We start from the raw sequence: 57,671 nt of genomic DNA on the forward strand, positions 1-57,671 counted from the left end.
AGTGCATTATGCCAACCCATCGCAAGTAAAATAACAATATGCGTCACTAAAACACTCGACACATATGCTTCCGAACTCCAGTTGTGAGCCCGCAATCTTTGATATTCTAATTCTGTCTGCTTCAAGCAGGTTTTCTATCGAATCACTTTCCTTACAACCTATTAACTCTAAAGATTTATTCTCTAACTTGTTCGTAAAAGTGAGTTTAATATTTAAAGGGCAACCTGAAGCACTACGAACTACCACAACCTCTATAAGATCCCACGTACTGTTGAATTCGCAAAGAGTGTTTAATTCTTCTTCCATATCCCTATCTCATAACGCCCGCATAAATGGCGAGCTTGCGAGTCCAGCGCGTACCGCGAAGCGGTGTCTTTAAACGCGCGACATTTCATGCGTTTGTTATGTGAACTATTACCAATCAATTATCTGTTGGTCCATTTTCCCAATCCTAGAAAAATATGGGGTATTCCCAAACAAAGGGGCTGCATCTTTTAGATAGCTCTTAAAATTCTTAATTTCTGAAAAATCCGGACCTGTGAAAACGCGAATTCCGTTTTCTAGCTCTTCGGCTGAAGCGCTCAAAAACGCACCAATAGATTTGGATACCATATTGCAACCCACCCCTTCACTCATATCGTATACTGCACCGTATGTAGTTGAATTTTCGATACAATTAATAACTATAAAGTTGCTATTGTTTTCCTCTAGGATAGGTAGGAAGCCTAAAGGCCAATAGTCGGGATTTTCTTCACCACCACATCCAGCGAAGTCGTTATACTTCTCTGAGATTTCCTGTACTGGAATTATACTCATACCCCAAACAAGATGTGGTTCGAATAAATCGAGTTCGGCCATTTTATCTTCGTCTACATCCCCCAAGGTAGATAGAAATTCATGGAGCTCGCCGGGTATTGATACAGAGTCTAGTTTCCGAATATTTTCTAGATCGTCGGAGTTACATGGCTTAAGAACGTCAACTGTTGAAGACCCGAACTTTCTAGAAACTTCTGTGAACTTATCAATTATTTCAATAATGCTACTTTCTGCCACTACTAACTCCTTCACTTCACATAACAGTTTCTTATTAGGCCACCGCTTATTTTTTCCAGAGCGCATATGTAATTAGCTGAAAGAACCACGGTATCGCTCTCTGCCGGTCATACTGCAGCCTGCAAACACCCTTGTCAATTTGGCTGTCATTACACATGAGCGCATGCCTAAGTATTTTAAATACTCGCGCGCCTGAAACGCCCTGTTCATGGGGGTTAGTCTAAAACACGGCTTGTTAATATTTCGATATTGCCGGGGTTTTGCGGCGCGTGCTTAAGTATTCAGGCAATTTCCGGAAAATGCGGCGCAAAGGCTTTTTAGCCCGATTGTGGCTTGCTTGGTAAGTGAAGGGGCAAGGATTACCCATGATTTGGGAGACGGCGCGTACCTTGGGGTGGTTTCGGTGATGGCGATGCATTTTGAGCTAAATTGCTGGCCTAAAGCCCAACCTACATGATCGGTGCGTCTGCGCTTTGTGCCGAAGGCTAATGCTCAGAGGTATTGGTTTGTTGGGCTAAAGCCCTACCTAAATCATTGCCCCTTCGACTGCTACGCGCTCTGGGCGAACGGTATGGTTAGGCGATTGTTGGGCTGACGCCGCGACCCACAAATTCATTTCCCCTTCGACTGCTTCGCGCTCTGGGCGAACGGTATGGTTAGGCAATGTCGGGCTAAAGCCGCGACCCACAAATTCTTTTCCCCTTCGACTGCTTCGCGCTCAGGGCGAACGGTATGGTTAGGTGATGTCGGGCTGGCGCCCGACCCGCATAGTTATCGCCTCTCCGCGTTGCTCCGAAGGCTCCTACAGAAAACCTGTCACACCAAACCCAGTCTGGCGAGTGAGGTGGTGTTCATTCGGTTGGAATTCGAGTCAGCCTTAGTAATTAGAAAAAAGTCGTCCAGCCAGATTGAGTATTCCAGTAATCGGTCTTTTATTCGTGTGGCTTCCAGCAAGTGTTTGTCTCTGATCGATAAGTTTCCTTTGGGGTTGTGGTGAATGAGTATTAAACGCGTAGCGTTGGCTTGAATAACATGACTGATGAGTAAATTAGTGGTGAGTTCTTTGAGAGAGAATTTACCGGTGAGAATGGGGCGGCTTTCTAATAATACACTTCGAGTACTAAGCATGAGTGCGTGTATGGCTTCGTGTTTTAAATGGATGAAGGTGTTGGCGATGTACAGCTCGGCACGCGCGATGCTGTCCAGTAAAACCGGGTTGGGTTTTTCCAGTTCACGTTGGTGGGCGTGGGTGAACAGCAGTTCGTCATCGATGTTGGTGATTTTTTTGTACATGGTTGTCTCGCTTTTTAAATTCGTTTTCTGTTTAAAAATTTTTAAGCATCAGAAACCTTGCCTGTGGGCGCAGGCAAGGTGTGCGGCTAAGCAATGTGTTCTGTGTTTTTTACTGCGGGCGTTCAGCGGCTGTTTTTACTTCGGTACTGCTTTAACAGCTGTTTGTAACTCACGAATGTCACGGAACACGGCTTTAGCCGCATCGAATTTGGAAAAGCTCCGGTGTACAACGCCAGGGCGATACGAAAACGCCACCAGTGTAGGGCGCGTAAATACGCGGGGTCGGTTTCTATCTGTGGGTTTCGGTGCCGGTTGGCCATTGTTTGTTTTACTGCGGGGTCACAAGGGTTTTTCACTTCAACGGGGTGTTGAAGGTCGCTTTTAGTTGCGCTTAGTTTCCCTTGTGGGGAGATTTTTTCTTGGAACGAGCGGTGCTCTAGCTTACCATTGAACTTAGCCATAATTGATACCTCGAATATCGGTTGTGGTTAGCTGCCCTTGAGTGGTGACACACTCTTGGGTAGCGCTTAGTTTTACGCTACTTTCTTTCCGTTATTTGCCTCCTGAATTTTCTGAAAAACCAACCTGTATAAAACACTGGGTGAGGATTGAACACAATTTATTTTTTGTGTGGGGTTATTTTATTGTGATTGATGTCTAAAAAATTCGCTTGCCTGTCAGGCTACTGCGCTCGCACAAAGCGCAGAATATGCCCTTTAAATTCTTTATCCAGATAATCGGTATGCGCCGGTTTTTCAACGGTAGATTTAAAACCGTGTGCCACCATGCGGGTTACCAGTTTGTTTTTTCGGCCACGGCCTGGGTCCACAATAATAATTTCGCACGCGGGGTTGGCGTGGCTGGCCAGAAAGTTCGACAGTAATTCAATGTGCTCATCTTCGTACAGTAAGTCACTGCCGATGATCACATCAAACAAGCCGAGCGTGTCGTTTTCGGCGGCCCAATCTACCTGCTCAAACGCGATGGCGCCGTCTTCATTCAGGTCGGTGTTACGTTTTAAAAAATGCTGCACCTGGGGGTGATAGTCCGTGGCGGTAATGTCGGCGTTCTGTTTATTGAGCAGCAGGCTAGATAACGCCATACCACAGCCAACTTCCAGAATGCGTTTGGTGTTGGTATCGTACGCGGCCATGAGGTGCGCCAACACCAGGCTCGAAGGCCAAACAACACCGAATATCGGCCACGAGGCCGATGAAATGCCCAGCTCTTCGGCTTCGCCGTTCGGGTCGGAAAATTCCTGGTTATTTCGCAGGGTACATAAATGAATATCAATTTTACCAAACTCGACGGTTTGGTAACTTAATCGCAGTTTTGTCATGTGGCGGCCTCAGTCGATGAGCGCTAAGCCAGCTATCTGGGATAAGTGACAAAACACAAAGGGCGGCCATGGTAACCCAGATTCCGCAAATAACCAGCACTATACGGGCAACTGAGTCATGAATGTCAGCATAACACCGGCCGAAGACGACACACTGATCACCAACCTTTTTCAGTATTACCTTTACGATATGTCGGAATACACCGGTTTCCAGCCAGACGCCTCCGGCTCGTTCGCGGTGGATAACTCGGTAACCGGTTTACAGGATTACTGGCAAGAACCCAATCACTTTCCGTATTTGATTCGGGTAGACGAAGAGCTGGCGGGCTTTGCGCTGGTGCGCCAGTTCCCAAAGGGTTCCGGGCAATACGACATGGGGCAATTTTTTGTAATGCGAAAATTCAAGCGCCAGGGCGTTGGTTCCCGCGCGTTTCAACAATGCGTTGCGCGCCACCCCGGGCCTTGGCAAACCCGCGTACTGCCGGATAACACCGGGGCGTTGGCGTTCTGGAAGAAGACAATCGGCGAGGTGTGCGGTAACAATCTCCAGATTAAAAGCGAGCCGTACCGTAACCGGGACATGCTGTTTATTCGCTACGTTGTCCCGGTAGGTGCTTCTTCGGCTGGGTTATAAACCGTTCCATTGCGTCATCACGATATCCAGCACCTTTTTGCTGTCGTCGTGTATAGAAAACTCACTCACGCCAAAGCCGGGCATGGCACCGTCGACCAGCGTGACTTTTCGCCAGTGGTAGTCTTCATTCTCAATACGAATATCAGCTTCACAGGTTTCATAAGGTGGGTTGGCCGAACAACTCAGGTTCTGTTGTTGAACGTCGGTTGCGGTAACGTCCGCGTCGGTCTCACCTTCAGCCGGGTTTTGCAGCAGTGCAAAGGGAACTTCGTTTAACACCATGAACTTTTCAACGGCGGTGAGTGTCTGCTCAGCCGCAAAGTTTGGGCAAGTCGCTTCGGCTTGAAACGTTAAAGTGATGTCCGTTTCCGTGTCGCCTGCAATACGCGTGAGCGTCAGGTGGTCGGCATCTATTTTCAATAACCGGAGAGAAAACTGATCGTCGTTCAGTGTGACGGCATACAACACCTGTTCACCCTGCGCCATGTCGATTGGCGGCAAGCAACTTGCGGTTTGCGTAGACCCCACAGAAGGTAAACAACCGCTCAATACAACCCAGGCGGTACCGGTGAGAAAAAATGATAAATGACGGCGCATGGTCACATCCTTAAAAAGTGCACACCACTGTGCGGTGTGCACTATGAAAAAATTTTCGGTTTGTTTCTGTGTTCGGCATCGCACAATGAATGACATTGCGGGATGCCGCACCGCTTAATACACGGTGATCTGATGCAACAACGAAACGTAGTTATTGCTTTCACTGCTTTCCGGTATGGCACTATTCGGATCGACGCGATAGCCAATGTAGTACGTTCCCGGTGCCAGGCCACTGGGCACGGTAAAGCGTTTATCCGCTGTGGCGTAGGACCCAGTCGGCATACTCCAGCTCGCGCTACCAATATAGGTATCCGATGTGGAAATATAGGAGTTCGTGGAAATGAAGAACTGAATGTAAGCGGACTCAGTCTGCGTACCTAAGTTCTCGACAGTGTATTCCAGATCATACTGGCTGCCACGACTCAACGACGTCACCCAACTGCCACCGGTGGTTCTCACTTTGTTGGTGCTGCTTGAACCACCACCGGTGTTGTAGAACCGGGACACGGAGACATCCCGTTCGGTGGTGCTGTCTGGGTACAGCAGGCGCAAGCCCCAGCGGTCATCGCCGTGCGGTTCTACGTCGTTGTAATGCCCAATGGGACCACCGCTGTAGTAGTAGGTGTTCATGGTGGCTGGGCGGCCATCCGAGTGCAGCAACCCCAAGGCATGACCCAGTTCGTGCAACATCACCAACTCATAGTTATAGGGTGAACCCGTGGTGGCGCCGGTAAAGTCACTGAGCGTCCACGCATACCGTGTGTTAATGCCGATGTCTGCCTCGGTGTAACCGTATTGCGTACCAAACAGCCAATAACAATTAAAACGCGAACGGGTTACACCCAGGTAGCTTTCGCTGGGTTTGTACTCGAAATACACTTCGTTTTTACCGTTGGAACTGCTGTGGCTACCGTCGGTATCCCGCCCTACGTAGAACTTGAAGTTACTGCCGCCAACCGCGTTCCATTCCGACATCATGTACTGGGTGTGCAAATCCCAGTCGGATCCAATCGGGAATGAAGTGGTGGACAAATACATGTTGGTCCAGTCGCTTTTCCAATGTTGTTTCTTGCCATCGCAGGTGCGCCAGGCGGCGGCATTTACATCCAGTGAAGCCAGTGTTAAGGCGGCCGCAACGGCGCCAGCTACGGCTAATGTTTTTACGTTTTTCATGAGATTATTCCTTTTTCTGTAACCCAGTGAGTTTTACTCGTCGTCCGACTGTGTTGATGCGTCGGGACGTTCCAGTGGTAACTGAGTTTCCTGCGATATCGCTTCCGTGCGTTGTTCATCTTGCTTGCGAGCTACGCCCATCGGTGCGTCGGCAGGTGCCGATTTACCACGAACGACTTCGGGTAAACGCACCAGATCGTCCACAGACATATCCACCTGAGCATTCGCTCTCAAGGTTGCGGTTTGTGCTTTACGTTCCTGAATCATGGAAACGAAATTGCGCACATCGACCGGAGCGTAACTGGCTTTACCAGCCTTACCTGTCGATTTTTCAAGGGTTTCACGTTCTACCTGAGCGACCGAACGGTTCACCAGGCGATCTTCCCCACCGTCGGATTCCAGCAACATCACACCTTCGGATGAGCGATGTTCCGTTCGCTCGGCGTTATCCAACAACTGGCCCCGCGCCATTAAGCCATGATCGGTTTCGGTAATCAGGTCTGCGCCCTGAAAGCCAACCACCAGTTCGCGGTTTGCGGTTTGCACCTGTTGCCGATCATTCACTTTAAACACGCCCTGGCTGAAGCCAACGAAAGGCATATCGGCAACGCCATTGTGGCTGACAAACACCACCACTTGGTCACCCACTTCAAATTCGGGTGCGCCATGGGTTAACAGTGTTTCTTCGCCAATCACATTTTTGGCTTTGTCGAGCTGTTCGACCGTACCGCCTTTAAAACGCAATTGCACAGGCTTGCCAACGTGCTTTTCACCGGCGGCGGTTATGACACTGGCGTTGCGCAACACAATGGTGGTGTAAATTTCGCCATCGCTGGCTTTCGCAGCATTCAGCTTAGCCACCGTACCCATCACGCTGTGTTGGCTGGTGTCGACCAGTTCATTAAAGTCTTGATATAGAACGGTTGTCGCTTGTGCGGAACCGAGTAGCATGCCGAGAAGTACGGCAATCAGTGGGGTTAGTTTCATAGCATTTCTCCTTTGCTAACCAACGCTTTCATTGAGTTGTGCTATCAAAGGATTGAGTGAACGTAACGTTTTTTACGCGCACCAGGCGAGTAAGTAGTCGTTAGCGAGGGGCAAACTAACGCGCGTGTGTGCGCGCAGAAATCCTTTCCCTGGCTAAGGCAAGGTTGCATTCATAATCCTTTGAAGCAATGTCACTATAAAAAAATTTCGAATCTGTTTTGCGAATTAGGTCTAAAAAAAATTTGGTTTTCGTTACGGAAGTGTGTGAGTTTTGTAAGCGTATGTGATGCTGTGATGAAGTTGGCGTTGCTATTGTTGTCCTGCAATCAGGCTTGGTCACCATCCTGGAAATTTTATTGGCGAAAAGTTTCACTACCCTGTAAATGGAGTTATACCGAATGGCAATCACTTAAGCTCGTTCAATGGGATTTGCATCAATGCGTGACTTGGTTTCACTGCGTTTTTTTTCTTCACATACTAAATCTGTTTCGAAGACTATGGTTCCGTTTTTAACCAGAAGATTTTGTGGAAGATTTTTCTTTCCAAGGGGAGATCCCCTTGCACCCCCCTTCTGTCGCCCGCTTTGGTATTCTTCACTAATTGTCACTACGTTCGAACGGTCGCTTGAGCGTGCATCCCTGCACGCGCGGCGCTTCCAAGGGCATCCATGCCCTTGAATCCGTTGCGACGTGCCAATTAATTCAGCCAAAGCAGATACGAAGGAGCGGTTATTTACGCCGTTATCGGCAATAGCTTTAAATGGTTAGGCAAAAGCAGGAATAACAGAAATCGGCCATAGAAATATCTATCATAATGGCACCTCATGCGGCTGATCCACGGCCTTTCAAACGACCACGCGAATGGAGGTCCGACGTTTCGGTGGCCGTCGCGAACGACCTGTCGAAGACAGAATTGAGAAGTGAGACCAGTCGTTTTTGGCGGTGGTTGGGATTGCGCAAGGTCGAGCCCGAATCGTCGGACCGGTTCAGCCCTTGACGGCAAAAAACTCCCAATAAAGGCTTGTTACTGTTTGACGCAAATGCAGAAAAAATAAACCAGTTCAGCTTAAGTAAGTACCATTCGAGTTTACCCTGTTCACGGAACACCATCGGTCGACAAAAAAACTCCCCTCGTTACCCGATGATAAGCAGCGGCGAGGGATACTCACCGCTGCTTTCGCGAATACCAACATTACGCGGGTTGTTGTTGCCCCTGCACTGCTTGGTTGTCCAAAAGCTCGGCAGTTTCTTTCACACTTTTGTATGCGTTGAGATCGGTATACAACTCGTCTTTTAGCGGATTAAGTTTTCGGACAAAAATTCGGCGAATCTGGTAACCGAAAACACCGACGTTAGCCACAATACTCAGAAGCGATACGAACCACATCGCATCGGTACTTTGCGAAGCCTTAACCGCAAACATAGAGGAATCGACAAAGGTTGGGAACGCCATAACGAACATCATCCAGAACGCGAGAGTATGCGCTCGATGTTGCAACCATGCGCCCTTCGCCATCGTAAAGGAGGGAATCGTACAGGCTAATAACAGAGCTGCACCGGCGTAGAAGGAATGGTCCGGCACACAGTTGTAGACATAGGCAAAATTCCACAAATCATAGGCGATAATCCAGAACCACAACATATCGGGCCAGAGCATGTCTTTGCTTTTACGTTGACTGATGACGATGCCAGCCCAACCGCAAATGGTAACAATATTCAGTATCCCAGCTATACCATTGACAATATTCCATTTCCCGCCAGTGATAACCATACCGTCATGCAGGCTCGTCGCAAATGTGGACACCTGAAACTCGCGAATTACCGCTTCTAGTATGTTCAAACCTAAAATGAAGGCAGGAAAGAACAAAAGCGCTTTGTATTTCTTAGCCCAATCGGTGTATCGAATGAGCATGAATCCCACGCAACCGGCGATGGCGGAATACACTTTTACCCAGTGGAACCACGTACCAACACTTTCACCCGTTGCGCCATCGTGCTGCCAGAGTGTAAACGGCAAAACGATGGGCAAGACAATGAAGAAGAACACTGCTGCCCAGACTGAACGCCGTGAGATTTCATTAAGTAAAATTAGTGTGCCTAGAACAACGAACCAGGCAACAGCGGAATACCAAGGAATGGGTTCGAACAGAAACATAGTCTGCCTCCTACGATGAGTGTTTTGAGCACTTGCTCGTGCGTTGAATCAATATGCGAATTGACCAAATTCAGTATAAAAACGAAAAGGAAATGTCTGTAGAGCTGCAAATAGGCTGCAAGCGACCTAAAAACAGGACAATAACAACGGCGAGTGATTGACTTACATCAAGCGCTGAACCTGTCTCATACATCTGGAGAGCTGACAACATGCCAACCTTTGATGACTTACACCTATTTGCGCTCACTGTTCGACACAAAGGCATCAGTGCCGCCGCCGGTGCCATTGGCATGCAACGCTCGAAGCTGAGCAGGAGGCTTCAGGCTTTAGAGCGAAAGCTGGGGTATCAGTTACTGATTCGTACCACACGTAGCATCGAGCTGACGGAACAGGGCAAATGGCTTTACGAGCAAGTGAGCACACCGCTACTCACACTGAATGAAGTGATTGAGTTAATTGAAGACCAGAAATCACAGCCACACGGAAAACTTCGAATGGTGATACCTCCAGTGCTTGGCGTCACCGAGTTTTTCACTCAAGTCATTGAAACCTACACCAGTCTTTATCCTGATGTCCGCGTAGAAGTTCGGCACCAAACCAAGGCGGTTGACCTTCGTCGCACGAACACGGACATCCAAGTTTTACCTGTTTATCATCGCCCCAAAAGCGAAGATTATATTCAGCAGCATCTGGTCCATTTGCCGGTGTCGGCTGTCGCAACCGAAACGTACTTGATGGAACATGGGACACCCGAATCGATACAAGACTTATCCACTCACCACATTCTGGGGAACCGTTACAGTAAAACGCAGTTACCGAGTCAACTTCCTTACTATGTTTACAGTGAAGACCTGCATTTGTTACGGAATTTAGCGCGCGATGGCAAAGGCATTGCGTTATTGCCCAAGGTGATGGTTGAAAAGTGCCTGAAAGATCAACAACTGAAGGAAGTCCTGACGAACATCGGATTTGACGATCTCCAGGTGAAATTGGTTTATGCGTCTTTGCCTTATTTGAGTGAGAAAAGCCGCAGCATGATTACGTTAATGCGCGAGACTCTGAAGAGCAATGGGATTATTTCCTATCCGGTGTAAAACGGCTGGTGTCAGTACAGCACTTCTTTTTTTCTGGTAATGGCTTAAAGAAGTGCTGGCGATTTTTTTTAAAGGTGACGACCAAACCTCTGCTACGGCTGCTGGCAATATAGACTTAGATCATCGCAGTAATCTCCGGTACAGCGGATCCCCGCGACATAGCTGCCTTTGGCACATTGGCCAAGGCCTTGCTCTTCAGAAAAGGCTTTGGTCCAGCTCCCAGCGGGTGCAAGGTGATTTCGAAGGATGAGCTTTAGGTTGTCGCAGTATCGGCCGCTGCAGGAAAGACCCACCAGAGCGGCGTCATCCCATGCCCAACTGTTGGGTGATTCTTCCGATATCCAGTTACTCGTCCACTGGCCTCCGTGAGGAGTGACACTTGGCAGACTGCAGCATTTCAGCCGCTTGTTATCGCAGTATCGACCAGAGCATTGAATACCCGTAACAACGCGATCACCTGTACAAACGGCACCTGCGCCGCCTTCTTCGGAAAACCAAGCGCTGTATTGACAGTCTTCACCTTCAAAAAAATCTGGATAAGTATCGGGTTTAAACCGATTTAAATTATTTAAAAAATTGCTGTCTTTTAAGGGGATGGTGGCCGAACCGTAGTTAAACCCATTCAATAATGCACGCATCTCGGTATTTGTTTTGTTATCACCGTAAAGCTCGAACCAACTGATCACGGGTGGCGTAACGAATGCTTGATAGGGATTCTCCGCCGCTTCTGACGCGCCAGCAAAACGCATGGAATGGGTGCGGATACCATCTTTGTGATAAACCACACGGATGTGTGAGTTGGTGTGCGGAATATCCGCGATGGCTCTTGTGGTCATTTCGCCATGCGCACTAACGCTGCCATGCGTAACCTCACCATTCTTCGTCCAGACAGCGGCCTGTTCCCAGTCGTGCCTGTGCCCAAATAAATCATAGCCAGACAATACTTTATCCTTCTCAAAATAGAGCGAATAAAAGTGTCCACAGTATTCGGAACCGCCCTGATCTACGCAAAGTGAACGATGCAGGGTATTGGAATAATTTAGGAAATCACTGTTACGACAATTGCCGCCCAAAGTTCCCGTTCTAGCATCTAGTCCCGCGTTTTGTTCGCCAGCGCGACTGATACCCGCCGCAGGGAAACAACCGTCGCCATCGAAATCAAACACAGGTGCAATTGCGAGCACTTGAGCGTCGGCTACCGCCTGTTCCAGATGGTAAAAGTTGCTAGCGTGTGCAGGGTAGGTTACGGATAGACCGAGGAACAACGCGACGTTAATCCATCGCGACTTAACATTGAATAGGGTGTTTTGTGTCATACTCTTCTCCAGGTATTGTTCAAGCCAATTGCCCGTTTCAAACTGCGTAGGATTTTCGGGCTGAGTGATGATTTTTATTTTTATGAGATGCTGCTAGAAAAGACTTTGCATCATTTAGTCTTTACAGATTTTACGATGAACGGCAACAATATGAGTATTGTGCCAGCCAAAATGGTGCCTATATTTTCATAAGATGCTTCAGATGATTGAACAATCTTTTGGAATGAACTCCCATCTGACCCACTGACGGGCAAGAAATCGGTAATGAGCGGAAACCCGAATACCATTGCCAAAACGGTGTAGCCGATTAGAGAAATGCCCAACAATATGAAGACTTTATCCATAATTTTTTTTCACAAAACGTCACTTTAAAACAAATAAACGGTAGAAAGCTTTGTATCTAAAGCCAGGTACTGGCTTCACACTAACCACAGTAAGTATTTTGAAACTGATAAGAGCCAAAACAAAAAAGCAAAAAAACCAGCCAAACGAAAGTAAAATGCCTTTGGGTATAGCCTTCGATGCAGCAGTAAAGTAATTAAAAAAACTGCGCCTGTTAAATCAAGAACCAAACTAAAATTTAAGGTCCCCTGCACAACAAGTATTGATGTTGGCCCGCCATTTCCCCCAAAAATTTCAGCATTCAATAACCAAACATAGAAGTCACTGAAATAAGCTGCACTAAGGGCAAGGACCAACCAATAGAGCGGATACTGCAAACTAAATAGTGTTAAAACTTTTCTGTAGGTATTCGAATCCATTCAATGTCCTTATGTTTAACACCAAGGGGGAGTGCAGCATTTAATTAGATTGTCTTTATCAAAACACAAAGTGAACGGAAAAAACAAGAAATTGAACAAAACATTAAATCAGAGTTGCCCTAAGATATCTCCAGCTTTTAATTTATATGTAGCGCAACCTCTCAAAAATACGAATATAAGTATTAGAGCAACCCGTGTTTTTTTTCATCACGGGTAATAACTTCCTTGAAAATGACATTCTCACTTTATCGGCGACCCTCAACCGAGGGTCGCGTGATGTGTGTTAGGGCGTTTAAGCCCTGAAAACTTATTAAAGCAATGCCCTAGTGCACAAACGTGCTGCGTTGCTGTACCCGGCTGAAGTCCACCACCTCAGGATTAAAGCGAGGCAGGTCTACTTTAAACACAGGGTCAATCGGCGGGAAGTGCACTACAGGGTCCATCAACACGGGAACAAACACGCCACTCTTGCAGCTTTTAACGGCTAAGTCTTCCATAATTTGACCGCGTCGCGCGAGGTCATCGAACTCACGCGTAACCGGAGCACCCAATGGGTCCGGCACGGTAATACCGGTTAAGAAACCAGACAAGGTGGTTGGAAAACTCTGTGGCTTCACATGGGTAAACGACGTTTGCGTTTCTCCTGAATGGCAATCGTCGCAGGTATTCAACGACAATTTATGACGCACGGTCCCTTCCAGCGTTGGAGTGCCGGACGCGGTGGTTTCAGTACAGAAACCGGCACCAGGCACAATCGTTGTTGTGGGGTGTGCGGTCCAAACGGTGCCGAAACCATAATCGGCATGCGACCCTAAGAATGGGTTGCCTGCAAACGTATCCGGCACGACGTGGCTTTCACACGAAATAGCGTCTGCGTTGGTTTCCATAAATTGTTTGGTCACCAATGAACTGTTGCGAAACAAGGCTGGATCTGGTGTTTGCTTAATGGTGGCGGAAACTAGGCTGGCGCTACCGGCATCGATAACAAACTCCCTGAGCTGCCAAGGGAATGACAACGCAATTTCGTTCGTGCGCAATTGGTTCAACGCGCTGCCGTTTGGCTTGTTGGGCATTGCATTAGCGGTGGTAACGTCGTCGGTTATGGCTTGCAGCGCTGCGTTAAAAGCGGCCGTGCCGAATGCCATAGATGACAGATCGATCCATTCATTGGCACGCGATTTCACCGACGTACAGAAACTGGAGGTATCACCGTATTCGAAGATTACCGTCATAGCCTGGGTAGACCCTAAGTTGCCCGACGTACAGGAAGGGCTGGCCGGGTCGACCAAGCCAAACACGAAACGAATTTCACCCGGCTGGCCGGTTTGCCCGTAAGAAGATGTACTGGCCAGATCGATACGATTCACAATAGCCAACAAACGGAATGGCAGGTTGTTCATATCCAGCGTGCTGGCGTTTACGCCATCCCAGCCGCCAAAGAAGTTTTGCATATTGGTTCGTTGAAAAACGGTGAAGCCATTCACGGTTTGTGGGCTCATCCAGTTCAACAACCAATTGTGCGTAAACTCTTGTGCGCTGATGCCGGTAATAGAGGTATTGGCCATGTTGGTCATTAACGTTTTAAAGGACCAAGCGCCATTCACATTACCGAGGTTGCCGTCGCCGTCTACGTCACATGGGTCAAATGTGCGGGAGAAATCGGCGGTGACCGACGGATGCGTCACCATCAGGCTCTTAGCTTCATTGTGTGCCATCGGCAACAGGGGGGTAAAATCGATCGCCGGAAAGAAGGGTGTTAATACCGTTCCATCCTCTAACTCAATTGGCTTCTGCCCAGTCGGCGGATTTTTGGGTTCAAACTTCGCTGCGCCAACCACGGATCGCCCAGAGAACAATTCGACTGTTGAGCCTCCAAATTTTTCGACACGGCTGATGAATTTTTCTTCATTGCGCAGTTGCGATTTAAAATCGAAATTAAAGAACGACGAATAGAGACCATCGCCTCGTTCTTGGTCCGGTAGAATGCCTAAGTCGTTAAGAGCTATGGTGCGGCCACTGAAGTTAAACGGGATAACCGACTTCAGACCTTCCACGCCCTTAAAGCTCACCAGAATGGCTGCGTTATCGCCGTTTTCGCGTTCTTTGTTGAGTTCAAACAACTGGTTATTCAGCGCTGGCGGTGGTGCTTTCACAAAACTGGGTTCAAACCCAAAACCGCTCGGTCCCGGTGGCTGCTTGAACATAGCCTCAGCGATTTCCAGGTCGGCACCGTCGACGGTGCCATTGCCATCAAGATCGCCATCGGGGTCATCTGTTTTAAAGCGTGTCAGTAGGCTTTTGATATCACGGTCATCCACGATGTTATTGTTGTCAAAGTCGGCGTCACAACGGTTGCCGAAGCCATCACCGTCGGTATCACGCTGTAATGGGTTAAATACTTTTACACAGTTATCGATGACATCGACGATGCTGTCTTTGTCGGAATCGGCGTTTAGATCGGCGGCCTGGCCTAACGACATCGACGCAGATAAAACAATCGCCAGCGATAACTTTTTATAAGCAAACTCTCTCTTTCGGTTTTTACTGATTACCCTTTCCATTTTATTAACCTCAATTATTTTTTAGTTAAAAAATGCTGCAATAGCCCACCAAAAACCAATCGATAAGGGCCGACAACACAACCAGCATTTGAAAAACGACAACCGATGCCTCCGGCTTTACTGCCCTGCAAAGCCGCTCCATGAGTTCAACGCGTTGTCCTGCATTACATTGCAAACAAGACCACGTAATGCCAGGGACAAAAATATAGAAGGTAATTCTGACGGAAATGTTCACCAGTGATCATTCTCGAAACTTTTGCTTCAGGAATGTTCATTTTTTCGACTTGCGTCGCAAGCGCCAGTTGAGGGCTGTCTAAAAGAACGGTCTTGAGAAAACCGAACGCCTGTGAGGCTGTTTTGGATCACGACCGCCTATTGGGAAAAATTTTGGATAAGCAAACCACAAATTACGAACAGCCCAGACGGGGATGCAGCGTTCTCTGTTCTGCGGTTAAGTCCATCTCGAAATTCAGCATGTCATATCTTTACACCAAACCGTTAACGAGTCGCGCGATGTCACCAACTTGCCGCGATAAATTTCGTGTTCTTCTTTCCGATTGAACCCTGATGAATAAGGCACTAGATGAAGTTGCTAGTGACATTGTTTGGCGTGCAATGCGTAAACCTGTAACAAAACACGCCGTTTTCAGGAAATTACAGGTTTGTTTCAAACTTTTTTTGCGACGCAGATCTCAGAACCGAAAACGCAATTGGTACTACATTGAACCTATTGGTACTTAAATAATAAATCCAAAACCCAAGCAAACATTGGTATTAGACCTTAGTATCAATTTAATTGCGCGTTTCAATCCAAATTCGCCGGGATTAAGGAAATACCAAAGTAGAACCAATAAACGAGACGATAGAGTGTTGGTAAATAGTGAGATTGTGATGTTCCGCTTTTGTCTGGCAACGATGTATTCCGTCTGAATCGCATTAGAGCAACTGAAAACGACTAATAACAAAGGTAAACTCATGACTTTTATCAGCAAAACAGGTCGAACTGGTCGATGGATGATAGCCGTTGGCGCGCTGGCATTTTCGTCAGCCGCCATGGCCGTTGATTGTAATGGCGTTGATGAGTGGCAGCCCAGCGCTGTTTACTTAGGTGGCGACAAAGCAACTCAATCCAACAAGCTTTACACCGCCGCCTGGTGGACACAGAACCAAAGCCCGGCAACGCATTCTGGCCCGTGGCAAGAATGGAAACTGCAGGGCACCTGCGACACCACAAACCCTCCGGGCAACCAGCCACCGGTGGCAAGAACCAATGGGCCATTCAGCGCGCAGAAAAACCAAACCATTGCCATGAGCGCCACCGGCTCCAGCGACAGCGACGGCTACATTGCCAGCTACGCATGGAACTTCGGCGACGGTCAATCCAGCAGTGACATGAACCCTGGGCATCAGTACGGCGCAGCCGGCACTTACGATATTTCCTTGGTTGTTACGGACGATGATGGGGCTAAGAGCACTGCCACCACCACGGCCGTTATTACCGATGGTACTCCGCCACCACCACCGCCGGGCGATACCAAAATAATTGGTTACTTCGCCGAGTGGGGTATTTATGGCCGCAACTATCACGTGAAAAATATTCACACAAGCGGCTCGGCTGAGAAGCTGACGCACATTTTGTACGCGTTCGGTAATGTCACCAACGGTAAGTGCGCCGTCGGCGACTCATATGCTGCATACGACAAAGCCTATTCTGCTGCAGACAGTGTTGATGGCGTGGCGGACACTTGGGATACCGGTGCCTTACGTGGCAACTTCGGTCAGTTGAAGCGTTTGAAGAAAATGTACCCGAACCTGAAGATCGTTTGGTCATTTGGTGGGTGGACCTGGTCACGCGGCTTCGGTGAAGCGGCGCAAAACCCGGCCGCATTTGCCGATTCCTGTTACAGCTTGGTGAACGACCCACGTTGGGCGGGCGTATTCGACGGTATCGATATCGATTGGGAATACCCGAACGAATGTGGCCTGACTTGTGACAACAGCGGCTTCGATGGCTACCGAAACCTGATGGCCGCTCTGCGCGCCCGTTTTGGAACACAGTTGGTAACCTCTGCCATTGGTGCGGGTGAATCGAAACTGCGGGCAGCCGACTACGGTGGTGCTTCCGATTATGTCGACTTCTACATGCTGATGACGTACGACTACTTCGGCGCCTTTAACCCTGCCGGACCTACCGCACCGCATTCAGCACTCAACAACTATAGTGGCATTCCAACACCGGGCTTCTATTCCGACAAAGGTGTTCAGGTTCTGAAGAGCTTGGGTGTACCGAGCGATAAAATCCTGTTGGGCATCGGCTTCTATGGTCGCGGCTGGACCGGCGTGACACAAAGCACTCCGGGTGGCAGCGCTACTGGCGCAGCACCAGGTGAATACGAAGCGGGCATCAACGATTATAAGATCCTGAAAAACAGCTGCCCTGCGACTGGCACCATTGCAGGAACCGCCTACGCATACTGTGGCGGTAACTGGTGGAGCTATGACACGCCAAGCACGATTCAGACGAAAATGAACTACGTAAAACAACAGGGTTTAACGGGTGCATTCTTCTGGGAACTGAGTGGCGACACGACGGATGGCGAATTGATTCGAGCGATTGATAACGGCTTGAATTAAGACACGCTAACACCAGCGTTATATATAGATAAAAAGCACAGCCTGGCTGTGCTTTTTTTTGCCTGATATGTTGATTCGCATTTTGGTGCAATGTGCTGAATTACCACCAGAACGTGACAAACGTTAAAGCCTTATTCATGGCTTTGGGATAGCAATATCCGAGAAAAGCGGCGGGCAAACCAAACATCAGGAAAGGCTTGCCAAGTGATTTGACCAGTTCATAAATTGGGGAAACAGTCACGTCATCGAAGAACACCCAGACGACACAACCCAACACACCAAATACTAAAAAAGCCATGACCGAAACCAACCGTCGAGCTGCTCGTTGCGGCATATTCATCAACATTCACTCTTCTCGATTTTCGCTCAACGCTCCCAACTGCTGATGCACATATACTTTGAACGGAATTTCAAATATCGCCGTGAGTTGCGCTGCGGTTTCCTGCCTGCCCCGGTCAATCCATGTCAGTAAAATAGAGCTGAACATCCCTTTTAGCGTATTCTGCAAATACTCGATCTCGGTATCTGTCAGGCCAACCATGGCGGACAGCTCCAGTAACTTCAAATTAGATGCACTGACAAATCGCGTCGAGAAAATGTCCCAGCGATCGGCCTGGTACAGCGCGAGAATCACTTGCGAGTGTCTTACCCAGTACTCGAAAAAAGGCGTCAAGTTAACAGGGCCTTTATCGAACTCCGGCTCCGCTATCGATTTTAACTCATCGAACTGTTCGTCCAACTTCAGCTTAAACACGTCATCAACGTAATCGAAATTTCGGTAAAAGGTGGCGCGACCAATAATGGCCAACTCACACACCTCTTTAATGCCAATATCACTGAATGCCTTTTTTTGCTGCAATTCACAAATGGCGTCAAAAAGCCGATCTGTTGTTTGTTTGACTCGCTTGTCTAAACTGTTTCGATACAAAGTCGCCTGCCGTGTCTCGTATCTGAGAATGGTTATTGATTGGGCACAATTTACGGTTATATTGGCACGCTTTCAATACATATGTATCGTATCGTGCTTTTTTGGGCATCGAATTGCGCTACCAGGAGAATACTTCAGTGAGCAAAACCAGTGTTAGCTTTCTCGCCTTAATCGTGATCTTGATGGCTTTGGTCGTTTCGTCCTGCAGTCCTGACGACGCCAATTCCGTTATCGCGAAGAACCAACCTGTAAAAGTCATTTCCGTGCGCACAAACGTCGCCGAGCCGATACGTCGTTTTCCTGGCCGAGTTGCGGCCAGCGAAACCGCCAACATAGCCTCAAAAGTCGCTGGACAGGTTAAGAACGTTTTTGTCGAAGCTGGCGATGAAGTCAAAGCAGGCGATATCTTACTGGAACTGGATCAAACCGATTACCAGTTGAATTACGATCAAGCTTTAGCAAACTATACGTTAGCGAAAGTCTCGTTTGACCGTGTCGATGCGTCTAGACGAAAGAACATAGCCACCCAGGCAGATTTTGACAGCGCCAAAGCCAACGTTGACAAAGCAAGCGTCGGCTTACAACAGGCAAAAAACCAATTATCCGACACACGTGTGAAGGCGCCTTTTGCAGGCACGGTCGTGCGCGTTAACACGCAACATTACGACTTCATTGGCGCAGCTCAACCCCTTGTCTATCTGCAGTCGGTCGATAATATTGATGTTACGTTTCAGGTACCCAGCGATTTGGTTGCAAAACTGAATCGGGATGCCAATCAAGCCAAGGTAAACGTAGTATTCGATGCAATCTCAGATACGCCATTTGCCGCCACTGTGCGCAAGTTCAGTGCCGACTCGGACCGTGCAACGCGAAGCTTCGATGTTACGCTGACCCTGAAAGCCCCACCTCAAAACGAAGGTTTGCTGTTGCCGGGAATGGATGCCACAGTCATGTTGGACTTAAGTTTGCTGAGCCCTGTTCGTTTTTTGACTGTACCAAGTCACGTTGTTTTTGAACAAGCTGGAAATACCTACGTTTGGACTGTGGTTGATCAAACTGTGCATAAAACACAGGTGTCCTTGGGTAGCTTTGTGGGCGATGAGGTTACCGTGCTTGAAGGTCTGAAGGCTGGCGATACAGTCGTAGCCGCCGGCATTCATAAACTAACTCAGGGGCAAACCGTAGCGATCTGGAGCGCAGAATAAGCATGGACATCGCACGGTATTTTATTGAAAAGAAAGTAACCAGCTGGATGGTCACGCTCATCCTACTGGTTGGCGGCGCGTTGGCGTTTATGAACCTGGGTCGGCTGGAGGATCCTGAATTTTCTATCAAACAAGTGAACGTGATCACCCAATATCCCGGTGCTTCTCCGCAACAAGTTGAAGACGAAGTCACTTATTTGCTTGAACGCGAAATGCAAAACCTGCCTTACGTGGATCAAATTAAGTCGACATCCATTGCCGGACAGTCCACCTTATCTATCGTCATGAAAGATACGACACCGGGTGATACGCTAGGGCAGGTATGGGATGAAGTTCGGAAGAAACTACGGGACATTGAAAACCAACTTCCGCCAGAAGCTAAAACGCCCATCGTGGTTGATGATTTCAGCGATGTTTACGGCATTCTATATGCTATTACAGCCGATGCAAAAAACATGTTCGAGCACCGTGAGCTAGCGAGCATTGCGGCGGATTTGAGCAAAGAGTTAGCACTGGTCGAAGGTGTCTCGAAGGTCACCATATCTGGGGCACAGCGCGAGCAGATTGAAATACGTGTACCCACGAAAAATCTAGTGGCAATGGGTATTCCGATCGAACAGATTGCAGGCGTGCTCAGCAGCCAGAACGTTGTGTCCAACTCCGGCTATGTCCACGTCGGAGGAGAATACATTCGACTAACTCCTACTGGTGAGTTTTCAACAATTGAAGAACTGGAATCTCTTAGTATTGTCAGTCCTGCCAACGGACAATCCACTAAACTTAAAGACATTGCTGAGATAACTCGCGGGTATCAGGATCCGTCGAACCACATTATTCATCATAATGGTAAAACGGGTATAGCGTTGGGTGTTTCTTTTTTACCGGGTGTCAACGTCGTCGATGTTGGTGAGCGTGTCCGCGCAAAACTGACAGATTCTGCCGACTTAATTCCCTTGGGCATCAATCTCGATGCTATCTATTTTCAGGGTGATGAAGTCAGCCATGCGGTCAATGGGTTTCTACTCAGCTTGGTACAAGCCGTCGTTATTGTGGTGATCGTACTATTGATCTTCATGGGATTAAAATCCGGCATCCTGATTGGCATGATTCTGGCCATTACTATTTTTGGTACATTCATCGTTATGGATATGGTGGGACTGACGCTGCAGCGAATATCGCTGGGGGGGCTGATCATCGCGCTAGGGATGTTGGTAGATAATGCGATTGTGGTCACCGAAGGGATTCTGATAGGACTGCAACGCGGTAAGACAAAAACCCAGGCCGCCAGTGATGTGGTCAAACAAACGCAATGGCCATTGCTTGGTGCGACAGTGATAGCGATCACGGCATTTGCACCGATGGGTTTGTCTCCAGACAATATTGGCGAGTTTGTTGGTTCTCTGTTTTGGGTTTTGTTGATCAGTTTGACCATCAGTTGGTTTACCGCTGTGTCTCTTACACCGTTTCTGTGCGACCTGATGTTTAAGGAAGCCATCGCTGTTGGGCGACAAACTGACAGCGATCCTTACAAAGGGATTTTCTTTACGGTTTATAAAGGAATATTGGTTAAGGCAATGGGCCACCCATGGGTTACGGTTGCATTGATATTGGTTGCACTCGCAAGTGCAGGCGTTGGGTTCCAACAAGTGAAGCAGGCATTTTTCCCTAGCTCCAATACACCAATATTTTTTCTAGAGCTGCGATACCCGGTTGGTACACACATTGAGACTACGGAGCAGGGCATTCAGGCACTGGAAGCTTTCCTCGTCAGCGATGATCGGGTTGACTTTGTCAGCACCACTCTGAGCCAGGGCTTTCCACGTTTTCTTTTGACCTATCAAGCCATCGAAACTGGAGCCAGCAATGCCCAAATGGTGGTACGCACGCACCGGGTTGAAGATATTGACGGACTCATGTCTGAAATTCACGAATATCTGGGTAACGAGCAGCAGGATGTCTTGTTCACATTACGTAAAATGCAGCTTGGTCCGGGCGGTGGCGCTAAATTGGAAGTTCGTTTCGCGGGCAATGACGCACAGATACTGCGTGAACTGTCTGAACGGGTAAAAGCCATTTACCGTGCGCAACCGAATCTGGAAGGCATACGCGACGATTGGAAAAACCCCGTTAAAGTCCTTCAGCCCCAATTCAATGCAGAAAAAGCATCTGAATTGGGTATTTCCAAACAAGATTATGACACGGCACTATTAACACACTTGCAAGGCCAACAGGTGGGAGCGTTTCGAGACGGCACTAAATTGCTGCCGATTATAGCCACGGTTCCCGACAGTGAACGGAGCAGCGTCGATCAAATACAGGACATTCAATTATTCAGTAATGGCCGTTACTTCAATATTACTGAAGTCACGGATGGCTTTAACGTTATTTGGGAGGATCCGATTATTTTAAGACGTGATCGTCAACGCACTATTACGGTCATGGCCGATCCGCACATCAACAGTCCATACAATGCGGACCAGTTACTGAAAATGGTGCGACCAGCCATCGAGGCTATCCCTGTTCCGTTAGGTTACACCATGGAATTTGGCGGGGAATATGAGAATTCTAAAATGGCAAAAGACAACATGACTAAGATTCTCCCTATGGGATTCCTATTCATGTTTATCATCACCGTATTATTGTTCAATTCGGTGAAAGAAACATTAGTCGTTTGGTTTTGTATCCCATCGATGATGATTGGCATAGCATTCGGTCTATTGATCTTGGACGTCCCTTTTGGTTTTATGGGCTTCCTCGGATTACTCAGTTTGTCTGGGATGGTCATCAAAAATGGAATCGTATTAATCGATCAGGTCAACGTGGAAATTAGGGGAGGCAAAAATCACTTCAACGCCATGCACGACGCAGCTATCAGCCGACTGCGCCCAGTCTTTATGGCTGCTTTAACCACCATTCTTGGATTGGCCCCTCTGTTCTTTGATCCGTTCTTCAAAGACATGGCCGTTGTGCTGAGCTTTGGTTTAGGATTTGCTACAGTCTTAACCCTAATTGCAGTGCCGGCTTTTTATGTGCTGTTCTTCCACGCAAAAAACGGCATGAACAGCCGACAACCTAGTGATCTAAGTTGAGATAGATGCACACCCAATAACCGACTTCTTTGTCAGTTATTGGGTTCAGAAGCCACACTCACGCTGCTTATCACTTTTTTTGATGTCTTCAACTTTTTCAAGGCATTCCACGTTTCTCGCATGCTGGTTTTCGAGCCAACGGATATTCGTACGCAATCTTGTAACTCCGGCTCGGATGGCAGACGGCGAACAATAATGCCCTGTTGTTCAAGGTGCTTGTAAGCATCCACACCCGTATGAAATTGAACGAGCACAAAACTGCTTTCACTTGGCCATACGTTTTTTACGCTTGGTAACCCAACGAGCTGACGAACAAACCAATCGCGTATTTCCTTTACTTGGTCTACGGCTGCCCACATTTGAGTAACATGCTTGGGCTGCAATGCCGTCAGCGCGATATCCGCACTGGGATCCGGTAACGGGTATGGGGCTATCACTTTGCGCAACGCATCGATGATTGCCGACTGTCCAAGTACAAAGCCACAGCGAATACCGGCTAAGCCAAAGGCTTTGGACAACGTGCGGAGTACGACCAGATTCGGGTAAGTGGTTAACAGCGGCACCACAGTTTCCGTCGCACTGAATTCGATACTTACCTTTTGTTTGATGAAGTGCTAACGCCACTGTGTAACGCGGAAACCTTAGCGGGTCGAGACGCCAATACGTTTATTAAACAATTGCACCAACATCCGTGGCTACATGCCAGCTCCGATCAACGCGACTGGAAATGTTGGTTACAGCAGGCGGGCCTTAACGGGCTACGCTCGGATCGAAACCAGCACTTCCCGACATTGGATTTAGCGACCAGTGCTGCCGCACGCGGCTTCGGCATTGTGGTGGGAGACATTAACTTGGCGTGCAACGAGTTGGACAATGGACGCTTACTGGCGCCAATGCCTTTGCACGTAAAAACCGGAAATCAATATTTTTTGCAGACTTCTGAAAAACGACATAACGAATGTCTTGTGGCGTTTACTGAGTTTTTGCTGGCACAGTAGAGGATGTATTTAGAGGACTTATTTATTCGGCAAGAGCGCTGACGATCAGATCATGATCTTCAATATCAGACAGTCCAGAAACGGCAATATCTTTATGGGCGATACGAGCCGATTTGATGATTTTCATGCCCATATCCAGACCAATGTCATTACTAAATTTTTGCAGTGTGATGGATCGTACCATTCGTTCATTCCCTGATATGAAAAATTCGTTACGACACCATCGTCTGTCTACACAGTGCGCCGTATGACGGTTCGAACACCTATACTGGGCACGACAATTGTACTTGTCAATGGACGCCACCCACGTCCAGGCAGTCTTAACGTCAATCCGTTTTTCGACGGCGTTTGTTCACCACGTCAATCATCACACCACTGATGGGTGTGAAGCGGGCAACACGGATCACCAGGTCGCGTACGCGACCACGCTGCTTGATTCGCAGTTCGGGAGCCCGAGGTAAGTACCACAACGCTACCGCGGCGCGCAGCAAGGTTGAGAGCAAGAAGATAACGGCGATGGGCCGTTCAATATGAATGCGAATGCCGGAAAGTGAGATGTCCTGCGGAATCCAATCGATAATGTAACCACCGGCCAACGCTCCAATAAAAACGGCCAACGCTCCCATCGACGAAGAAATTGCCGCGTAACTGGCAAAGTGAAGGTGACGGGGTTTTTGGTCATAGAGGTAATTGGATGCCGCCAAGGTAAAACCGCTCCAGGCAAAACCACCGAGAATCTGCACAAAAATTATGTAGGGGTAGAAGTCGGAAAACAGCCATAACACCGGCAGGATCGGAATAATGGCACCGCCGACGGCCATCACATAGCGATTGCCTTTACGGTCACAGATTTTGCCCCACAAGGGCAGCATTAAAAACTGCGCGAAAATAGAGCTGCCGGTACTGACGGCAAACTGGAAGTAAGAAAACTCCAAATCCCGCAACATATAGACGGCAAAGAACGGACCGGATAACGCCACGAAACACTGCATGCCAGCCATAAACAAGGCGAAGCGGCGGAAGTCGCGATCGGCCAACAAACCAATTAAGTGGCTGAACATCTGGCGCAATGTTCGGCGGTCGCCATGCGTCGGCAACGTTTCATCATCGTGCATGCGTGACAATAACCAGGTTGACGCACCACGACCTGCGGCGGCAATAAAAAACAGAATGAAAAAACCAACCCAGGTATAAGCCAGCTTTTCACTGCCGGACAATAACACCCCCCCAGCAATGAACGTGACAAAGGAGGTTAGCATGGCGATGCGTGAACGTAGAGAGAAAAACCGACCACGAATTTTATCCGGCACCAGCTGGCCCATCCAAGCGCGCCAGTGCGGCATGATCAGATTGGCACAAATATGAAACAGGATGAGCGCGCCGAGCAATACCGGGATAGGGTGAGTCCAGACTGGCAATGCCAGTGACAGTACTACCAAAATAGCGGCGGTTTGCAATGCCGCGCTCACCACAATCAAGCGATGCCGATGCAGCCATTGCCCTATCCACACGGCCAGCAATTGAAACACACCACCGGCCAACTGGGGCAGCGCGGTCAGCCAGCCAATCTGTACCGAGTTAGCCCCCAGAAAGACCGCAAAGGCATTTACATATTGGTCGAAGCTGCCGGTCATTAACGACGAAGCGAAGCTTTCGCGTTGCGAGGTAACTAAACTTGTGCGCAGGGTTTTGTTGTTTGTCTGGGGAGTGTCAGGTGTCTCGGCCATGGTGTCCTATTGCTGATTTCACAATGCAGTCCAACTGAATTTGCGATGTGGTTTTTCATGCGCCGGAGTATAGTCTTGTTTCGTTAATTAACACCTCCGAATCTTATGCAACTGACCAACGTCACCGTACAAAAAGAACAACACCGCATTCTGGACAACCTGAATTGGACGCTGAATCGTGGCGAAAGCTGGACACTTCTGGGCACCAACGCCAGCGGCAAAAGCACACTCGCGCGCTTGTTAACGCAAGAACTGGGTGATTATCAGGGCAGCCTGGATACCGACGGCAAGCGTGTGGAATGGGTGTCTTTAGAATCGCAACAGGCGTTATACGAACGCGAACTGTACCGTGACGACACCGACTTCATGGACCACCTTGACGAAGGCACACCGGTCAAAGCGCTACTGGAGGAAATCACGCCCTGGTCAACCTCCGTTGCTGAGCTCTGTGACAAATTGCACTTGGGTGCGTTACTGCAACGCGGATACCGCATGCTCAGCACCGGCGAGGGTCGACGGGTTATGTTGGCACGCTCGCTGTTAAGCCAGCCCGACCTGCTGATTCTGGATGAACCCTTTGAAGGGCTGGATGCGCAGTCGCGCGATGATTTGCACCGGGTGTTGAATGAATTGATCGACCATGGACAGGGCTTACTGCTGCTGGTGAATCAACGGGCCGATATTGCCAGTCACTGCACGCACCTGGCGTTACTCGACAAAGGACAATTACTCTTTACCGGCGCCATGCCAGACGACCTGGAAGCACAATGGCAACACCTGCTGTCGGTGCGGCATCACGACGTGCAATTGCCGGATCGGCAATCCGGCTATCAACTGGACACCTGGCAACAAGAACAGCCATTGGTTGAGCTGGTCGATGGCTTTGTGCAATACGATGACACCTTCCAGTTCCAACAATTTAACTGGCAATTAAAGCCCGGCGTGCACACCCATATTCAGGGACCAAACGGGTGCGGGAAATCGACCCTGCTTGGCTTGATCACCGGCGACCATCCGCAGTGTTATCGAAATAATTTAACGGTACTCGGTTTCAAACGCGGTCAGGGCGAGAGTATCTGGCAGATTAAAAAGCACTTGGGTTATGTCTCGGGGAATCTGCACCGGGATTACCGCGTATCCGGCAACGCACTCACCGCGGTTATTTCCGGTCTGACGGATTCGATTGGCGTGTATCAGGCCGTTGGCGAAACAGAAAAAGAACTGGCCCTGCAATGGCTGCAACTGATCGGCCTGGCAGACAAATGGAATGCCGCGTTTAAATCGCTGTCTATGGGTGAGCAACGGCTGGTGCTTATCGCCCGCGCACTCATCAAGCAACCGCCCCTGTTGATTCTCGATGAACCCACGCAGGGTCTGGACGACTTCAATCGCTTTTACGTGCTGTCCATCGTGGAGAAAATACTCGCCAACGGGCCAACCACCTTATTGTTTGTTTCGCATCGGCAGGATGAATCGATGAGCTGTATTAAGCAACGGCTGATCTTCGAAGAAGACGCCCGTGACGGTACGCTGTTCAGCATAACCGCCATTTAGGCGGTGAACTGATCTGTCGCAAGGTGGCACCGCATTCCTTCCGCAATTGAAGCCACGACCATTTGATTCTGCTATGCGTTGTGGCAACGTAGCAAAAAAATTCAACCGGATAAGACTCCCATGACAGAAAAAGAAAAAATGCTCGCCGGGCTTCCCTATGAAGCCTGGGATGATGTGCTCTTTCAGGAACGCATGCACGCGAAAACAATCTGCCACCAATTCAATGCCTACGATCCCGTGAAACGTGACGAGCGCATGGCACTGATCAAAGATTTATTGGTGTGCAAAGGCAATGTGTACATGGAGCCCAATTTCTTTTGCGACTACGGTTATAACATCGAACTGGGCAATAACTTCTACTCAAACCACAACTTGACCATTCTGGATGTCTGTCGGGTTGTCATTGGCGACAACGTGATGCTCGGCCCACACGTCATGATTTCCACCGCGACACACCCGATTGACCCAATCGAACGACGCAGTACCGAGTTCGGTCGACCCATCACCATCGGTAACGATGTTTGGATCGGCGGTAATGTGTCCATTCTGCCCGGGATTTCCATCGGCAATAACTGTGTGATTGGTGCAGGCAGCGTGGTAAACCGAGATATTCCCGATAACAGCGTTGCGGCGGGGAATCCATGCCGGGTTAAAAAGAGTATTTAGTCAAACGGTTTAGGCATCGAGTTAGTCGTCGCTAGTAAGACGGTGGCCGCTTTATCTGACGACTTTTTTGGCGGGCAGCTGGACTTTAAGGACCGAGTATTTTGTGTTCTGAACAGCACTGGTCATTTCCAGCAACACACACGTCATGCTTTTCCCTTAATCTAATAGTGTTCTGGCAAAGGTGATCTGAACCGATCCGAGTTGCCTTTCGTGTCCATAGTCGTTCTGAAGCCGCTCTATTGACCTATGTCTATTTCTATAGCACCTCCGAATGATTAGGCTTGCGTAACCCTACACGATCACATAGCCTCAATTTAGCCCTTTGGGGGCTTCCAACTTCAAATGCCAGGAGTATTTAATGAATGTTTCCAATGCTACATCCGTTTCAGTTCATACCATTCATTCAATGAGCACCCGGTTCTAGTAGCAAGTTAAACCGGTTGTTCCACAAGGGAATAAACCGTTGAAAATTTCTGACTTTACGATTCGTACCGCTAACTCGAATACAGATTGCGCACGCCTTGAATCCTTATTCGATGCAGTCTTTCTTCCTGAACAGGTTGGCAAGTTCGCCAGCACGTTAATTCAACACCACCCGGAATCTAATCATGCCTGCTGGTTCATGGCAGAACATAAGAGATCGGGTCAACTTGCCGCCGCATTCACACTCATTCCGTGGCACTGGACTTGGTTTGGTAAAGACATAACCGTTGCAGAACAGGGTGTTGTAGCGACCTTGCCAGAGTTCAGAGGATTGGGATTGCAAAGGCGTTTAAACGCTGCTTTCGATGAAGAACTGAAAATACGTGCAGCTGACCTAGCCATCATTCAAGGCATACCCGGATTCTACCACACCTTTGACTATTATTATGCCCTGCCAATAGATAACCACATTAACTTAGAGTGGCGGCAAATCCCGGACGCAGCATTTAATAAACTTAAATTCCGACAAGCCAAGCTAAGTGACGTTGCCTTTTTAATGGCGCAAGAACAGAGTGCTGCCCAAATTTTTGACTCTACTAACAAACGTGATGAGAAAACCTGGCAATACTTGCTCACCCATAGCAAGGAAACCGAGTATGGTTCAGATGTCTGGATAGGCGAGAATAATGGAGCGCCACAGGTTTTCTTCCGGCGGAACTATACCGGTTTCGGTGATGGCATGATTATCAGCGAAGCAAGCGAGTGTTTAACCTATTCACAAGCCTTAGAAATACTTAGCTTTTTAAAACAACTGAACGTAGATATTCAAAAACCCTATCTTCGGCTCAATTTGAGTAATGATGCCTCATTAAGTCGTGTCGCGTTTCAATTGGGTGCACCAAAAGGTGAGCCTTACGGATTTCAAATTAAAATTGTCGACCATCGACGCTGGCTTGAGAAACAAAGTGAGTTATTTACTAACAGACTGAAGAATAGTGCATTGAAAGATTTCACAGGTGTTTTGCGGTTGGATTTGTTTCGACAAGCTATTGATATAGCGTTTGATAATGGCCACTGCATTCAAGTGACTAACGCCAACGAACATGAAACAACGAGTGCTAATGTCTGTATTCCCTTTAACTTAGCACCTGCGCTGTTTTTGGGTCGGCATAGTTGGCGCGAACTGCGTAAAACTCGTCCAGACTTAATTTGCGATAACCCCATTGGCAAGATATTTATGGACACACTTTTTCCGAAGATCACCAGTTGGCACCCACTCCCATATTAGAGAAACCATGAATCAAAAAACGTCTTGAAAAAAGCAGCGAACCGATCTGAGAAAAATTACGCCACTGCCCCGTAAAGGGGCAGCTTTTATGTTTACACCGCAATTCGAAATGTTGGGTGGCGACAGATAAAGACCGTGCTCAATAATCGCGGTGGAGAAGGGACCGGTTTTTATGTCGCCGTCGTATTTCGTTGTTCACTCAAATTAAAACAAACCCTGCTGCCCACCTTGCATCAGCGCTTCAATGTCTTGTGGATCCTTAATGACGGCTTCGCTGAGCACGTTGCAACCGTCTTTGGTGACAACGACATCGTCTTCAATACGCACACCAATACCGCGCCATTTTTCTTCGACATCCTGGTTATCGGGTGAAATATAAATTCCCGGTTCAATGGTCAATACCATACCCGGTTCCAGCACACGCCATTCGCCGCCGACTTTGTAGTCGCCCACATCATGCACGTCCATACCCAGCCAGTGTCCGGTTTTGTGCATGAAGAATTCTTTAAAGGCTTCTTCTTCAATCAGTTTTTTCACATCACCTTTAAGCAGGCCCAGTTCCACTAGACCTTCGGTGAGGATACGCACCACCACGTTGTGTGGTTCGATCCAAGTAGCGCCGGGTTTCACCGCATCGATTGCAGCGTATTGCGATTTCAGTACCAGGTCATAAATGGCCCGTTGCTCGGTACTGAATTTTCCATTGACCGGGAACGTCCGGGTGATGTCCGACGCGTAGTACTGCAATTCGGCACCGGCGTCGATCAGGACCAGATCGCCGTCGTTCAGCTTTTGGTTGTTTTCAACATAATGCAGTACACAGGCGTTTCGGCCACCACCGACAATCGCGGTGTACGCCGGGCGCGGACTGCCGCCCATCATGCATTCATGTTCAATTTCGGCTTGCAGTTGATATTCCCACATGCCGGGTTTGCAACTGCGCATGGCGCGCATATGGGCAGCAGCGCTGAGTTTCGCCGCGTCGGCCATAATTGCAATTTCCTGCTTGGACTTTTTCAAGCGCATGTCGTGTAACAGGTGAGCAATATCCGAAAAGTCGTCCGGTGGTACCGCGCCCTGACGAACTTTGCTGCGGATCTGGTTTAGCCAGGTCATCAGCTGATGGTCGAAACCCGAATCAACGCCCATGTGCGCATATACGCGCGTTTTCCCTTCCATCAAACCAGGCAAGATGTCGTCAATGTCGTCAATCGGAAAAGCATCGTCAGCACCGTACTCGCTGACGGCGCCGTCCGGACCGGCGCGATAGCCGTCCCAGATTTCTCGCTCTTTGTCTTTGTCTCGTACGAACAATACGTATTCGGCCTGTTCACGGCCCGGCATTAACACCGCCAGGGCATCGGGCTCATCAAACCCAGTCAGGTACTGGAAATCGCTGTTCTGACGAAAACCGAAGTGTACGTCGTTATTCCGGATAATTTCCTGCGCGGATGGGATGATGGCAATACTGCCCTCTTCCATCTGCTCCATGAGGCGAATACGGCGCTCTTTGAACTCGTTTACACTGATACTTTTCATGGCACTCTCTTAGTGAACGGTGGTTTCGCCATCCGTCGTCGCGGGTGGCTCGTTATATTCTAAAAATACGGTCAGTGCGCTGACCCGAACGTGCTCAGCAACGGCAAGATAGTCGTCTTCGTCGGCGTCCTGTTCTTCAGCACTAAGGGCGTCTACTTGCGCAATTTCGGCCAGATCTTCGAGGATTTCTTGCAATGTTGCGGGCATGTCGCTGGTTTCCTGTACGACGCCAGTGGCGCCAAAGGCGCCCAGGAAACTGCCTGTCCATTCACTCAAAGCATCTAACCGATCCGCCATCGGAGTCTCTTCGTCAGGCAGAATCAGCCGGAACGCCAGCCCTTCGTCCTGCAATTCGCTCAGCGTTTTGAAATACAGCCCCTGCAGAATGGTGATATGACTTTCCTGCACTTCTTCTGTGGGCGCCATCTGGTCCAATGCCCAGTCCAGCCAGTCGTCTTGTGTCATGCGTTTGCCCGCAGACAACACACCGGTGATCGAGCCATGCAGATAGGTGGGGGACAGGGTTGAACCCATTTTGACAAACAGTTCGGCAAGGTCTTCGAATTGCAGTTCAATGCCGGCCGCATTTACTTCGGACATGTGTTCTCCAGTAATTGGGGCGCAGCGCAATTGCGCGCCCGGAAATCAGTAACGGACAATGCTATCACGGCCACTGGAAATGCACAGGTGTTGAGCAGAAAATGCCATTAAAAACCGATGAAAAGAGATTTTTACACCACAGCACGCTAAGCCCATCACAGAACGCTCACCCATGGCTTTTCACGGCGCTGAAAAACCGTATAACAGTGAATGAAGAACGGGAATATCAACAACTTAGATGACAATAGTGACAAACGGCTTGAGTTCTCCCACAATGCTACTTCCGTTGCCTATTTTTTCAGCTGGTTTATAGGGTCTGGTACACCATGTCGAATCAAGAATTGCTCGCGCTCGAACGTAAAGTTGACGAGCTGATAACACTTTATAAAAACCTGGAGCAGGAAAAACGCCTGTTGCAGGCTGAACGCGAGGCCTGGAAGGCCGAGCGGGCCAAGCTGATCAAGCAAAATGAATTGGCGCGTTCACGTGTTGAAGCCATGATTGAGCGCTTGAAAACCATGGAGCAAACCAATGGCTGAACAAAAAACCCTGTCGGTCACGATTCTGGATCGGGAGTACCTGGTAGCCTGTCCTGCTGGCCAGGAAAAGAAATTGACTGAAGCAGCCTCGACATTGAACGATAAAATGCGGGAAATCCGGGAAACCGGAAAGGTTTTTGGTATTGAACGTATCGCGGTCATGGCGGCACTGAACCTAACCCACGAGTTGTTGCAAGCGAAACCCGAAAATGCGAACGATCACTCAGCAATTATGCGTTTAAGCGGTAAACTGGACGCCATTCTACCGAACCATGACGCAGACCCACTCGGCTTGGGTCTGGATTTTGAGGACTGAGCATGTTCGCCCGACAATGGATTCTTATCGCTGCTTGCGTTACCAGCTTAACCGCCTGTTTCCCGGCTCGGGAAATATCGCAGGATAATGCTGTGGACATTTTGTCGGTCAATAATCGCCTGAGCCAGATGCAACAAGCGACCGTAGATGGCTTCTCTACTCCTCAAATCAACAATCAATCACTCGAACGCTTGCTGGTCAGCCGCATTAGTAACAATACGGTGACCGGCGAGTGTCACAACAATCAGGGGAGCTTCCTGTTCACCCGGTCCGAAACAGACGATGTGTTCTCATTGGTTTTTGACCAGTGCGCGGGGGACGATGGTGGCCAATTGGATGGCGCCCTTTCTGGCGAATTCACTTCCGAAGACGACAGCTACAGTGTCGTGTTAAGCGGTGATATAGATGCATCAAAGGGAAATGAGTCCATTGCCTTAGCCCCTTTGACACTGTCGCTGGGTTTTACTCTGTCTGACACTGATATTAGTTTCGAGATGAGCCATGGCGGCGTCTACGACTATGACACTCGTTTCTACAAAGGCAAGGTCACGGTCGAAACGGTTGAACCTATCTCGTTCAGCTCGACAACCTTAAGCTGGACCGGCAAAGTAAATTACACCGACAGCAAAGGTAACGTGCTCACCGTCGAATACGATAATAACGGTGTGCACCTGTCTTTCAACAGTGTGCACTTCAAAACCTATACCACCGGCGAGTGGTTGCAGAAGTTCAACTGACAGCCAATCAAGCAGATCGCGTAGGGCTGGCCCTGGCGATCTGCGATCAAACCAGAATATTCGCCAATATCCCGTCCAACTTATCGAACCCTTCGTGAATTAAAGCATCCGTGATGGTCAGCGCTGGCAAGAATCGGATCACGTTGCCGTAATAGCCACAAGGCAACAAGATCAAACCCGCCTGTTGGGCGTTAGCAATGATCTTCTGAGTAAGCTCCGTATTGGGTTGATGTGGATTGCCATCGACCACCAATTCCATGGCGATCATGGCACCGTTAATTCGGGCCTCACCAACAACCCCTGGATAGCGCTCTGCCACGGCCTGGATACGCTGTTCAAAAACAGCGCCAATGTCGTTGGCACGAGCCACCAGATTTTCTTCCTCCATCACATCCAATACCGCTAACGCGGCAGCGCAACCCACCGGTGAGCCACCATAGGTGCCACCCAAACCGCCCGGTAACGGCGCATCCATAATGTCTGCTTTACCGACCACGGCCGACAGCGGGTAACCACCGGCGATACCTTTGGCCATGGTCATGAGGTCGGCCTCAATGCCGGCACGTTCGGAATTAAAGAAATAACCGGTACGGCCAAACCCGGATTGAATTTCATCCATGATCAGCACGATGCCTTCTTTGTCACACAGCTCACGCAGGTATTGAAGAAACTCTGTCGGCGCTGCGTAAAAGCCACCCTCACCCTGCACTGGCTCGATGATGATGGCCGCGACGTCACGCGCTTCAATCGAGGTTTTAAAAATGGTCTGCAGGCCATGAATGGCATCCTCCACGCTGACGCCATGCAATGCCATCGGGAATGGTGCGTGGTAAATATCGCCAGGAAACGGCCCAAACAGATGTTTGTAGGGCAGGGTTTTCCCGGTCAACGCCATCCCCATGCTGGTGCGACCATGAAAACCACCGGTGAAGGCAATGGTCCCGCGTCGTCCGGTATGAGCACGGGCAATCTTAACGGCATTTTCAACGGCCTCGGCTCCGGTGCTGACAAACATGCTCTTTTTAGGACTGTCGCCCGGCATGAGTGCATTCAGTTTTTCGGCCAGTTCTACAGCTTGCTCATAGGGATTAACCATGACGCAGGTGTGCGAAAAATTGGCTACCTGAGCCTGCACGGCGGCGACGATTTTCGGGTGGCTGTGACCGGTATTGCAGACGGCAATTCCGGTGCCGAAATCAATGTATCGGTTACCATCGGCATCCCACACTTCGGCGTTTTTCGCCTTGGTCACATAGGCGCTGTACATGTTGCCCATACCACGGGCAACCGCGGCCACTTTACGTTCTTGCAGCTGCTGGTTTTTACTCATGATTCTCTCCAAAAAATTAAGCGTTTAAGCCGCCCATGCACAAATATTTAATTTCGATGTACTCATCGATACCGTATTTCGATCCTTCCCGCCCTAAACCGGACGACTTCATGCCACCAAAGGGAGCTGCAGCGTTGGAAATAATGCCTTCATTGATACCGACCATGCCGTAGTCCAGCCCTTCCGATACCCGCCAGATACGGCCTATATCACGCGAATAGAAATAAGCGGCCAGACCAAACTCGGTGTCGTTGGCGATGGCAATGGCCTCGGCTTCGGTGGAGAACTTAATCACCGGTGCTACCGGACCAAAGATCTCGATCGCAGAAATCGGCATGTCATTGGTGACCTGCGTTAACACCGTCGGCGTGTAGAACGAACCACCCAACGCATGCCCATGGCCACCCAAGGCCACCTTCGCGCCCGCAGCCACAGAATCTTCAACGCGTTGATGAATATCCTGCATCGCTTTTTCATGAATTAAAGGACCAATCGCGACGCCTTCGCTCATGCCATTGCCGACCCGCATGTCATTCACCGCTTTAACGAACTTTTCCACAAAGGCATCGTGTACCGATTCCTGCACCAGAATGCGATTCGCGCACACACAGGTCTGCCCAGCATTACGATATTTCGACGCTAGCGCACCAGTAACCGCCGCGTCGAGGTCGGCATCATCAAACACGATAAATGGAGCATTGCCACCCAGTTCCATCGATACTTTTTTAACCGTACTGGCCGATTGCGCGATCAGTTGTTTGCCAACGGCAGTCGAACCGGTAAAGGAGAATTTGGCAACGTCCGGGCTTTCCGTAAATACCTTGCCGATTCCTTTTGCATCGGTGCCCACCACGACGTTAAACACCCCCTCGGGGATTCCGGCCATTTCCGCCAGTTTGGCTAACGCCAGTGCCGATAGTGGCGTTAATTCACTAGGGCGGATGACAAAGGTACATCCTGCTGCCAACGCGGGCGCGGCTTTACGGGTAATCATCGAGTTGGGGAAATTCCAAGGCGTGATAGAAGCGACAACACCCACTGGCTGTTTTATCACCAGCAGTCGTTTGTCATTTGAAGGCGCGGGAATGGTATCGCCGTAAATGCGTTTACCTTCTTCAGCAAACCACTCCACAAACGAAGCACCATAGCCAACTTCGCCTTTAGCTTCAGCCAGAGGTTTACCTTGCTCAAGCGTCATGATGACACCCAGCTCATGCTGGTATTCCATCATCAGGTTGAACCATTTGCGCAAAATAGCTGACCGCTCACTGGCGGTTTTGGCGCGCCAGGCCGGAAACGCATCTTTGGCTGCTTGAACTGCCTGTTGGGCAACAGCAACATCGGCGTCGGCAACATGCGCCAACACGTCCCCTGTTGCCGGATTGGTCACAGCAAAGGTCTTTGCGCCCGTTAGCCATTGCCCACCGACATAGGATGTGTCCGCCATCAACTTGGGATGTATGGTCATACTGAAGCCCTCCATAAGGTTCGTTGTGGTTGTATTTGAATGCATTCGTAAAAGCTGTTAAATATAAAACTTTCAAACTAATGTTTGATGCTCATAAAACTTAAGGCAAACCATGACGACAAAGCACGCGCTGATCCCCCGCCCCGTTTCCGAATACGACTTGCGTTTATTGCGAATCTTCAAAGTCGTTGTGGAATGTGGCGGGTTTGCTGCGGCAGAGTCGGTGTTGAACATTACCCGCTCAACCATCAGCGTGCATATGTCCAATCTTGAAAGCCGTATGCAGCTCAAGCTCGCCAGTCGCGGTCGAGGCGGGTTTTCCCTGACCGAAGAAGGCCGTACAGTTTATGAAGGCCTGTTAGTCTTGTTTCAGTCGTTAAATGACTTTGCTTTGTTGGTCCAAAACCTCGATAACGAGTTGGATGGCGAAATTGCTATCCTCTGCTCCGACCAAGTCGCCTTGACCCGTCAACTCAGACTAGCTGAAGTTATTGCTTACTTACAGGACAACGCACCAAATTTGCAGCCCGCGATCAACGCGGACACCATCCCCAATATCGAGCGGGCCATTCTCAAAGGTGAGGCTCAGATTGGCATCATCCCTGAGTACCGCCACATCGATGGCCTTAATTATCAACAGTGCTACACCGAACCCTACTACCTGTGTGTCGGGCAACGGCACCCGTTGTTTGACCGGGACGATAGCCTTATTGATGACACCGACATTCTGGGCAGCCAAACCGTGCACCCAGGCGTAGACGTGAATCTGAGCGGCATAGAGCAGTTCCGTACCATGAATCTGGCGGCCCGCGCTTACCAGTTCGATACGCGGACTCCGCTGATTCTTTCGGGTAAATACCTGGGGTTTTTCCCACTCAGTTACATACAGGGTTTTCTGGATCGGGGTGAAGTTCGCCTGTTGCAACCGGATCGGCGCTATTACAGCGTCGATCACGTCATCGTCACCCGGAACACCGGGAAAACCGACCCCAAAGTCGACTTGTTTCTGAAAGCCTTCTCGCAAGTTCAGGGAGCGTCTTGATTGATTACCTCGGATCCAACGCGCACCCGATTGCATAGGTCATTTTGAGGCGTCGCGCTGAGCATTTTTAAATCGATTGTGCATATTAAAGAGCGGTGATAGATCGTTGAATTTCAAGGGATTTTTGCGTTTGGTCTTTTCGTGTAAAAGGTCGGAATTCTTTTTACGAAACCTGAATGTCAAGACTGTCTTTTAACTAATTTTCCTTATAATCAACTTCAACCCTGGGCTACTCGCCAGTTGCGAAAAGTCCTCGAGCCTATTTTACGAATTTAGGTGGCGCCTAGTTAGTGATGTGAGCATGTCTGCTTTGCAGGAAGCCTAATTCATTGCGGGGGTCACCGCCTTGAACTGTTTGGTTCAAGGTCTTCCGTGACAGCGGTAGTCTGGGGTCTTCCTGTTTCATCTGATCTTTCCTGACCTTTGTTTTTCGTGCACGATACCCTCTGACCCCCAGAGCAGAACTTTTGTATGACCCAGGCTGGTTCCAAAGTCACCCTCCGTAAACAACTGCGCAACGCCAGGCGAGCGTTATCACCCTATCAACAGCAAACAGCGGCCGAACAATTGGTAGCGACTCTGCGCCCTGCCCTGTCAAAACAAAAAGTCCGCCGTGTGGCTGCCTATCTCGCGATGGATGGAGAGTTAGACCTGTTGCCGTTGATGGATTATTGCTGGCATCACCGAATTGAAATCTACCTACCAGTACTTCATAAGCTGAAACCCACCCTATGGTTTGCGCGTTTTGATGAACAAAGCCTGCTATACCCAAACCGCTTTGGCATTGACGAACCACTGGACGGCGCTCCGGTTCGACCATGGCAGTTAGACATCGTATTACTACCTTTAGTGGGATTCGACGCCCAGGGTAATCGGCTAGGTATGGGAGGTGGTTTCTATGACCGCACCTTTGCTCACGCTGCTCGATGGCCAAAACGGCCGAAATTGCTGGGTGTGGCTCATGAGTGTCAGAAGGTAGATGCTATCCCGCTGGAACGCTGGGATATCCGTTTAGATGCGATTGTTTCAGATCGGCATTTTTATCAAACATAAACATCAAAGGTCGCAATTCTGAACGAGCCAGATGGGAACAACCCAGCGGGGCAACGCACTACCCCGCTGGGTTTTTCGAACTATCGCGATTGACTGAAAAGAATCCCGGAGGCTTGCATTTCAGCCTGACTCAGGGGCTGTCGACTCTCGCTGCGAGACATACCAGAAAGAGTAATTCCAAGACCCAGAATCAACGCTAACATGACGATAATGTCGGGTTTGCTGCGTTTCTTTATCATTGTTATTTTCGATTTTTAGTTGTTTTATGATGGTGACTACTCCCGAGGGATATTGGCAACCCAACGTCACTCGGCGTGTGTAAATTAATTTTGTGGTGTTTTATAGCGTAATTCTGTGATCGAGTTCAAATTTTGTTTGTATTTAAATTCACTAATACATCTTTCGTTGAGCTGAATCGGAGTTTAGGAGGAAATCAGGCCCATGAGCCCATCAATATGGTTACTTAAGACCGAACCCAATGAATTTTCGATAGACGATCTTAAAGCCCGAGGTAAAGCGGGTGAGCCTTGGGATGGTATCCGGAACTATCAGGCCCGTAATTTTTTACGGGAAATGCAGAAGGGGGATCTGGCATTTATCTATCATTCCGCGTGCGACGTTCCGGCCATTGCCGGACTGGCAGTGGTGCAGAAGTCTGCTTATCCGGATGCGGCTGCGCTGGATTCGTCATCAAAATACTACGATGAAAAAAGTACGCCCGACAATATTCGTTGGAGTCGGGTGGACGTCACCTTTAAAACCAAATTCAAACAGCCACTGTCATTAAAACAGATAAAAAGTGAACCGGTTCTGGCCGATATGAAGCTGGTGAAAAGCTCTCGGCTCAGCGTGTCTCCGGTCACCCAACAGGAATATGAAGTGATCATGGCACTGGTCAATTAACCGTTGACGAAGCCAAATCGTTGACGAATAACCAAGATGCTAAGACGGAAAACACGGCAAATACTTGGCTTAAGGTCACTTGCTATGGCTTAAGAGATCGACCAGTCGACAGTTTTGCTGACTTCATCACCCGCGTTTGCTCCAAAACCAGTACAATGCTTAACTTAACCTTGTCATAATCTGGCTTCCACCGACGTTGTTTCGCTAAGGTCTCAATGGATAAAATAAAACCCATTACTTATTCTGCTCAATCGGTCGCTGAGCTAATAGACAAAACGAATTGGGCAAATGACTTTACCTGGGAAGAGGTGTCGATACTCGGACGGTATTTTACAGCCTACGAAGCGCAACGCGGTCAGGTCATTTTTTACGAGGGCTCCAAAGCCGATTACATGGGCTTAATCGTGACCGGTAGTATCCGCATCAGTAAAACCGGCAGTGACAATCAGGTAAAGCCCCTAGCGGTGCTGCGCGAATCACAAACCTTTGGAGAACTGTCATTGATAGATGGCTCGCCGCGATCAGGCCTAGCCGAGGCACTGGCATCCACCAAGTTCGTGATTACCACAAAGCGCCAGCTGATGCGAATGTCAGAGGAGGAGCCGCACATCGCGTTCAAAGTACTGTGGAAAATATCTGAAACCATATCCGCGCGATTACGTCATACCAGTTACAAGTTACTGGATATTCCGGGTCCACCGATCTGATCGGCGAACCCGGACTCTCGCTTAATTCGACATCGATTCCATCATCATCGCCTGTACTGGCAATTCAACTTCAATATCACCCGCTTGCGCAAACGTTAAAATAACCGTATAGCGTTCGCCCTCGACGAAATTCTTCGACAACCCCATAAACATCATGTGAAAGCTGCCCGGCTTGAACAGCACCGAACCGTGCGCAGGGATGACCACACCGTTTTGCTGATGGATCATCTTCATCACACCATCGACCTGTGTGGTGTTATGCAGTTCCAGCCGTTTGGCGAAATCGCCGCTTACCGACAACAACGTATCATCGATATCGCCGTTGTTAGTCACGAGCATGAACCCAGCACTGGGCGCCCCGGGTGCACTGGCTCGCGTCCAACTGTTGGAAATGTGAATATCTCCGCTTTCGGTCGCAAAGGCCGGGTGAAATAAGCTAAATAAGCCCACGCATAGCGCGAGCGCTGTTGTACGTAACATTGGATGCCTCTCCAGTTAATAATTTTATTGGTTTATTCAGATCGGATGCCTGAACACTGGGTGTACGACACCTCTGTGTCTTTGCTACCCAAGCGTTTACAGACTCTAAACCAGTGGTGGAGATCGAGGTTGATTGGCTGAGGACGGAGAAATAACCAAAACGGACTGATAAGCAACAGACACCAGGCTATTGCCTGGTTGTGCAGTGTTCAGATCCGAGTTGATTTGATAGGGCAATCCGTACGACAAACAGACACAGGCAGAATCGTTGGTATGCTGAGGGGCACTACCTACCTGTACCCACTTGGCACCCTGTGTCGAACACAGCCGCAACCAGCCAACATCGCTTTCAGCGACGGCGTTGGCTAGAGGAGTAGCAAAGGTCAGCATCAGCCAACTGAACAGGCTGAGCCAATACCCTCTAAATCGTAATGACTGCGGCAAAGCAGGTGCCCTAGAAAAAACTATCGCGCTAAAGTAGCGGGACAGGTCCTAACGGTCAACCAACTTATAGACCTTACCTGTGTAACTCAGGGCATAAAGTTCGCCATTAGCGTCTTCGCCAAACCCTGACGGATTCGGCAATGACGGCACTATCAACACATCACCTCCATCCGTTGGCAACGCCCATACTCGCCCGGAGACGAAATCCGCAAAAAAGTAGAGCCCCTGCAACGTTGGGAACTCATCTCCACGATAGACATAACCACCGGTGATGGACTGCCCCTGATCCCGACCATACTCAAATACCGGGGGTATCACAGTGGCATTTTCACTTTGTACGTCCGGCTTAAACGCCTGACTTCCTTCATACCAGCGCCAGCCATAGTTGCCACCTTTAACAATAACGTCCACTTCTTCTACCGCATTTTGCCCAACGTCACCGGCCCATAGTGCCCCGGTTTTTCGGTCAAAGCTGAAGCGCCATGGGTTACGCAACCCCAATGCCCATATTTCATCTCGTATATCCGAGACCTCGACAAAGGGATTGTCGGCAGGAATGTCACCGGTACGGGTGATACGTAACATTTTTCCCAGCAGTGACTGACCGTCCTGAGCTCGATGGTTGGGGTCACCTCCACTGCCACCATCGCCCATGCCTACATACAAATAACCATCCGGTCCGAACGTGATCATTCCGCCGTTATGATTCGAGTAATCCTGATTGATTTCCAACAGAATCTTCTCACCACCAAATTGATATTGACCGGACGAATCTGATGTCAGTTGAAACTTGGAAATGACTGTCCGTCTTGGCCCGTTTGCGGTGTAGTTCAGATAAAAGTATCCGTTTTCGGCAAAATTAGGATCAAAGGCTAATCCCAGCAACCCTTGCTCCCCACCGCTTAAAAAGAGGTTGGAGCTGTGTTTACGAACATCGAAAAATTCCCGGCTCTTTTTTACGTCCGGCTCGGCATCAAAGACCTTAATTGTCCCGCCCTGCTCCACGACGAATAGTTGACTGTCGTCACCCGGCGCATACGTTATCTGCACCGGCTGCTTAAAGTTAAGCGACTCAAACGCGGGTGTAAATTCAGGAGCGGCCCAACCGCGACTGACCAGCAGTAACAATGAAAGCACTGCAACGCATGGAACAAACTTACCTTGAAAAGACATAAGGGTATTCCTTTTGTACCTGTCAACAGCAACTGAGTATAATGGCACTTTCGATTAATGCACAACGCCACGCGAGGATCTACGGCACGGCCGTTGAAACAGATTATGACTAAGCACAACGAAACAAGGTTGTAGGCCAGGGAGACTTTGAAGGCGGCATTGTAATTGACACTTTCCTTTTCCGCTGATTGAAGTTGGTCACATTCGAGTCTTCCGCAACAAAATATTTACTGAATGAAAGGTAGGAACCATGAAAATTTGGGTTGACGCAGATGCATGTCCGGTAGCGATACGAGACATCATTATTCGAGCGGCACTGCGCAAGCAGCTCACAACGACATTCATCGCCAACCACAGTTTAAACCTGCCCAAGTCACCTTACCTTTCAATGGTCCAAGTCGCTCAAGGTTTCGATGTTGCGGACAATGAAATCGTTAACCGAGCACAGGAAGGCGATTTGGTTATTACGCAGGACATTCCGTTAGCTGCAGAAGTCATTGCTAAAAACTGCTTGGCCATGAATCCTCGGGGAGAGCGTTGGACGAAAGAGAACATTGGCCAGCGACTGAATATGCGCGATTTTATGGAAACCCTGAGATCCTCCGGCATTCAGTCGGGAGGACCTGCAACCTTAAACCAACGCGATAAGATGACATTCGCAAATTCACTCGACAAAATTCTAGGGCAACTCTGATTAATACGAATCACCTCAGTCCTATCAGATCGAAGGATGAGCGAGGCGTGTGTTGCAGGGAATGGCGAGTCCTTTTCAAAACACACAACAAAGCTCAGTCATCGATCTGAAGGACCCGGAGGGCGGGGCTGAAATGGCAAATTTCGTTGTTAAGTCCTTTGCCAAGATAATGAATATTGCCTGCAGAACTTGCCTCGAATTTTGCGCATTTCTTCACCCGCTGAGGTAGATAGCAATTATTCAGAGTTGCCCTAGGGCAACTCTGACCCAGCTTCGAAAAAAAATAAATAATTAAAATTCAAAATACGGTTGACATAATTTTTCAGGCGCATAAACTGCCGCGCAAAGATTAACCACCTATCAACATCGATAGGTACACACAGGAGTTCTCAACATATGTTTTATTCACAGACCACATTGAACTGAATCGCCTTTTGAGAACTTATCACTCGGAAGGCAAACCATACGCCTTTCGAGTTAGGAAAAACCCTAGCCGAGAAATCTGTTAGGGTTTTTTTATACCTAAAAAACCAGACTTCAAACTCGATTGGCAAATGATTAATGACATTTTAAATGTCACAGGATTTTTTATGCCAATTAAAATAGAACTTAATAAGAATGAGCCGAATGGTTTCAAACCGGTGAAAATTTTCACCCGGGACATAGACCATGGTGCGATGACGCAGCTGAAAAATATAGCTCAGCTGCCGATCATACATTCGCATATTGCGGCCATGCCGGATGTACATCGCGGCATCGGTGCAACGGTCGGCGCCGTAATCCCAACGAAGAACGCCATCATCCCTGCCGCCGTCGGTGTCGATATTGGTTGCGGCATGATGGCTGTATGTTTGTCTTTAACATCGGCACAGTTGCCCGACCAATTAAAGACTCTGCGCTTGGCGATTGAAAGGGCGATTCCCGTCGGTCAACGTGCACATAAAACGGTGTCGATTCGTGAATCGGTGTGCAAGCGCTTGCAGCCGCAAGTAGACACTTTGTTTGCAAAGCACCCGGCACTACTGAAAATGATGAAGCATCCGCAAACGCTTTGGGCCAAGCAGATGGCAACATTGGGCAGCGGCAATCATTTCATCGAGTTGTGTATCGATGAACAAAAGCAAGTTTGGGTCATGTTGCACAGTGGCAGTCGTGGTCTTGGTAATGCGATTGGTCGACACTTTATCGCCTTAGCTAAAAAAGACATGCATCGCCATCTGCACAATTTGCCGGATCGTGATCTGGCGTACTTTAGTGAAGGAAGTGATGGTTATTTGGATTACTGGGCAGCGCTTAATTTCGCACAGGAATATGCCCGCTTAAACCGTGAGGAAATGATGAAGTTGACGCTCCGGGCAATGGCGCCTTTTTTGCCAGAGTTCAGCATTCAACAACACGCCATCAATTGCCATCACAACTATGTCAGTCTTGAGCATCACTTTGGTGCCGATGTTCTGGTTACGCGTAAAGGCGCAATCAATGCAGAAAAGGATCGACTCGGCATTATACCCGGCAGTATGGGTGCAAAATCTTTTATCGTTCGCGGTAAGGGTGAAGCAGAGTCTTTCTGCTCCTGTTCACACGGAGCTGGGCGGGTAATGAGCCGAACGTCGGCCAGACAAGTCTTTCGTCGCGCCGATCTGGAAGCACAAACTAAAGGGGTTGAGTGCCGTAAAGATACAGGCGTCATTGATGAAATTCCGGCGGCTTATAAGGACATTGATCAGGTGATGGCCAACCAGACTGACCTGGTTGACATCGTGCACACACTGAAACAAGTGATGTGTATTAAAGGATAAGGATGAGTGAATATGGAACAGGAACAATTAGCCGACATACTGGCCTGCCTGGATCAGAAAAAATGGATTGTTAACTTCTATGAAGATTGCTATGCCGTTTTTGTGCTGCATCACTGGTTGATGAATCGCGGCGGCACAGTACCGGTGCGGAGCATTAAAACATCACCATTGGCGAAACTACTGAGTAAGCCGATACTGAAACAGCTAACGGCTAAGGCTCAGGACATTTCAACGGATATGTTGGAGCAAGTTTGGTCGACTCAATGCGAACCCCTGGTCATCACCTTAGGGAAATGGGGACAAGGACGAAACGGGTATGGTTTTTCAGACCAGACCTCGCGGCCGGGAACGAACCTCGTCCTGCAGGTTAACCTGAGCAACCAATGGAATCGTTCACTACAACGTGCGTTATCGATGGATGCCAATGAATGTTTTGATTGTGGCCACCCGATCAACACCGAACGCGCCTGCACATTGGGATGGGTTCGGCTGGACTTGGATTTCACGACTAATGAGGTCTTGATTGAAGAAGTACAGTCCGATTTCGTCCGCTGGATTAAGACGCTGCATGGACGTGCGGAACAGGCATGGAAAGAGCGGGAGGCTCAATTCAGATACCGGGGCCGATTATTCAACACGGCTTCGGTACGAGATGGCTTGCGGGGTTTTAACTCGATGGTATTTGCTCAGTGGCAAGAAGCGCTGCTTTGGACGGCGCTGTGGTTCTGTAAAAAAGAATTAGGTATGGAAAATATTTTTTATCATACCTATGAGACGGGTGCGATGTTGAAATCAATTGGCTTCCGCAAGCCACCCAAGTCACTCTACAGTAGCTTGCCTAAGAAATTTTGTTTCGAACTGACGGAAACGATCCCGCGGTTTTTAGCCAGCGATCGTCGAGCAAAACGTCGATTGAAAGCTCACAAAGAAGTCGCTTTCTATAAATGGGTTGCGTAGCCCGCCACAATTAACACGAAGAACGACCCCGGAGCCTGTCAGTCGTCTCTCGAAATTTACACCAGGCAAAAGAAGAGAAAAATCATGAAAACGAAACAGAAAAAACGAAACGGCCATGCGTTTCATCCCATCATGAAAAAAGGTGGCGTACATGAAACGGCAAAATCTGCTGAGCGCCGAAAGACAAAGGATGAAACGAAAAGACTGGCTAGGGAGTGGCTTCGCCACTCCGGTTTTTCACTGGCTTAAGCGGTTACGAATAGCCTCAATACGCGCATCCGGCAACGGATGACTGGATAAGAACTCCGGTGCATCGTTATCATCCTGAGCAAACCAAACAAACAATTCATCCGCTCCGGTTAAGTCATCATAAAGCGAGGCCAACGCATCCAACGCCATAGCATCGGCGACCCTCTCCTGTTCGCGACTGTAAGTCAGAAACATCAATTGATTGCCCATATCGATTATGCCATTCATCTGACCAAAGTCACCATTGCCGGTAATCAGTGCCACCACCAATTGCACACCCACAGCACCCGCCAACGACTGAATCGGGTCACGGTTCAGAATATGCGCCGCTTCATGGGCCAACACCATATCCAAGCCAATATCCGTCTGAAGGATATCCATTAACCCACGGAACACGAATATGTGACCGCCAATGGTCGCAAATGCATTAACCAAATCATCATCCACATAGTGAACCTGTAAGGGCACTTTGCCATCATATTCCATAGCCTGGAGGATGTGATCCAACCGCGCTTGTAACATCATGGATTGTTCGGATGTGTCCTCAAATTGCTGTGCAATAGAATCGGAAATGCGCATCTCCCAAGACAGAGGGATAAATTTCGCTCCCCAGCTCAGAGATTGCCACAATACGAGGCTGACAATAACCAACGCCACCGCAATACCGGTCGTCAGTAATAACAACTCTTTAAACGGGTTCTCGCGTACGGCGTTTATCCCTTCCGGGATAACCGGGTTCTGCGATGGCATGGGTTCCTGATCGTCTGTCATTTGCCGACAATCGCCGTGCCATAAGCCAACACTTCGATACTGCCCACACGGTCTTTTTGCCCTTTGGATATCGAGCTGGTTTCAAACTTGATGTTGTAGACGCTGCTGGCATTCATGTCACTGGCCTGTTTCTGCATGCGCAATATCGCTTCGCGCCTGGCTCGGTCCAACAGGCTCTCATAACTGTTCAGACGCCCGCCAACCAACATTCGCAACGACGCCAGAAAACGTTTGAAGTAATCGACAGAAATGACCACACTGCCGCTGACTAACTGAGTGTGTTCTACGTGACTGACGCGCGGCAAGCGCAATGCCATTAATACCACGTTACGATACTGTTCTTCGCGCTGCAGGATCGACTTGTAGTGTTTGCGCTCGGCGTACGAGCCGAATAGATAGCCCGCAATCATCAAAACCAGAAAACTGATTAGACCAATAAAGTTTTCCATGGCTTACTCCACGACAACCGCGGTTCCATAGACAAAAATCTCAGACGCGCCCTGCGCAACGGACGAGGTAGAAAATCGCACATTGATAATGGCGTTGCCTCCAATCGCTTCGGCTTGTTTCTGCATCCGCTCGATCGCTTCTGTTCGCGAATCTTCAAGCAATTCTGTGTAACCCTTAAGCTCCCCACCAAAGACGTTTTTCAGCCCAGCCATGATGTCACGACCAACATGTTTGGCCCTTACCGTACTGCCCTGGACCAAACCCAAGTGCTTGAGGATTTTCTTGCCGGGGACTAACTCCAGATTGCTGATCAACATAGTTACTTCCTATCAGTGATTCGAACGAGGGATATACATATACCGTTCACAACAGCAAAGGTAAACCTGCCATAAGACCTAAAATAGCCTTTACTGCCTTTGGTCATGAATTTCGGGGCAAGTGGATTTACAAGGTCATCATCAAAAAGCCTGAAAATGCCGCATTGCTGCTGGACAACTGGGCGTCAACCTTCGCCTTCAATTCGTGAATGGCCTGTTTATACCCCAGATAAAACGACCAATTTGGCCTTGGGGTATAATGCAGGTCAGACAGTTCGTATTTGGCGATCACGCCTTTCACAGTTGTCGGTTTAATAAATACTGCATCAGTCGGTGCATAGTAGGCCGGAATAATCGTCAGCAGCGGCCACTTCGCGACTTTGTGGTACGCCAGTACCTCAAGAATTTGATTAAAACCCGCCTCTTCATCGCCATGTAATTGCGCATACAGCCCTGATATCAGCGACTGTTTTTGTTTTGAAGAGAGCGACTGCAAACAAGTTTTAAAGGTCGGCTTTTCAAAGACAGACACCATCGAGCTGCGACTGACGATACGAATCCAGTTTTCGATTACCGCATCGAGATTATCAAACTGATCGCGAGCAAAGGCGGCTTGTGTCATCTCGATCATCTTGGACATCTTATGCTTTTTACCCAGTTCTACGAGATCGGGATGTTCAAAGCCCCCAGGGTAACGACACAAAAAATCAATCTCAGCGATTAACAGCTGCTCAACATTCATGGATAACTCCTAGCCTGGTACTCCTCGTTCACTAGTACAGTAAATAGCACTACTGCAGTTCCTGCCAGCGCAGCATGCCGCCACTGATATTGGCTACGCGATCAAAGCCAGCTTTCTGCAGAATGGCGACGGCCATGGCGGAACGCCGGCCCGACCGGCACAAACAGACCACAGGCTTGTCTTGCGGAACGGATTCCGTGGCACCTCGTAATTGACCCAATGGGATGACCTGGGTGTCTGTCAGACGATCAACCGGCGATTCCAACTCATTGGTTTCACGAACGTCCAGCACATGTACCTGATCGCGATGACTGATTACCCACTCGGCGTCCACTTCCGGGACCCCTGAAAAAGTGTAATGTATTGGTGCCCAGTCGGGCTCAGTTTTCACTTCGCCATCGGCGGGCTTACCACTTTTCAGGTTGGCGGGTACGGCATGATCCATCAATTTTGGATGCGGAAGCTGCATATTGTCCATATAGCCAACAAAGTCCTGTTCAGACGCACTACCGCCCACTCGCGCGTTGAATGCTTTTTCTTCCGCAACCGTGGTTTGTGTACGTCCGCTGTAATCGTGCCCAGGATATATAGCGCATTGATCCGGCAGTGTGAGTAATTTCGTGGTCAGCGAATGAAAAAGGGTTTTCGCGCTGCCCTGCTGGAAATCGCAACGACCACAACCACGAATCAACAGGGCGTCGCCGGTGAACGCCATGGATTGGTCGGCGGTCACGTAGGTCAGACAACCATCGGTGTGACCGGGTGTTGCCAATACGGTCAGGCTTTCATCGCCGAAGGCAATGACATCATCCTCCTGTAAACTGCGGTCGACATCACTGGCCCCGATAGCTTTGGCACTGGCGATGGCACATCCGGTTTTTTGCTTCAATAACCACGCGGCTGTCACGTGGTCCGCGTGACAGTGAGTATCCAGGACCAGTTGCAGTTTGAGACCCAACTCCTGAACCAGCGCAATGTCGCGTTGCACCTGCTCAAATACGGGATCGATCAAAATCGCCTCACGGGTACGTGAACAGGCCAGTAAGTAGGTATAGGTAGATGAGGTTAAATCAAATAATTGCCGAAAAATCATCTTAGCTCCTTTTCGTACAACAGCCCGACTATGGCCGGGCGTCAAGGAAGACTATAGACGATTACGCCAGCTTACGGACGTCTTTTTCCGCATGAGTAACCGCTGGAGTAGCGTGGGCAATACGCTTGGTATTCTGCAGATGGCGATAAGTAACGTTGTCACTGGTGGAACTGCCGCCGGCGGTGCCGCAGCCTAACGTCCACGATAGCGCCAGCCCATTGCAAGCGCCGATGCACCCTTGAGTGCCAGGCGAATTCACCAACACCCGGCAAACGTCGGCAGCCTGTGCAAATGCTTCGATCCTTCGTTGATCATGGGTATGAATAATAGCGGTGTGACCTCTACCCTCATTCGACAGCACTGCACGCGTCACCGATAGCGCCTGTTGCTCGCCACGCACGGTGACCATGGAAACAATCGGGGCTAACTTTTCTCGGAACAAGGCTGAATCCAGTTGTTGAGTGGACTGCGGAACCACGATTAATTCGATCGTCGATGATCGACTAATACCAGCCGCCTGACAAATAGCCTGCGCGCTCTTGCCCAACCATTGCTCATCCAGATGGCCATCAGCAAAGGCCACGTTGAGCAGTCGCAACGTTTCTTTGGCATTCAAGACGGCAGCGCCAGCATCAACCAGTGCCGAGATAAACGGTTGTTCGATGTCATGATCGACAATCAAGTTGTTCTCCGAACCGCAAACGACCCCATTATCAAAAGCCTTACTGGTGACAATGTGTTCGGCAACCTGCTGCAAGTGCGCATCGTGACAAACCCACACCGGCGCGTTGCCCTTGCCGACTCCGATGCTTGGTGTTCCAGACCGGTAAGCGCTGCGAACCATATTTGTGCCACCAGTGGCGAGAATGAAACTGATGTCTGGGTGCGACATCAACAGATTCGTCAACTCACGTTTTGGTGGTAGATCGGGGGTCTGTACGAGATCTGGGCTGGCCTCATGTTTAGCCAAAACTTCCCGAATAATTTTAACGGTGCGTAAACTAACTTGACGGGCTTTGCGGTGACAGCTCAGTACAATTGCGTTACGCGATTTCAATGCAATCAGCACTTTAAATACTAAAGTTTCAACCGGATTGGTGACAGGAATCAGACCGAGAATCACACCCATTGGCACCGTTATAGTATCTACATTCGGAGACTCAATCGCTAAAGCGCCAGACCCCGGCTGCCCTTGTAAAGAAGCCGCGACTTCCATGGTTCCCAACAGAATTTTTTGCACTCGATGTGCAACCACCCCCATGCCCGTTTCAGCGATCGCGGCATCGGCGAGTTCCCATGCCTGACGATTAACTGCGTCGGCAATATCTGCAATTAACAGATCAATCCGGTCTTCTGGCCAACTCAGCAAGCTGTTCTGTGCAATGACGGACCGCTTCACAATCGCATCAACAACCGGACTGCTTTGTTGCTGTTCATTAAAGGAGCGTGCCGGATTGTGATTTATCGAAACCAACGAATGTTGCAACAATAGGATATAGGAGGGTGACTCTGTATGTGTACCGCTGGCCAGAGTTTGTTGAATGTCAGAAGATAAAAGACACACTTTGCAATCGGTTCGTGCCCGAATGGACACCTGAGAACCAACAACCGATGCCATATTGAAGCCGACTAACTGACCAGCACAATACTGATGCAGAACTGTATAGGTTTGTAATTCATCATCGACCATAAACGTTTCAACGGTACCGTCCAGCACAAGAAATACACCTCGGTGCGCACCACCTTCACGAAATAAAATGCCGCCTGCGGGAACAAACTCAATTTGCCCAAGTTTGGAAAGAGATTCCATCGCGGTATCGATGCTACTCGGATTCAACATTCAGCCCTCTGATTACACCAAAAAAAAATGATACCGTACGTCATGAAAATTACGTTTCTGATATCGTTATAATGCATTTTGGTTACTGCATTTTCTCTTGCTTGTTAACCCGATCTCCAATGCGTCGCTCGACTGTTCTGCCAATAAAAATGCTCTATCTGTTCAATTTTGAATTTACCGGAATAAAAATGCGCCAATTCGGTGCGCTACATTTTTATTCAGAATAAAAAACAGTTTGTACCGTTTTAAAAATATTAATTACTTTTTTAACGCAGACTATCACTAAAAATTATAACCAACATCGGTGATTGGCTGACTTAATCTTCGTTGTTCATCGCAAAAATTCTGTGACGTGTATCTAACGAATTTTTCAGCTGGTTCACGGTTCTAAAATCTGAGAATCAAATCCGATATTTTTTGTGACGCACATCTATAAAATTAAAATTAATATTTGCTGGATACAGAATTCAGTCAATACTTACGCTGACTAACCAATTTGATGAGCTCTGAATTGATTCGCGTCTATAGAAAATTGGCTTACAAATAGTTACTGTTTCTGGTGAAGGGCCCGCGCGGACGCGGGTGTGATCGCCAATCCGTTTCGTCAGGTTGTAGGTAAGAAGCAATGGACAGTTTAAAAACCCAAGATTTAGCGCAAATACTCGGCCTCTATTCTCCCTGGATCGTCAAAGACATAGAACTGGCCGCCGACGCTGAATCGATAACCATTTCACTGGAAAAACAATCCGAAAAGGGACGCTTTTCGTTTTTACCTGCCAGTAAAAAAGGTCAACAGGTAACTCGCCGCTGGCAACATATCCGCTTCGGACATTTCAATACGTTCATCCAAGCCAGTATGTCACTTGAAGAATTGGCCGAGATCTCCAGCGATCGCCCTCCAGCATTTTTGGGCTCTGAGAATAAAACTATTACCCGAGAACTTGCCGACACTATTCGCATCGCTTATTCCAGAAACCTGAATACCGATATGATCAGCGGGTTGTTGGGTATTTCACATGAAATTGTAGATGCGGAAATTCGAGAGATCGAAACCGAAGAACAACAGAAACGCAATGTTGGCCTGCTACCATTAGAGTCTAACCCGGTCTGGCGCGGTGTGCTAACCGACCAAATCAAGATGTCGACTCGTTTATTGCCGTTAAAATTATTGCTTTCGCGATTGAAATTGGATGTTTCAAAAAACATGGAGAGCCCGGATATAATGCAAAAGTCCGTCTCCGAGTTGCGAAACTTTTTTATTCGTCACGCGCATCAATTAACGCATGAATACGAGCAAATTGGCGCTCGGGAGAGTGCCAGCCCTCGCAATAACACCAGCAGTAAAACCAAGTTAGTCCTGCCTGGAACCAAAAATGTTTTATGGCATCAGCTGTTAACCGGTGAGTTCGAATTAAGCACACAAAGCATGCCATTGAAATTCAGTATCGCACAGCAGCGACGTGCTTACATGGCCGCGACCAAAGAAGCTGAGCGTATTGAGGTGATCCGTAATATCCAATTGTTTTTCAAACACAACGCAAGAACCCTGATCCCAGAACTCAAGATTCTCACGGAAATGCTTGAGACGCAGAAAACCAGCAGTGTTCAGCTACCACCTGTCAGTCATGACATCTGGAAAAAGCTGTTGCTGGATGATCAACTGCTCAATACCGACAAGATCAATTACCGCCTTTTATTGTCGCGCCTGAAAAGCACCTATCGGCGTAACCACGATGAAGGAAGCATTGAACAATTGCGTAATTTCTTCAGTCAGAATGCTCGTGCCATGACCGATGAAATAAAAGTCATTAACAGTCTCGCTGCAGCCCAATAATCAGGATTTTTTATGTCAAACAAACAAGTCATCTCCATTGATAGCGAAATGCTCGACCTGAATACCGTGAAAGCAAAGATCCAGGCCGGTGAATACTTGGCAATTGCAGCTGATGAAGCAGTTCTGTCTCAGTTGCCTGCAGGCAATTGGATAGGCGGTACCATTCCTTATTTTATGGATGATAAGGGTGGTAAGGTCAGCCGAGACGAAATTTTTGTTCACTCGATCAAAGGGGTGCAGACGAATAACCCGCCGCGGATCACCATATACGACAATAATTCGATATCACGCATCGCCAAAGACGCGCCCGCCCATGGCTTTACGTTATTGATTATGCCGGCCTCTTCGGATGTGCATCTGAACTATGCGCAAAACGCGCCTGAGTTCCCTAACATGTTTTTCACGCCGATTGTCGGTTGGATTTCTGGGTACCATCTGGAAGATGAAGCGCATGCGAAAGTCGGTTTCGGTCCTGGTGGCAGCATGCTCATGGATCAGCAAGCGGTTGCACTGCACGTTCCGCTACCGGATACACAGGTGGCCAACGTCAATATCATCAATCTGTTTGAAGAAGGCAAAGGTCCTGCGATTGAGTTTCCAACCACCGGCTTCACGGCAGGCACCTGTTCAATAAATGGTCAGGCTGGCAATCTCGCGCAGTATATTCAGGAAAATAACATCGACACACGCTTACCGTTGGTCGCTGACTATTCCGGAATTAAAGTGAACGTCAGTATTCAGAATGTCGACGCTGCGGCAGGACGAGTCGATCTGTATGCGCCAGTGTTTGAAGGTGTGACGTATCACTTCGCAGAACCAGTCGCGGATTATATGCACGATTTTGAAAACGAAGTGAAGAAAAACGACACCAACAACATTGCCTTTTCGTGCAACTGTATTCTGAATTTTCTTTACTCTGAATTGGAAGGCAAGAAGACCGGTCACATTACAGGGCCGATCACCTTTGGAGAAGTCGCGTATCAATTGCTGAACCAAACGTTAGTTTATATGACGCTGAGTGAAGGTTAAGTCAAACCTTCTTCTGAACATTTGATCGGCGATAGCAGCAGATGGTGTCGCCGTTTTCGTTAAGACTACTCAACTAACGTTTTTTCGTAACGCCTCATCACAATGAATCCGCTTTGCGTCAAACCATACTTAGTCTGTGCGTTTCTATCGAAGACACCGAAACTACTTTTTCTTCAACGGCGGCTTTGCAAAGCTGACCCCCATCCAACCGCGGGCCATAAACTGACGGATATTGGCATGGTCAGTACCATTTGGGTCGGCCAGCACGTCTCGGTAATGTTCGCCAAATAAAGCGAGGGTGTGCCCTTCCGACATGCCTGCTTTATGGGCAAAACAAAGTACCTTACAGGAGCCCTGATTTTCGGTTTCACTATTGCGCAATTCACCGTTAACAAATGCAGAAGGGGTAAAGTCAAATTCAGAATCGATGGCAGAGAGGACATCGGCAAACATAAGGGATTCAGGGTGCTGATACACAGCAGCCATTAGTTCTTTTAACGTCATAGTATTTACTCAGATCTTGATGCGACCTATTGGGCCTGAGTTTCGCATTCTTGTCAAAATTGACTAGGCCAGCCTACTTATTAACCACTTAACAGCTATGTCTAATTTACCGTTTTGCAGTGTTGAATAGCTTCGTTCAGGTTCGCCAGTATACTCAGCTTCTCAGGTGCGTTTTGGGATACATAGAACACAAGGCGGACGTCTGGCAAAGTAACAATATTTAGGGTGTCAAAGGAAGTCTGTTCGTCTTGGACTAACATCAGTCTGGGTAACAGCGCGGCATCAACGCGTTCATTCTCCACCATGAGAATCCCCTGATTGTAGCGGTTAACCGGCGAAACAGAGGCGCCGACGGACAGCAGAATTTCATGAAAAACCGAGCCCTGAACCGTTGCAACTGTCCTGCCCTTCAGTTTACGGACGTCATCCAACATAGGATCTTTGGTCACAAAGGCGGGCTCAATGACGGCGACAGCATCACTGGCAAGCGCCCAGTCACTGCGAGCTGGGGACTCGACGAGAGGAAAGATTACGTCACTGTTTTCTTGGTCAATCATCGCCACAGCACGGGCGAACGGGACGACATCCACGAAGTATTGATAGTCAGCTTTTTGCAGCACACATTGAAAACTATCGCCTATCTCGCCTTTTGCCTTTGCGCCTTCGAAGTAGAACGCGCTTGTCGATATTTCGCTGCCCACAATACGTACGTCAGCCGCATCAACCCGAAAGGCCAACATGCAATTTAACAAAATGACAATACCGAACCGAGTCATTCAGACACCTAAATATTCACGTGATCACACTATAGTGTATTGATGGAATCGCGTCGGCTGGTTGAGAGCTATTCCCATTGGGGATGTCAATTATTTAGACGCAGTTCACGTTTTCAAAGCTATAGGAGGCGCCCAGTCTGGCTTCGAAAAAAGAAAGCGGACCGGGTTCCACGAAATGGCTAACGCAAGGAAAACAGGTATTCAGCGATGGCCCGACGGTCAGATTCCGGCATGCGACTGGTGCCGTGTTCGATCACTTCCACCATGGACCCGCCGACGAAATCACCATCCGGCAACATACCATCGGCCAGAAAATACACCAGGTCCTCTTCGGTCCAGTCCATGCGTTCCAGCGCGGCACCGACGATAGAGGGAGCGCTTAACCCGCCCGGTATATCACGGCTTCCGCCTAGATAGGGGGCAATAAAAGCGCCCAAGGAATTTCGTGGGTTATGGCACTCGCCGCAATGACCGACGACATCCACCAAATATCGTCCTCGCCCGATTGCTGTTGATTGATCAATATTCAATGACTGAGTCGACGCAAATAACCAACGCCAGGGCTTTAAACCCAAGCGAATATTATAGGGAAAGGCGAGTTGATGAGACGGTGCTGGCTGATCAACCGCTGTAGTTTTTTGTAAAGCTGCAAAAAGATCAGCGACATCCTGATCTGAAAGACTTCGATAACTTAAGAACGGAAATGCCGGGTAGTAGGACTGCCCTTGTCGATTACGCCCCTGACGCAACGCTGCCTCAAACTCAGCTAACGACCAATTGCCGATACCCGCCGTCTTGCTGGCGGTGATATTGGGCGCGTAAAAGTCACCGAACGGAGTGTCCAACCTGGGACCGCCAGCGAAGGCCAACGCGGCATCTTCCGTGGTATCTGTATGACAGGCAAAACAACCGGCGGTATTCAGGAGCGTTTGTCCTCGCGCAACATCACCAATCTGTTCTATCGCGGGGCGTTGCTCACCAACAGGTGTAAAAACGACCGCTAGAAATATTGCGACGATTGCCGTGTCAATGGCGATAAACCATTTTAACCATGGTCTCATATTGCTCTCCAATTCCGCTTCTTATTTACCGGCGGATTCCTAATGCATTCCAACTCAGGCCAATTTATTAAAATTGCCCGGAATTAAGGACCGGTTCTGATTTTTTTGAATAATACCCTTCTCAGGGCGCATCAGCGTTGTATAAAAAATTATCCAGCCCCTGAGATTTCAGCAGACCAGAGACCTCTTGAGCTTCAATGGGTAACCATGGTCCGAGTAAGACCCGATACCCCTGTTTGGTGGCATCGTACCAAGTCACTAATTGCGATTGATAGTCGCGTAACCGTAAATCTGACGACATCTGCTGCACTGAGGTTTCTAAGGTAAACAATCCCAGATGCAAATACCAACCTGGTGCTAACATCTGTGCTGTCTTTTTACTGCCCATAGACATCTCAGGCGACTCTTCAATTACCGCTGCAGAGCGGGTGTCATGGGTTTCCGCAATCTTTTGTTTCGTCGACGAGTCAGCTCGCGGACTCACTAATGGAATTTGACCTGAGCGAGATTCTTCTGCTCCGGCGAAAGATGTGTTGTCTAATACAACGGGTTGGTTGACTAAGGAGGTGATTGGTCGTTGACCGGGCACATAAACAGCGCCCAATGGGTCTGCCGTTTTGACTCGCGCATCCAACGATTGAAAACGCATTAACCAGAAACGCAGTCCAAATCTCAGCTGAAAATCAGCACTGCCTGGTTGCCATTGAGTTTCTGCCACCAAACTCAGAGGTTCTAATAGATTGCGTTGAAAACCAACTCCCAGCCAAGCGGTCAGTCTGTTATTGGGTAGTTGCCATTGCACACTCGCGGTCGGATACCACTGAGTGTTCAATTCGGAGCTGTAAATCAGGCGACTATCTAAGCGGATTCGATAGGCGCGCTGCGATTCAGCACCGGGTTCTGTTAAATCCATACCGGCAGCAAAAACCGTCCTCTGGCCCAGTGTACCCGCCAATTCAACGCCATAGCCAGGGTTCAAAACATTTAGTGGTGAAGACACAACAAACGCAGAAAAATGTTCGTCGTGTGCCCAAACAACAGACATCAGGCACATCACCAACACAAGTCGCCGCACATTAAACCCCTACTCACATTCTCCAGACCCAAACCGCCAACCACGCCGAGGTGGTTGGCTCGTTTTTTATAAGCATTGAGCTGAGAATAGCAGGTTAATGACTGGGCCGTTTCAGTCTTTCAAGGACTGACGGATCTGCTCTATGACCGGTTGAGTTTCTGGTCGCACACCACGCCAGATCGAAAAGCTCTCGGCGGCCTGGTTCACCAACATGCCCAGCCCGTCGGCACAATGAACGGCACCCTGTTTTTTCGCCCAAACCATAAACGCTGTCGGTTCTTTCCCGTACATCATGTCATAACATTTGCTGCCAGCATTAATCGTCCCCGGCGGCAGCGGTGGTACCTGGCCTGACAAACTTGCGGAAGTTCCATTGATGACAATGTCGAACTGACCGGTTAAGTCTTCAAAGGTTGAGGGCGTCAGCTCTGGAAAGTCATCGGCTAGCTCTTCTACCTTTTTCAGAGTTCGATTTGCTAAAACTAAGCTGGCGGGATTGGCTTCCAATAGCGGTTCCAAAACACCACGGACGGCACCGCCGGCACCGAGAATCAGAATATTTTGACCTTCAATCGGCCATTTCAATTGCTCAGTCAAATCGGCCAGCAACCCGACTCCATCGGTGGTATCACCAAAAATCCGTCCGTCGTCGAGCTTCATCAGTGTATTTATGGC

The 57,671-nt window shown here is 48.9% G+C and carries 55 protein-coding genes, 1 other RNA gene and 1 pseudogene (1 of these 57 running past the window's edge); 23 read left to right on the forward strand and 34 right to left on the reverse strand.

What is annotated here, in order from left to right:
- Window positions 1–414: 414 nt before the first annotated feature.
- The 4 genes from IYN85_RS08805 to IYN85_RS08820 form a co-directional block, all read right to left on the reverse strand.
- Window positions 415–1,053: an SMI1/KNR4 family protein gene (locus IYN85_RS08805; protein WP_196158532.1), complete on the reverse strand. Its 639-nt coding sequence runs from the start codon at window positions 1,051–1,053 to the stop codon at window positions 415–417.
- Window positions 1,054–1,869: 816 nt separating this feature from the next.
- Window positions 1,870–2,346, reverse strand: coding sequence for a JAB domain-containing protein (locus IYN85_RS08810; protein ID WP_196158533.1), 477 nt, complete (start codon window positions 2,344–2,346; stop codon window positions 1,870–1,872).
- Between the two features lie 122 nt (window positions 2,347–2,468).
- The gene (locus tag IYN85_RS08815; RefSeq protein WP_196158534.1) at window positions 2,469–2,807 is read right to left on the reverse strand and encodes a hypothetical protein; all 339 of its coding nucleotides are present in this window, start codon (window positions 2,805–2,807) and stop codon (window positions 2,469–2,471) included.
- Window positions 2,808–3,028: 221 nt separating this feature from the next.
- Window positions 3,029–3,685, reverse strand: a complete 657-nt coding sequence (locus IYN85_RS08820; protein ID WP_196158535.1) for a methyltransferase — start codon at window positions 3,683–3,685, stop codon at window positions 3,029–3,031.
- Between the two features lie 118 nt (window positions 3,686–3,803).
- Here IYN85_RS08820 and IYN85_RS08825 point away from each other — a divergent pair, with 118 nt between their 5' ends.
- Window positions 3,804–4,319 (forward strand): GNAT family N-acetyltransferase, encoded by a 516-nt coding sequence (locus IYN85_RS08825; RefSeq protein WP_196158536.1) that lies wholly within the window; start codon window positions 3,804–3,806, stop codon window positions 4,317–4,319.
- On the opposite strand, the gene IYN85_RS08830 is transcribed toward IYN85_RS08825, so the two are convergent.
- The 4 genes from IYN85_RS08830 to IYN85_RS08845 all read right to left on the reverse strand — a co-directional run bounded on the left by IYN85_RS08830 (window position 4,314) and on the right by IYN85_RS08845 (window position 9,230).
- The gene (locus IYN85_RS08830) at window positions 4,314–4,916 is read right to left on the reverse strand and encodes a hypothetical protein (protein ID WP_196158537.1); all 603 of its coding nucleotides are present in this window, start codon (window positions 4,914–4,916) and stop codon (window positions 4,314–4,316) included. The two genes, IYN85_RS08825 and IYN85_RS08830, sit on opposite strands and share 6 nt — an antisense overlap.
- A gap of 114 nt (window positions 4,917–5,030) precedes the next feature.
- Window positions 5,031–6,089: a CARDB domain-containing protein gene (locus IYN85_RS08835; RefSeq protein ID WP_196158538.1), complete on the reverse strand. Its 1,059-nt coding sequence runs from the start codon at window positions 6,087–6,089 to the stop codon at window positions 5,031–5,033.
- Between the two features lie 33 nt (window positions 6,090–6,122).
- Window positions 6,123–7,076 (reverse strand): hypothetical protein, encoded by a 954-nt coding sequence (locus IYN85_RS08840; RefSeq protein ID WP_196158539.1) that lies wholly within the window; start codon window positions 7,074–7,076, stop codon window positions 6,123–6,125.
- Between the two features lie 1,191 nt (window positions 7,077–8,267).
- A complete protein-coding gene (locus IYN85_RS08845; RefSeq protein ID WP_196158540.1) occupies window positions 8,268–9,230 on the reverse strand; it encodes a DUF5692 family protein in 963 nt (320 codons plus the stop codon).
- Between the two features lie 209 nt (window positions 9,231–9,439).
- Between IYN85_RS08845 and IYN85_RS08850 the strand changes: the two genes are divergently transcribed.
- Entirely contained in the window at window positions 9,440–10,324 is an 885-nt protein-coding gene (locus tag IYN85_RS08850; protein WP_196158541.1) for a LysR family transcriptional regulator, read from the forward strand.
- A 92-nt stretch (window positions 10,325–10,416) separates the two neighbouring features.
- On the opposite strand, the gene IYN85_RS08855 is transcribed toward IYN85_RS08850, so the two are convergent.
- The 3 genes from IYN85_RS08855 to IYN85_RS08865 all read right to left on the reverse strand — a co-directional run bounded on the left by IYN85_RS08855 (window position 10,417) and on the right by IYN85_RS08865 (window position 14,962).
- Window positions 10,417–11,640 (reverse strand): NPP1 family protein, encoded by a 1,224-nt coding sequence (locus IYN85_RS08855; RefSeq protein WP_196158542.1) that lies wholly within the window; start codon window positions 11,638–11,640, stop codon window positions 10,417–10,419.
- A gap of 419 nt (window positions 11,641–12,059) precedes the next feature.
- Window positions 12,060–12,401 carry a hypothetical protein gene (locus IYN85_RS08860; RefSeq protein ID WP_196158543.1) on the reverse strand — a complete coding sequence of 114 codons (342 nt, stop codon included), beginning with the start codon at window positions 12,399–12,401 and terminating at the stop codon, window positions 12,060–12,062.
- Between the two features lie 323 nt (window positions 12,402–12,724).
- Window positions 12,725–14,962 (reverse strand): hypothetical protein, encoded by a 2,238-nt coding sequence (locus tag IYN85_RS08865; RefSeq protein WP_196158544.1) that lies wholly within the window; start codon window positions 14,960–14,962, stop codon window positions 12,725–12,727.
- 975 nt (window positions 14,963–15,937) lie between these two features.
- Between IYN85_RS08865 and IYN85_RS08870 the strand changes: the two genes are divergently transcribed.
- Window positions 15,938–17,596 (forward strand): glycosyl hydrolase family 18 protein, encoded by a 1,659-nt coding sequence (locus tag IYN85_RS08870; RefSeq protein ID WP_230390652.1) that lies wholly within the window; start codon window positions 15,938–15,940, stop codon window positions 17,594–17,596.
- A gap of 100 nt (window positions 17,597–17,696) precedes the next feature.
- Here IYN85_RS08870 and IYN85_RS08875 read toward each other — a convergent pair whose 3' ends face one another.
- Together IYN85_RS08875 and IYN85_RS08880 are read right to left on the reverse strand one after the other, a co-directional pair.
- Window positions 17,697–17,894 carry a hypothetical protein gene (locus IYN85_RS08875; RefSeq protein WP_196158545.1) on the reverse strand — a complete coding sequence of 66 codons (198 nt, stop codon included), beginning with the start codon at window positions 17,892–17,894 and terminating at the stop codon, window positions 17,697–17,699.
- A 48-nt stretch (window positions 17,895–17,942) separates the two neighbouring features.
- Window positions 17,943–18,524, reverse strand: a complete 582-nt coding sequence (locus tag IYN85_RS08880) for a TetR-like C-terminal domain-containing protein (RefSeq protein WP_196158546.1) — start codon at window positions 18,522–18,524, stop codon at window positions 17,943–17,945.
- Between the two features lie 137 nt (window positions 18,525–18,661).
- On the opposite strand from IYN85_RS08880, the gene IYN85_RS08885 reads away from it, so the two are divergent.
- Window positions 18,662–19,729, forward strand: coding sequence for an efflux RND transporter periplasmic adaptor subunit (locus IYN85_RS08885; RefSeq protein WP_196158547.1), 1,068 nt, complete (start codon window positions 18,662–18,664; stop codon window positions 19,727–19,729).
- A gap of 2 nt (window positions 19,730–19,731) precedes the next feature.
- Window positions 19,732–22,818, forward strand: a complete 3,087-nt coding sequence (locus tag IYN85_RS08890) for an efflux RND transporter permease subunit (protein WP_196158548.1) — start codon at window positions 19,732–19,734, stop codon at window positions 22,816–22,818.
- Window positions 22,819–22,850: 32 nt separating this feature from the next.
- Here IYN85_RS08890 and IYN85_RS08895 read toward each other — a convergent pair whose 3' ends face one another.
- Window positions 22,851–23,381 carry an aminotransferase class I/II-fold pyridoxal phosphate-dependent enzyme gene (locus tag IYN85_RS08895; protein ID WP_196158549.1) on the reverse strand — a complete coding sequence of 177 codons (531 nt, stop codon included), beginning with the start codon at window positions 23,379–23,381 and terminating at the stop codon, window positions 22,851–22,853.
- 21 nt (window positions 23,382–23,402) lie between these two features.
- Here IYN85_RS08895 and IYN85_RS08900 point away from each other — a divergent pair.
- Window positions 23,403–23,816 (forward strand): annotated as a pseudogene (locus tag IYN85_RS08900) (LysR substrate-binding domain-containing protein); the annotation flags it as partial.
- A gap of 22 nt (window positions 23,817–23,838) precedes the next feature.
- On the opposite strand, the gene IYN85_RS08905 reads toward IYN85_RS08900, so the two are convergent.
- Window positions 23,839–24,000 carry a hypothetical protein gene (locus IYN85_RS08905; protein ID WP_196158551.1) on the reverse strand — a complete coding sequence of 54 codons (162 nt, stop codon included), beginning with the start codon at window positions 23,998–24,000 and terminating at the stop codon, window positions 23,839–23,841.
- Window positions 24,001–24,142: 142 nt separating this feature from the next.
- Window positions 24,143–25,543: an MFS transporter gene (locus tag IYN85_RS08910; protein ID WP_196158552.1), complete on the reverse strand. Its 1,401-nt coding sequence runs from the start codon at window positions 25,541–25,543 to the stop codon at window positions 24,143–24,145.
- Window positions 25,544–25,648: 105 nt separating this feature from the next.
- Here IYN85_RS08910 and modF point away from each other — a divergent pair, with 105 nt between their 5' ends.
- The 3 genes from modF (at window position 25,649) to IYN85_RS08925 (ending at window position 29,474) form a co-directional block, all read left to right on the forward strand.
- Window positions 25,649–27,097, forward strand: a complete 1,449-nt coding sequence (gene modF / locus IYN85_RS08915) for a molybdate ABC transporter ATP-binding protein ModF (RefSeq protein ID WP_196158553.1) — start codon at window positions 25,649–25,651, stop codon at window positions 27,095–27,097.
- A gap of 120 nt (window positions 27,098–27,217) precedes the next feature.
- Entirely contained in the window at window positions 27,218–27,763 is a 546-nt protein-coding gene (locus IYN85_RS08920) for a sugar O-acetyltransferase (protein ID WP_196158554.1), read from the forward strand.
- A gap of 463 nt (window positions 27,764–28,226) precedes the next feature.
- Window positions 28,227–29,474 carry a GNAT family N-acetyltransferase gene (locus IYN85_RS08925; protein ID WP_196158555.1) on the forward strand — a complete coding sequence of 416 codons (1,248 nt, stop codon included), beginning with the start codon at window positions 28,227–28,229 and terminating at the stop codon, window positions 29,472–29,474.
- 204 nt (window positions 29,475–29,678) lie between these two features.
- Here IYN85_RS08925 and pepP read toward each other — a convergent pair whose 3' ends face one another.
- Together pepP and IYN85_RS08935 are read right to left on the reverse strand one after the other, a co-directional pair.
- Complete coding sequence (pepP, locus tag IYN85_RS08930) at window positions 29,679–31,013, reverse strand: Xaa-Pro aminopeptidase (protein ID WP_196158556.1); 1,335 nt, start codon at window positions 31,011–31,013, stop codon at window positions 29,679–29,681.
- Window positions 31,014–31,022: 9 nt separating this feature from the next.
- Window positions 31,023–31,613: a UPF0149 family protein gene (locus IYN85_RS08935; protein ID WP_196158557.1), complete on the reverse strand. Its 591-nt coding sequence runs from the start codon at window positions 31,611–31,613 to the stop codon at window positions 31,023–31,025.
- Between the two features lie 326 nt (window positions 31,614–31,939).
- Here IYN85_RS08935 and IYN85_RS08940 point away from each other — a divergent pair, with 326 nt between their 5' ends.
- Genes IYN85_RS08940 through IYN85_RS08950 form a run of 3 tightly spaced genes read left to right on the forward strand, consistent with a single transcriptional unit; the run spans window position 31,940 to window position 33,205 of the window.
- On the forward strand, window positions 31,940–32,152 hold the full coding sequence (locus IYN85_RS08940; protein WP_196158558.1) for a TIGR02449 family protein: 213 nt from the start codon (window positions 31,940–31,942) through the stop codon (window positions 32,150–32,152).
- On the forward strand, window positions 32,145–32,468 hold the full coding sequence (locus tag IYN85_RS08945) for a cell division protein ZapA (RefSeq protein ID WP_196158559.1): 324 nt from the start codon (window positions 32,145–32,147) through the stop codon (window positions 32,466–32,468). The genes IYN85_RS08940 and IYN85_RS08945 overlap by 8 nt, the downstream gene beginning before the upstream one ends.
- Before the next feature lie 2 nt (window positions 32,469–32,470).
- The gene (locus tag IYN85_RS08950) at window positions 32,471–33,205 is read left to right on the forward strand and encodes a hypothetical protein (protein ID WP_196158560.1); all 735 of its coding nucleotides are present in this window, start codon (window positions 32,471–32,473) and stop codon (window positions 33,203–33,205) included.
- Window positions 33,206–33,251: 46 nt separating this feature from the next.
- Here the strand turns inward: IYN85_RS08950 and gabT are convergent, their stop codons facing one another.
- Together gabT and IYN85_RS08960 are read right to left on the reverse strand one after the other, a co-directional pair.
- Window positions 33,252–34,535, reverse strand: a complete 1,284-nt coding sequence (gabT, locus tag IYN85_RS08955) for a 4-aminobutyrate--2-oxoglutarate transaminase (RefSeq protein WP_196158561.1) — start codon at window positions 34,533–34,535, stop codon at window positions 33,252–33,254.
- A 16-nt stretch (window positions 34,536–34,551) separates the two neighbouring features.
- Entirely contained in the window at window positions 34,552–36,003 is a 1,452-nt protein-coding gene (locus IYN85_RS08960; RefSeq protein WP_230390653.1) for an NAD-dependent succinate-semialdehyde dehydrogenase, read from the reverse strand.
- Window positions 36,004–36,115: 112 nt separating this feature from the next.
- Between IYN85_RS08960 and IYN85_RS08965 the strand changes: the two genes are divergently transcribed.
- The 5 genes from IYN85_RS08965 to IYN85_RS08985 all read left to right on the forward strand — a co-directional run bounded on the left by IYN85_RS08965 (window position 36,116) and on the right by IYN85_RS08985 (window position 39,708).
- Window positions 36,116–37,045 carry a LysR family transcriptional regulator gene (locus IYN85_RS08965; RefSeq protein ID WP_196158562.1) on the forward strand — a complete coding sequence of 310 codons (930 nt, stop codon included), beginning with the start codon at window positions 36,116–36,118 and terminating at the stop codon, window positions 37,043–37,045.
- A 218-nt stretch (window positions 37,046–37,263) separates the two neighbouring features.
- A non-coding RNA gene (gene ssrS / locus IYN85_RS08970) (6S RNA) lies at window positions 37,264–37,442 on the forward strand.
- A gap of 74 nt (window positions 37,443–37,516) precedes the next feature.
- Window positions 37,517–38,098: a 5-formyltetrahydrofolate cyclo-ligase gene (locus IYN85_RS08975; protein ID WP_196158563.1), complete on the forward strand. Its 582-nt coding sequence runs from the start codon at window positions 37,517–37,519 to the stop codon at window positions 38,096–38,098.
- A gap of 441 nt (window positions 38,099–38,539) precedes the next feature.
- Complete coding sequence (locus tag IYN85_RS08980; RefSeq protein WP_196158564.1) at window positions 38,540–39,001, forward strand: EVE domain-containing protein; 462 nt, start codon at window positions 38,540–38,542, stop codon at window positions 38,999–39,001.
- A 215-nt stretch (window positions 39,002–39,216) separates the two neighbouring features.
- Window positions 39,217–39,708, forward strand: a complete 492-nt coding sequence (locus IYN85_RS08985; RefSeq protein ID WP_196158565.1) for a Crp/Fnr family transcriptional regulator — start codon at window positions 39,217–39,219, stop codon at window positions 39,706–39,708.
- Window positions 39,709–39,729: 21 nt separating this feature from the next.
- Here IYN85_RS08985 and IYN85_RS08990 read toward each other — a convergent pair whose 3' ends face one another.
- From IYN85_RS08990 to IYN85_RS09000, 3 genes are all read right to left on the reverse strand, one after another.
- The gene (locus IYN85_RS08990; protein ID WP_196158566.1) at window positions 39,730–40,188 is read right to left on the reverse strand and encodes a copper chaperone PCu(A)C; all 459 of its coding nucleotides are present in this window, start codon (window positions 40,186–40,188) and stop codon (window positions 39,730–39,732) included.
- Between the two features lie 105 nt (window positions 40,189–40,293).
- A complete protein-coding gene (locus IYN85_RS08995) occupies window positions 40,294–40,632 on the reverse strand; it encodes a hypothetical protein (protein ID WP_196158567.1) in 339 nt (112 codons plus the stop codon).
- Between the two features lie 48 nt (window positions 40,633–40,680).
- Window positions 40,681–41,805, reverse strand: a complete 1,125-nt coding sequence (locus tag IYN85_RS09000; protein WP_196158568.1) for a sorbosone dehydrogenase family protein — start codon at window positions 41,803–41,805, stop codon at window positions 40,681–40,683.
- A 250-nt stretch (window positions 41,806–42,055) separates the two neighbouring features.
- On the opposite strand from IYN85_RS09000, the gene IYN85_RS09005 reads away from it, so the two are divergent.
- The 4 genes from IYN85_RS09005 to IYN85_RS09020 all read left to right on the forward strand — a co-directional run bounded on the left by IYN85_RS09005 (window position 42,056) and on the right by IYN85_RS09020 (window position 45,504).
- A complete protein-coding gene (locus tag IYN85_RS09005; protein ID WP_196158569.1) occupies window positions 42,056–42,499 on the forward strand; it encodes a YaiI/YqxD family protein in 444 nt (147 codons plus the stop codon).
- A gap of 590 nt (window positions 42,500–43,089) precedes the next feature.
- Window positions 43,090–44,298 (forward strand): RtcB family protein, encoded by a 1,209-nt coding sequence (locus IYN85_RS09010; RefSeq protein ID WP_196158570.1) that lies wholly within the window; start codon window positions 43,090–43,092, stop codon window positions 44,296–44,298.
- A gap of 12 nt (window positions 44,299–44,310) precedes the next feature.
- Entirely contained in the window at window positions 44,311–45,255 is a 945-nt protein-coding gene (locus tag IYN85_RS09015) for a hypothetical protein (protein WP_196158571.1), read from the forward strand.
- A gap of 84 nt (window positions 45,256–45,339) precedes the next feature.
- Window positions 45,340–45,504, forward strand: a complete 165-nt coding sequence (locus IYN85_RS09020; protein WP_196158572.1) for a hypothetical protein — start codon at window positions 45,340–45,342, stop codon at window positions 45,502–45,504.
- Here IYN85_RS09020 and IYN85_RS09025 read toward each other — a convergent pair.
- The 6 genes from IYN85_RS09025 to IYN85_RS09050 all read right to left on the reverse strand — a co-directional run bounded on the left by IYN85_RS09025 (window position 45,493) and on the right by IYN85_RS09050 (window position 50,717).
- Window positions 45,493–46,275 (reverse strand): M48 family metallopeptidase, encoded by a 783-nt coding sequence (locus IYN85_RS09025; protein WP_196158573.1) that lies wholly within the window; start codon window positions 46,273–46,275, stop codon window positions 45,493–45,495. The two genes, IYN85_RS09020 and IYN85_RS09025, sit on opposite strands and share 12 nt — an antisense overlap.
- Window positions 46,272–46,724 (reverse strand): YbjQ family protein, encoded by a 453-nt coding sequence (locus IYN85_RS09030; protein WP_196158574.1) that lies wholly within the window; start codon window positions 46,722–46,724, stop codon window positions 46,272–46,274. Before IYN85_RS09030 ends, IYN85_RS09025 begins: the two co-directional genes overlap by 4 nt.
- A gap of 3 nt (window positions 46,725–46,727) precedes the next feature.
- Window positions 46,728–47,042, reverse strand: a complete 315-nt coding sequence (locus tag IYN85_RS09035) for a YbjQ family protein (RefSeq protein WP_196158575.1) — start codon at window positions 47,040–47,042, stop codon at window positions 46,728–46,730.
- Between the two features lie 127 nt (window positions 47,043–47,169).
- Window positions 47,170–47,784: a hypothetical protein gene (locus IYN85_RS09040; RefSeq protein WP_196158576.1), complete on the reverse strand. Its 615-nt coding sequence runs from the start codon at window positions 47,782–47,784 to the stop codon at window positions 47,170–47,172.
- Between the two features lie 49 nt (window positions 47,785–47,833).
- Window positions 47,834–48,877 (reverse strand): MBL fold metallo-hydrolase, encoded by a 1,044-nt coding sequence (locus tag IYN85_RS09045; protein ID WP_196158577.1) that lies wholly within the window; start codon window positions 48,875–48,877, stop codon window positions 47,834–47,836.
- 61 nt (window positions 48,878–48,938) lie between these two features.
- Complete coding sequence (locus IYN85_RS09050) at window positions 48,939–50,717, reverse strand: aldehyde dehydrogenase family protein (protein ID WP_196158578.1); 1,779 nt, start codon at window positions 50,715–50,717, stop codon at window positions 48,939–48,941.
- Between the two features lie 625 nt (window positions 50,718–51,342).
- Here IYN85_RS09050 and IYN85_RS09055 point away from each other — a divergent pair.
- Window positions 51,343–52,551, forward strand: a complete 1,209-nt coding sequence (locus IYN85_RS09055) for a hypothetical protein (RefSeq protein ID WP_196158579.1) — start codon at window positions 51,343–51,345, stop codon at window positions 52,549–52,551.
- Between the two features lie 12 nt (window positions 52,552–52,563).
- Window positions 52,564–53,580, forward strand: a complete 1,017-nt coding sequence (locus tag IYN85_RS09060) for a hypothetical protein (protein ID WP_196158580.1) — start codon at window positions 52,564–52,566, stop codon at window positions 53,578–53,580.
- A gap of 162 nt (window positions 53,581–53,742) precedes the next feature.
- On the opposite strand, the gene IYN85_RS09065 is transcribed toward IYN85_RS09060, so the two are convergent.
- From IYN85_RS09065 to aroE, 5 genes are all read right to left on the reverse strand, one after another.
- Window positions 53,743–54,084, reverse strand: coding sequence for a HopJ type III effector protein (locus IYN85_RS09065; protein ID WP_196158581.1), 342 nt, complete (start codon window positions 54,082–54,084; stop codon window positions 53,743–53,745).
- Window positions 54,085–54,185: 101 nt separating this feature from the next.
- Window positions 54,186–54,860 carry a transporter substrate-binding domain-containing protein gene (locus tag IYN85_RS09070; RefSeq protein WP_196158582.1) on the reverse strand — a complete coding sequence of 225 codons (675 nt, stop codon included), beginning with the start codon at window positions 54,858–54,860 and terminating at the stop codon, window positions 54,186–54,188.
- Window positions 54,861–55,039: 179 nt separating this feature from the next.
- Window positions 55,040–55,921: a cytochrome c gene (locus tag IYN85_RS09075; protein WP_196158583.1), complete on the reverse strand. Its 882-nt coding sequence runs from the start codon at window positions 55,919–55,921 to the stop codon at window positions 55,040–55,042.
- 121 nt (window positions 55,922–56,042) lie between these two features.
- Window positions 56,043–56,966: an SPOR domain-containing protein gene (locus tag IYN85_RS09080; RefSeq protein ID WP_196158584.1), complete on the reverse strand. Its 924-nt coding sequence runs from the start codon at window positions 56,964–56,966 to the stop codon at window positions 56,043–56,045.
- A gap of 141 nt (window positions 56,967–57,107) precedes the next feature.
- Window positions 57,108–57,671, reverse strand: partial view of a shikimate dehydrogenase gene (aroE, locus tag IYN85_RS09085; RefSeq protein WP_196158585.1) — the 3' portion only. The gene runs 249 nt beyond the window's last position; 564 of the gene's 813 nt are visible here — the last part of the coding sequence; the start codon falls outside the window, past its right edge; it ends in the stop codon at window positions 57,108–57,110.

Source organism: Reinekea sp. G2M2-21, from assembly GCF_015687175.1.
In the GTDB taxonomy this organism is placed as follows: Bacteria; Pseudomonadota; Gammaproteobacteria; order Pseudomonadales; family Natronospirillaceae; genus Reinekea.

Bases quoted from the DNA above. Each gene is read 5' to 3' on its own strand.
- IYN85_RS08935 (WP_196158557.1), bottom strand. From the start codon at position 31,613: ATGTCCGAAGTAAATGCGGCCGGCATTGAACTGCAATTCGAAGACCTT.
- IYN85_RS09010 (WP_196158570.1), top strand. From the start codon at position 43,090: ATGCCAATTAAAATAGAACTTAATAAGAATGAGCCGAATGGTTTCAAA.
- IYN85_RS08860 (WP_196158543.1), bottom strand. From the start codon at position 12,401: ATGGATTCGAATACCTACAGAAAAGTTTTAACACTATTTAGTTTGCAG.
- IYN85_RS08820 (WP_196158535.1), bottom strand. From the start codon at position 3,685: ATGACAAAACTGCGATTAAGTTACCAAACCGTCGAGTTTGGTAAAATT.
- IYN85_RS08910 (WP_196158552.1), bottom strand. From the start codon at position 25,543: ATGGCCGAGACACCTGACACTCCCCAGACAAACAACAAAACCCTGCGC.
- IYN85_RS08980 (WP_196158564.1), top strand. From the start codon at position 38,540: ATGAGCCCATCAATATGGTTACTTAAGACCGAACCCAATGAATTTTCG.
- IYN85_RS08950 (WP_196158560.1), top strand. From the start codon at position 32,471: ATGTTCGCCCGACAATGGATTCTTATCGCTGCTTGCGTTACCAGCTTA.
- IYN85_RS09025 (WP_196158573.1), bottom strand. From the start codon at position 46,275: ATGACAGACGATCAGGAACCCATGCCATCGCAGAACCCGGTTATCCCG.
- IYN85_RS09045 (WP_196158577.1), bottom strand. From the start codon at position 48,877: ATGATTTTTCGGCAATTATTTGATTTAACCTCATCTACCTATACCTAC.
- gabT (WP_196158561.1), bottom strand. From the start codon at position 34,535: ATGAGTAAAAACCAGCAGCTGCAAGAACGTAAAGTGGCCGCGGTTGCC.
- IYN85_RS09005 (WP_196158569.1), top strand. From the start codon at position 42,056: ATGAAAATTTGGGTTGACGCAGATGCATGTCCGGTAGCGATACGAGAC.
- IYN85_RS08810 (WP_196158533.1), bottom strand. From the start codon at position 2,346: ATGTACAAAAAAATCACCAACATCGATGACGAACTGCTGTTCACCCAC.
- IYN85_RS08850 (WP_196158541.1), top strand. From the start codon at position 9,440: ATGCCAACCTTTGATGACTTACACCTATTTGCGCTCACTGTTCGACAC.
- IYN85_RS09040 (WP_196158576.1), bottom strand. From the start codon at position 47,784: ATGAATGTTGAGCAGCTGTTAATCGCTGAGATTGATTTTTTGTGTCGT.
- modF (WP_196158553.1), top strand. From the start codon at position 25,649: ATGCAACTGACCAACGTCACCGTACAAAAAGAACAACACCGCATTCTG.
- IYN85_RS08835 (WP_196158538.1), bottom strand. From the start codon at position 6,089: ATGAAAAACGTAAAAACATTAGCCGTAGCTGGCGCCGTTGCGGCCGCC.
- IYN85_RS08870 (WP_230390652.1), top strand. From the start codon at position 15,938: ATGACTTTTATCAGCAAAACAGGTCGAACTGGTCGATGGATGATAGCC.
- IYN85_RS09065 (WP_196158581.1), bottom strand. From the start codon at position 54,084: ATGACGTTAAAAGAACTAATGGCTGCTGTGTATCAGCACCCTGAATCC.
- IYN85_RS09080 (WP_196158584.1), bottom strand. From the start codon at position 56,966: ATGTCTGTTGTTTGGGCACACGACGAACATTTTTCTGCGTTTGTTGTG.
- IYN85_RS09060 (WP_196158580.1), top strand. From the start codon at position 52,564: ATGTCAAACAAACAAGTCATCTCCATTGATAGCGAAATGCTCGACCTG.
- IYN85_RS08890 (WP_196158548.1), top strand. From the start codon at position 19,732: ATGGACATCGCACGGTATTTTATTGAAAAGAAAGTAACCAGCTGGATG.
- IYN85_RS08845 (WP_196158540.1), bottom strand. From the start codon at position 9,230: ATGTTTCTGTTCGAACCCATTCCTTGGTATTCCGCTGTTGCCTGGTTC.
- IYN85_RS09055 (WP_196158579.1), top strand. From the start codon at position 51,343: ATGGACAGTTTAAAAACCCAAGATTTAGCGCAAATACTCGGCCTCTAT.
- IYN85_RS08965 (WP_196158562.1), top strand. From the start codon at position 36,116: ATGACGACAAAGCACGCGCTGATCCCCCGCCCCGTTTCCGAATACGAC.
- IYN85_RS08865 (WP_196158544.1), bottom strand. From the start codon at position 14,962: ATGGAAAGGGTAATCAGTAAAAACCGAAAGAGAGAGTTTGCTTATAAA.
- IYN85_RS09030 (WP_196158574.1), bottom strand. From the start codon at position 46,724: ATGGAAAACTTTATTGGTCTAATCAGTTTTCTGGTTTTGATGATTGCG.
- IYN85_RS08815 (WP_196158534.1), bottom strand. From the start codon at position 2,807: ATGGCTAAGTTCAATGGTAAGCTAGAGCACCGCTCGTTCCAAGAAAAA.
- IYN85_RS09050 (WP_196158578.1), bottom strand. From the start codon at position 50,717: ATGTTGAATCCGAGTAGCATCGATACCGCGATGGAATCTCTTTCCAAA.
- IYN85_RS08920 (WP_196158554.1), top strand. From the start codon at position 27,218: ATGACAGAAAAAGAAAAAATGCTCGCCGGGCTTCCCTATGAAGCCTGG.
- IYN85_RS09020 (WP_196158572.1), top strand. From the start codon at position 45,340: ATGAAAACGAAACAGAAAAAACGAAACGGCCATGCGTTTCATCCCATC.
- IYN85_RS08830 (WP_196158537.1), bottom strand. From the start codon at position 4,916: ATGCGCCGTCATTTATCATTTTTTCTCACCGGTACCGCCTGGGTTGTA.
- IYN85_RS08940 (WP_196158558.1), top strand. From the start codon at position 31,940: ATGTCGAATCAAGAATTGCTCGCGCTCGAACGTAAAGTTGACGAGCTG.
- IYN85_RS08985 (WP_196158565.1), top strand. From the start codon at position 39,217: ATGGATAAAATAAAACCCATTACTTATTCTGCTCAATCGGTCGCTGAG.
- IYN85_RS08975 (WP_196158563.1), top strand. From the start codon at position 37,517: ATGACCCAGGCTGGTTCCAAAGTCACCCTCCGTAAACAACTGCGCAAC.
- IYN85_RS08855 (WP_196158542.1), bottom strand. From the start codon at position 11,640: ATGACACAAAACACCCTATTCAATGTTAAGTCGCGATGGATTAACGTC.
- IYN85_RS08840 (WP_196158539.1), bottom strand. From the start codon at position 7,076: ATGAAACTAACCCCACTGATTGCCGTACTTCTCGGCATGCTACTCGGT.
- IYN85_RS09015 (WP_196158571.1), top strand. From the start codon at position 44,311: ATGGAACAGGAACAATTAGCCGACATACTGGCCTGCCTGGATCAGAAA.
- IYN85_RS08905 (WP_196158551.1), bottom strand. From the start codon at position 24,000: ATGGTACGATCCATCACACTGCAAAAATTTAGTAATGACATTGGTCTG.
- pepP (WP_196158556.1), bottom strand. From the start codon at position 31,013: ATGAAAAGTATCAGTGTAAACGAGTTCAAAGAGCGCCGTATTCGCCTC.
- IYN85_RS09075 (WP_196158583.1), bottom strand. From the start codon at position 55,921: ATGAGACCATGGTTAAAATGGTTTATCGCCATTGACACGGCAATCGTC.
- IYN85_RS08825 (WP_196158536.1), top strand. From the start codon at position 3,804: ATGAATGTCAGCATAACACCGGCCGAAGACGACACACTGATCACCAAC.
- IYN85_RS09035 (WP_196158575.1), bottom strand. From the start codon at position 47,042: ATGTTGATCAGCAATCTGGAGTTAGTCCCCGGCAAGAAAATCCTCAAG.
- IYN85_RS08960 (WP_230390653.1), bottom strand. From the start codon at position 36,003: ATGACCATACATCCCAAGTTGATGGCGGACACATCCTATGTCGGTGGG.
- IYN85_RS09000 (WP_196158568.1), bottom strand. From the start codon at position 41,805: ATGTCTTTTCAAGGTAAGTTTGTTCCATGCGTTGCAGTGCTTTCATTG.
- IYN85_RS08945 (WP_196158559.1), top strand. From the start codon at position 32,145: ATGGCTGAACAAAAAACCCTGTCGGTCACGATTCTGGATCGGGAGTAC.
- IYN85_RS09070 (WP_196158582.1), bottom strand. From the start codon at position 54,860: ATGACTCGGTTCGGTATTGTCATTTTGTTAAATTGCATGTTGGCCTTT.
- IYN85_RS08875 (WP_196158545.1), bottom strand. From the start codon at position 17,894: ATGGCTTTTTTAGTATTTGGTGTGTTGGGTTGTGTCGTCTGGGTGTTC.
- IYN85_RS08990 (WP_196158566.1), bottom strand. From the start codon at position 40,188: ATGTTACGTACAACAGCGCTCGCGCTATGCGTGGGCTTATTTAGCTTA.